The sequence below is a fragment of the Archangium sp. Cb G35 genome, from assembly GCF_001896145.1.
Lineage (GTDB): Bacteria > Myxococcota > Myxococcia > Myxococcales > Myxococcaceae > Archangium > Archangium violaceum.
The window spans coordinates 228,291-285,164 of record NZ_MPOI01000015.1 but is presented as its reverse complement, the minus strand read 5'-3'; the positions used below and the strand labels follow the sequence as shown (position 1 = coordinate 285,164).

The following is a 56,874-nucleotide window of genomic DNA, read 5'->3' as shown; positions in this document are numbered from 1 at the left end:
GAAGTCGCCCTGACGGTAGCCCGCTTCCCACATCAATCCCTGCAGGCCCTTGAGCGGCCCGATCTTGCGGTCCTCCTCGATCCACCGCAGCAGCGTGGCCACCAATTGCCCGTCATCCAGCGCCCCACCGGCCACCTGGCGGGCCTCATCCAACAACTGGCGTACCTCGGGCCGCTGACCGTGCGCGCGCACGAAACCGGGCAGCTCGCGCGCCGCGTAGGGGAAGAGCACCTCCTTCACGAAGGACAGGCTGGAGGTGGTGCCCTCGATGTCGGTGACGATGGCCTGGACCATGCCGCTACTCGAACCGGGGGAAGCGCGAGGCGATGTCGCTGCCCGTGGGGTGGGCCACCCAGCCCTCGGTATTCGTGAAGAGGCGGATGGCGGTGAAGCGCGGCTGGGGCCCCATGTCGAACCAGTGCGGCGTCCCATCCGGCACGCCAATCAGGTCCCCCTTCTCGCACAGCACGTTGTAGACGCGGCCCGCCTTGTGGATGGTGAAGAGGCCCTGGCCCTCCACGAAGAAGCGCACCTCGTCCTCGCTGTGCGTGTGCTCGTGGAGGAACTTGTTGCGCAGCGCCACCTTGTCCGGGTGGTCCGGCACCATGCTCAGCACGTCCGCCGTCTTGAAGCCCCGCTCCGTCTTCAGCCGCTCCACCGAGTCCTGGTAGGCCTCGAGAATCTCCGCCTGGCTCGCCCCCGGCTTCAACGGCTGGCGCGCTTCCCAGCGCTCGAAGCGGATGCCCACCGCGCCCAGCTCGCGGCGGATGGCCTCGAAGTCCCGGGTGTGCACCCGCTCACCCGACGCATCGCCCTCGTCGAACACCTTCAGCTCGCTCATCGCTTCAGTCTCCTCATCTCCAGCTCACACTCGAACAGGAACTCGAACGCCTCCACGTGCCGCCGCGCATCCGCCACCGTGCGTCCCCACGTGTACAAGCCATGGCCCTCGATGAGGTAACCATGCAGACCCGGGCGCTCCCGCATGTATTCCTCCACGCGAGCCGCCAGCCGGGGGATGTCCTGGTCATTGGGGAACACGGGCACCTCCAGGCGCGTCGCGTGCGTCTCCACACCGGACAGCGCCTTGAGCACCTCATACCCCTCGAGCACCACGCCCCCGGGGCTCAGCCGCGACAACAGCGTGGCGGTGCGCGAATGCGTGTGCAGCACCGAGCCCAGCGAGGGCTCGCGCCGGTACAACTGCAGGTGCAACGCCGTCTCCGCCGAGGGCTTGCGGCCCGGAGAGAGCACCTCGCCCTCCAGCCCCACCACCAGGAAACCGTCCGCGTCCAGCTCACCCTTGTGACGGCCCGAGGCGGTGATGACGAGGTGGCGCTCATCCAGCCGCGCCGAGAAGTTGCCCGCGGTGGCCGGTACCCAGCCGCGCTCGAAGAAGAGGCGGCCGGCCTTGATCAGCTCCCCGGTCCTGGCGCCGAGGTCCTCAGTACTCACCATGACGGAGCAGTCTATACGGACTCCGTCATGGGCGTGTGCGCTCCCCCGCTCGCCTACCTGCCCGAGCTCGTCCCCAGGTGCTTCTCCAGGAAGAGGAAGGTGGCCATGGTGATGGTGTCTCGGTTGGCCTTCTTGCCGAAGCCGTGGCCCTCGTCGAGCGCGAGCATGTACCAGACGTCCGAGCCCCGGGCACGCACCGCCTTGACGATCTGCTCCGCCTCGGACTGGGGCACGCGCGGATCATTGGCGCCCTGCTGCACGAAGAGCGCGGCCTTGATGCGCTCCACCGAGTTGAGCGGGGAGATGCGCTCCTGCACCTTGCGCACCTCGGGGTCGCGCTCGTCACCGTACTCGACGCGGCGCAGCTCCTGGCGGTAGGCCTGGGTGTTCTGCAGGAAGGTGGGCAGCGAGGAGATGCCCACCACGTCCACCGCCGCCTTGAAACGCTCGGGGTAGTAGGCGGCGCTGGCCAGCACCATGTAACCACCATAGGAGCCGCCGTACACGCCCACGCGCGAGGCATCCAGCTCCGCACGCGAGGCGATGTAATCCAGCGTGGCACCGATGTCCGCGAGGCTCTGCTCGCGCTTCACCCCGTCATCCATGGCGCGGAACGACTTGCCGTACCCATCCGAGCCCCGCACGTTGGGCGTCAACACCGCCATGCCCATCTCCACCGCGAGGTACTGGGTGAAGGTGCTCAGCCAGGGCCGGCTCTGCGCCTCGGGGCCGCCGTGGAAGACGGTGACCACGGGCACCTTGCCCTTGCGCTCGCGCGGCAGGTAGAGGAACGCGGGCACCTCCACACCGTCCTTTGCCTTGTAGCGCACCAGTTCGGGCTCCACGAAGGTGTCCGTGTCCAGGCCGCCCACCTCCGAGCGCGTCCAGCGGGTGCTCTTCTTCGTGCGCAGATCCAGCATGTAGATGTCCGCGGGCGACTTCGAGGTGGTGACGCCATAAACGAGCACGTCCGAGCGCCCGCGCGGGAAGGTGAACTGCGTCATCACGCCCCGGGGCATCTCCACCGGCGAGAGCGAGCCCCGCTTCGTGTCCATGAGGTACAGCCGGCTGTAGCCGTCCTCATTCGTGCTCACGGCGAGCGTCTTGCCGTCATCGGAGAGCGCGATGCCTTCCACGTTCCAGCGGATGGACTTCGTGAGGGACGGGGGCGCGGAGGTATAGGGCGCCTTGTCGAGCTCCAGCTTGTAGAGCTCGGAGAAGTCGCTGTAGCGGTCGGTGACGATATAGGCGCTCTTGCCATCCGGGGTGAAGACGGCGCCATTGATGCTGCCCTTGCCCTCCTTGGGGGTGAGCTGGCGGCGCTCACCCGTCTTCATGTCCACCACGTGCAGGTCGGAGTCATCGGCGGCGCGGAACTGGAGGGCGAGCAGCCGGGAGCCATCGCGGGAGAAGTCGCCGGGGTACCAGGAGCCCTCGGCCTCGGTGAGGCGGCGGGCCTGCCGGGGGTTGTCCGTGGGCGCCACGTAGACGTCGGTGTCCTTGCCGTTGCGGCCGGTGCCACTGTAGGCGAGCCACTTGCCATCATTCGAGAGCAGGAGCGCCTCGTGGCGGCTCTTGCCATCGGTGAGCATCTCGGAGCGGCCGTTGCGCCGATCGAGCCGGAACAACTGGAAGAACTCGCCGCCGCCCACGTCCTGCATGAAGAAGAGGACGTTGGAGTCCTTGGGGTGGAAGACCGCGGAGTTGATGGGCTCCGGCGTGAAGGTGAGCTGGGAGCGGGCGCCCATGGGCTGCTCCACCACGTGGAGCTGATTGGTGTCCGAGAAGCGGGTGGAGATGAGCACCTGCTTGCCGTCACGGCTCACGTCCATCAGGTTCGCCGAGCGCGACTCGAGGTACTGCAGGACGCGCTTGCGCAGCTCGGGAGGAATCTCGGGCACACCGCTGGCGAGCAGGTTGGGCTGGCCGGGCAGCGGGGTGGCGCCCTGCACCGTGGAGGGCGAGGCGGACTTCTGCGCGGGCTGCGCAGAGGGCTGGGCGAGCGCCACGGGAGCGCCCGTCAGCAGCGACATGAGCAGGGGGGTGAGGGTTCGGAGGTTCATGGTGCGCGAACCCTACCAGCGGCCGTTCGCATGGATTGATCAGTTTGACGCTGTAGTTCCACGCTGTTCACCCGCCCGCCATCTCCGGGTGTTACGCCCACCGCACTCCACGACGCACGCGTCACGTTCCCGGAGACCTCCCCTGCTCTCGCACTCCCTTCGTCTTTACCTGCCCCGCTTCTCCTCTCTTCGTGCGTCCGCCCTCGCGGCGGCGTGCGCCTTCTCGATGACCGGCTGTGCCGACCTCTCGGCTCCGATCGTGAACAAGGTGCTCGTGGTGGGCCACCGTGGCGCCAGCGCTCTGCGGCCGGAGCACACCCTGGAGGCCTACCGCAAGGCCGTCGAGGACGGCGCGGACATCATCGAGCCCGACCTGGTGTCCACGAAGGACGGCGTGCTCGTGGCCCGTCACGAGAACGAGATCTCCGGCACCACCAACGTGGCGGACATCGCGAAGTTCGCTGACCGCAAGACCCAGAAGACGATCGACGGCGTGGAGTTCACCGGCTGGTTCACCGAGGACTTCACGCTCGCCGAGCTCAAGGAGCTGCGCGCCCGCGAGCGCATCCCCCAGGCCCGCCCGGCCAACAAGACGTACAACGACCAGTACGAAGTCCCCACGCTCGCCGAGGTCATCTCCCTGGCCCAGGAGCTGTCGGCCAGCACCGGCCGCACCATCCACCTCTACCCCGAGACCAAGCACCCGACGTATTTCCAGTCCATCGGGCTGCCCCTCGAGGAGAAGCTCGTCGAGACCCTCCGCTCCAACGAGTTCTCCAAGAGCAAGGCCACCGTCTACATCCAGTCCTTCGAGGTGGCCAACCTCAAGGAACTGCGCCAGAAGATCGGCGGCTCGCAGCCGAACTGGAAGCTGGTGCAGCTGATGGAGGCCCGCGACAAGAAGCCCTATGACTTCGTCGTGGCGAGCGACTCGCGCACCTACAACGAGCTGATGACCGAGGCGGGCATGAAGGATGTCGCGAAGTACGCCCAGGGTGTCGGGCCCTACAAGCTGACCATCATGAATGTGGACAGCGCGGGCAACTTCGAGAAGCCGACGGACCTGGTGCGCAACGCCCACGCCGCCGGGCTGGTCGTGTTCCCGTACACCTTCCGGCCAGAGAATGCCTTCCTGCCCGCGCCCCTCAAGGCGCAGGGGGACGACACCGCCCGCAGCACCTCTGGTTCCGTCACGGAGATCCAGAAGTACCTTGAGGCGGGTATCGACGGGTTCTTCACCGACGACCCCTCCGTGGGCCGTCAGGCGGTGGATACCTTCAAGCGCTGAAGTCTCCACCTCGGCGGGCGGGAGGCTACGCTCGCGCCACATGCGAAGCCTCTCCGCCATCCTGTTGTGGAGTGCCGCCGTGACGCTGGCGGGCTGCAACTGCAAGGGAACCGCACGGCCCGTCCCCGTGGAGCCCACCGCTCGCGCCTCGACGGACGCCGGGGCGCGTGACCCGCTCCAGCCCGTGTCGGCGTTCTCCGGCATCACGGACGCGCAAGCCCGCTCCATCGCGCTCTTCGTCGAGGCGGGCCGGGTCATCACCCATCCGCGCTGCACCAACTGCCATCCCCCGGATGACATCCCCCGGCAGGGAATGGAGCAGCGGATGCACCTTCCCAAGGTTTCCGGTGGTCCGAGTGGCCATGGGACGCCGGGCCTGCCCTGCACCGGATGCCACCGCGAGAGCAACACGCCCGTGGTGGGTGGAACCGTCCAGAGCATCCCGGGCAACCCGAAGTGGGCCCTCGCGCCCGCCGAAATGGCGTGGGTGGGCCGGTCGTTGGGGGAGATCTGCGAGCAGCTCAAGGACTCCAAGCGCAACGGTGGCAAGAGCCTCGAGGAGCTCCACCATCACATGGCCGAGGATGTGCTCGTGGGCTGGGGATGGAACCCGGGGCCGGGCATGCAACCCGTCCCAGGCACGCAGAAGGCTTTCGGCGAGTTGATCCAGGCGTGGATCGATTCGGGTGCTCACTGCCCGAAGACCTGAGCTCCCGCGTTGACACCGAGCTCATATCCCCTCGCCCTCCGGGAGAGGGACGGGGTGAGGGTGCCACGCATCCCAGGTTGAACTCCCTGTCTCCACTTGGGGGTCACGGGTTGGAGAACGGAGACAGGCACCCTCACCCCGACCCTCTCCCGAGGGGAGAGGGGATATTGATCAACCCTTTCGAATCGCCGCCAACCGCTGCGGTGTGATGGGCAGGTCTCGAACTCGCGCTCCCGTCGCTTCGAACACGGCGTTCGCCAGCGCCGCTGCCGTGGGGCCCTGCGCGGCCTCGCCCACCCCCAGGAACGGCTCACCCGGACGATCCAGCACCACCACCTCCACGGGCGGCACCTCCGAGAACGTGAGGATGGGATAGGTGCTCCAGTCCCGCGAGAGAATGCGTTGACCGTCGTATCGGACCGCCTCCTTCAGGCTCCAGCTCAATGACTGGACCAGCCCTCCCTCCAACTGGTTGGAGAGCCCGTCCGGATTGACCACCTCGCCCGCGTCGGCGGCCAGCACGGCCCGCACGACCTGGATGGCGTGGCTGTCCGGATCCACGAAGACCTCCAAACAGACAGCGCAGTAGCTCGCGAGGTTCTTGTAACGAGCGAAGCCCAGACCCCGTCCGTGATTCGGCGAGCGGCGGCCCTTCGACCACCCGAAGCGCTCCGCCGCCCGTTGGATGACGGCCTTCGCCCGCGCATCCTGGAGCTGGCGCAGCCGGAACCCAACCGGGTCCGCCTTCGCCGCATGCGCCAGCTCGTCCATGAAGGACTCGATGGCGAAGACGTTGGCGTAGGCGCCGAGCCCCCGGTGCGAGGACACCCGGAGCGGCATCTCCGTCACCAGGTGCGTCGTCACCGACTGGCCGGGAAACGCGTAGAGTGGAATGGCATTGCGATCCGCGGCGTAGTTCGGCGGCCCGCCGTTCCTCGGAACCGGCATGCGAAAGGGCCGTGCCAGCGAACGGCCCGCCAGCAGGTTGCCAGGGTTTCCTCCCGGCCGAGTGCTGTGGGGAGTCGACCAGAGCTCGTAATTCCAATCGAGCACATCGCCCTTCTCGTCCACCCCGGCGCGGACCTTCACCACCATCGCCGAGCCGTAGGGCTCGCACGTGTGCTCGTCCTGGCGCGACCACTGCACGCGGACGGCACGGCCGGGCAGCGCACGGGCCAGGAGCGCGGCATCCGCGGCGGCATCGTCCGCGCCGTTGTGGCCATAGCAACCCGCGCCGTGCAGGTGCACCCCCCGCACCTTCTCTCCCGGCAGGCCGAGCATCCTCGCGATGGCCTCGGTGGTATCGAAGACGCTCTGGCTGTGCGTGTGAACGGTCAGCATGTCTCCGTCCCACTCCGCCACCGCGCACGAGGGGCCGATGGAGCCATGCATCTGGTAGGGACGGCGGTAGCTCGCCTCCAGCGTCCGCGCCGGAGGTGGACCCGCCGGGCGCACGGTGTTCTGGATGACGGTGTCCTGGGACGGAGCACCCAGCAGCCAGGCATGGGGATCCACGGGCAACGTGGCGTGCTCGCGCCACCTCGCGGCACCCGCCAGGGCCGCCGCGGCCTTGATGGCCTGCCACTCCTTGGACGCAATCACTCCCAGGAAGTTCCCGTCGCGCACCACCTTCAAGACCCCCGGCATGCGCTCCACGCTGGACGTGCCGGCCTCGACGAGCATCGCACCGTGGGAAGGGGCTCGGACGACGCGGCCGTGGGCCAGCGTGCCGGACCGGAAGTCCTGCACGAAGATGGCCTCGCCCGTGAGCTTGGCGGGCAGGTCCAGACGCGGCACCGGACGGCCCACGTAACGCCGCTCGGAGGCGGGCTTCGGCGTGACGGTGCCGGTTGCCTCGCGGTTCAGCGTCTGCCCCCCCACCAGACTCCAATAGGTGACGCTGCCCCCGCTGACCGGATCCGACACCGTCCCGTCCCGCACGCGCAACCGCCGGGCGGGGACACGCAGACGCTCGCTGGCCAGTCCCACCAGGAGGGCGCGCACCTCGGCGGCGGCCTGACGCACCGCCGAGCCCCCCTGCGACACGGACATGCTCCCGGCCGTGGTCCCCTCGTTCGGGGAGTGCCTCGTGTCGCCGGAGAGAATGGTCAACCGGGACAGCTCGATGTCCAATTCATCGGCGCACAACTGCCCGAGCGCCGTGAGGATGCCCTGGCCCAGCTCCACCTTGCCCGTCATCAGCGTGACCTTCCCGTCCGCGCCGATGCGCAGCCAGGCGTCGAGCCGGGGGTGACGCGCCATGTCTCCCGGCAGCCTCTGGCGCGGCACTTGCCCGGAGACGCCCGGGGCGGCCAGGGCGAAGGCCAGCACCAGCGAGCCCTTCAGGACCGAACGGCGGTCGATGCGGGCGCTCATCGGGCCAGCTCCTCCGCGGCGCGCTGGATGGCGCGCACAATGCGGTTGTGCGAGCCGCACCGGCACAGGTTGGCGTCCAGCGCGGTGCGGATCTCCGCCTCGGACGGCCGGGGCTTCTCCCGCAGCAGGGCCGCCGCCGCCATGACCATCCCCGGAATGCAATACGCACACTGGCCCGCCTGTTCGTCCAGGAAGGCCCGCTGGAGGGGATGCAACGCCCCGTCCGGTGCACGCAGGCCCTCCAGCGTGGTGAGGGCCCGTCCACTCAGCGAGGCGGCCGGGACGAAGCAGGAGCGGAGCGGTACCCCGTCGCACAGCACCGTGCACGCGCCGCACTGGCCCACGCCGCAACCATACCGGGCTCCGTTCAAACGCAGTTCATCCCGGAGCACGTACAGCAAGGGCGTGTCTTCATCCACCTCGAGAGCATGGGACTCGCCGTTGACCGTCAGCGTGAAAGGCATGGGGCGCTCGTTTCTGGGGCTCGGAAGCCTAACAGCCAGTCCGTGCTTCATCTGGCCGGACGCATGCAGCGTTGTTCTCCGGACGGTTCCGGGCAGGCCCGGCCCTCGATCCAGCCCTGACGGCACTTCCAGCCGTCTCCCCTCTTGCGCGGAAAAGGATTGCACGGCAACAGTCTTCTCGACGCTCCCCCCACGGCATCACCCCCATGAGCCTTCCCCTGTTCCACCCAGAAAACGCCCCGGAAGCCGCAGCCAACATCGCCGAGCGCAAGCGGGCGGAGGAGAGCCTCCAGGAAAGCAACGAGCAACTGCGCCTCGCCCAGGAAGCCGGGGGCATCGGCCTGTTCACGGTGGAGATCTCCACCGATCTGATGACCGTGACCCCGGAGTTCTGCCGCGTGTACGGCATCGAGCCCGTGGACGTGATGCCGGTGTCCGCCATCGAGCCGCTCGTCCACCCCGAGGACCGGCAGGTCGCCTCGACCGCCGAGTCGCGGGCCCAGGGCCTCGCGAGGACCACGGTCGACTACCGGATCCACCGGCAGGACACCGGCGAGCCGCGGTGGATCTCCCGTCGGGCCGAGTTCCTCCGCGATGCCGAGGGCAGGCCCGTCCGGCTCCGGGGCGTCGTCCAGGACGTGACCCAACGCAAGCAGGCCGAGGACGCGCTGCGCCAGGCCAATGAGCGGATCCAGCTCGCGCTCAACGCGGGCGCGGTGATCGGCACCTGGGTCTGGGACATTCCCACCGACCGTTTCACCGCCGATGAGCGCTTCGCCCGCTCCTTCTCCATCGACCCGGAGCAGGCCGCCCGGGGTCTGCCGCTCAGCATCGTGGCGGAGTCCATCCACCCCGAGGACAGCGCGCGGATCCTCGCGTTGGTTGCCCGGACGGCGGAGACCGGCGGCCCCTACCGCGCCGAGTACCGCGTCCGGCAGCTCGACGGCTCCTACCTGTGGATCGAAGCCAACGGCCACTGCGAGCTCACCGCCGGCGGCAGGCCGCTGCGCTTCCCGGGCGTGCTGCTCAACATCCACGAGCGGAAGAAGGCGGAGCTGCGGCAGGCCGCGCTCGTCGAGCTCGGCGACCGGCTGCGGGAGCTGAACGACACGGCCCGCGTCGCCAGCACGGCCATGGAGATCGTCGGGCGCCTCTTCGGCGTCTCGCGCGCGGGTTACTGCGCGTTCGACACGGCCCGGTGGCTCTTCCAGGTCGAGCGGGACTGGATCTCCGGTCCCAGCGTGGCCAGCGTGGCGGGCCCGCACGGGTTCACCGACCATGGCCACCACGAGGACCTCGGACGGGGTGAGACGATCGTCATCCCGGACGTCGAGCAGGACCCGAGGACGGCCGCGACCTCCGGGAAGCTGCTGGCCCTGGGCATCCGGGCCCTGCTCAACGTGCCCCTGATGGAGCACGGCCGTCTCTCCGCCGTCCTGTTCCTCCATGACACGGTGGTGCGTCACTGGTCCCCCGAGGAGTGCGAGTTCATCCGCGACGTCGCCGATCGCATCTGGACGGCGTGCGCGCGTATCAAGGTGATGGAGGAGTTGCGGCGGGCCAACGAGCTGCTCGAGCAGCGGGTCGAGCAGCGCACGCGCGAGCGCGATCGCATCTGGAACGTCTCCCAGGATCTGCTGCTGGTGGCGGACATGGAGGGCAGGTTCCTCAGCATCAACCCGGCGTGGACCACGCTGCTCGGCTGGAGCGAGGAGGAGTTGCTGGGGAAGACGTCCGCCTGGTTGGAGCACCCCGACGACCGGGAGAAGACGCGGACCGAGGTGACGAACCTGGCCGCGGGCAACCGGACGCTGCGCTTCGAGAACTCCTTCCGGCACCGCAACGGCACCTACCGCCGCCTCTCCTGGACGGCGGTGCCCGTGCCCGAGGACGGGGTGCTCTACGCCTTCGCGCGCGACATCACCGAGCAGCGGCATATCGAGGAGCAGCTCCGCCAGGCGCAGAAGATGGAAGCCGTGGGCCAGCTCACCGGCGGCGTGGCGCACGACTTCAACAACCTGCTGCAGGTCATCAGTGGCAACCTCCAGCTCCTGCAGCGCGACACGGCCGGCAACGCGCGGGCCCAGAGCCGCCTGCGGGCCGCTGCCGGGGCCGTGGAGCGGGGTGCCCGGCTCGCGTCCCATCTGCTCGCGTTCGCGCGCCGCCAGCCCCTCCAGCCCCTCGTCTTCAACGTGGGCCGGCTCGTGCACGGCATGGATGACATGCTGCGCCGCCCCCTGGGCGAGCGCATCGAGGTGGAGACCCTCATCCCCGGCGACCTGTGGAACACGTTCGCCGATCCCAACCAGCTCGAGAACGTCCTCCTCAACCTGGCCATCAACGCCCGGGATGCCATGCCCGAGGGCGGCACGCTGAAGATCGAAGCCCGCAACGCCCGGCTGGATGAGCACACGGCCCGGTTGAACCCGGAGGTGCTGCCCGGGGAGTACGTGCTCCTGGCCGTCACCGACACCGGCTGCGGCATGCCCCCGGAGGTGCTGGAGCGTGTCTTCGAGCCATTCTTCACCACCAAGCCCGAGGGCCGCGGCACGGGGCTGGGCCTGAGCATGGTGTATGGCTTCGTCAAACAGAGCGGAGGCCACATCCAGCTCTCCAGCCAGGTGGGGCATGGCACGACGATCGAGCTGTACCTGCCCCGCGCGCTGAGGGACGAGGAGGCGGCGCCCGCGGAGATCTCCACCGGCCCCATCGAGGGAGGGAGCGAGACCATCCTGGTGGTGGAGGACAACCCCGAGGTGCGCGCCACGGTGGTGGAGATGCTGGCGGAGCTGGGCTACCGCGTGCTCAAGGCCGCCGATGGGCAGAGCGCGCTGGCCATCCTCCAGAGCGGCATCCCCGTGGACCTGCTGTTCACCGACGTGGTGATGCCGGGGCCCATCCGCGGCGCCGATATGGCCCGGCGTGCCCGCGAGCTGCTGCCAGAGCTCGAGGTGCTCTTCACCTCCGGCTACACGGAGGACGCCATCGCGACGGGAGGGAGGCTCGACCCGGGCGTCCAGCTGTTGAGCAAGCCCCATCGCCGCGAGGACATGGCGCGCAAGGTGCGGCAGTTGCTCGACAACCGCGCGCGGAAGCCGGCGCCACGCACGGCGAAGGAGTCCGCCCGGCGGCAGCGCGTGCTGCTGGTGGAGGACGATGAGGACATCCGCGCGTCGGCGTGCGAGCTGCTGGGCCTGCTGGGCTTCGACGTGCTGGCGGTGGCGAGCGCGGAGGAGGCCCGGAAGGCCCTCGAGGCCGGCGTCTTCGGCGTGCTCTTCACGGATGTGACGCTGCCGGGCTCATCGGGGGTCGAGCTGGCCCGGGAGGCCGTCCGGCACAGGCCCGGCATGGGCATCATCATCGCCTCGGGGCTCGGGAACGCGGTGTTTGGCGGTGGCTCCGAGCGGTTGGAGGGCGCGGTGATGCTGCCCAAGCCCTATGCGCTGCCGCAGCTGCAACGGGCCCTGGAGCAGGTGGAGCGCAAATCATGAGGGCCGGCGCCACCGGACGAGCGCGCACCCCACGGTGAGCCCCGCGAGCGCTCCCGTCACCGTGGGCCAGAAGGCCCACCACAGCTGCGCCTCCAGCGCCCCCATGTCCTGGAAGCGGGAGAGCCGCAGCACCAGTCCCAGCATGGCTCCAGCCGCCGTGGGCACCAGCACGCGCAGGCCATCCGCCCAGGAGCCTCCCGGCACGGGCTTCAGGTGCCGGTAGCGGCTCGCCATGTACCCGAGCACCCCGAGCGAGCCCACCAGCGAGGAGGCGTGCTGGAGGACTCGCGCCAGCGGCAGCTCCCTGCTGCCCACGGGGACGCGGATGTCCGGGTAGAGCACGTCCGCGGGCCACATGCTGGCGTGGGTGAAGCCATCCCAGAGCAGGTGGGTGCTCGCGCCGAGCACCAGGGCCCCCACCGTGGCCACCCAGGCGAGCGGCGCTCGGGGCAGGCCCTCCGTGCGGGCGAAGCGGCCCCACTGCACGCCCAGGAGCTCGGGCAGGGCGCGTCTCAGCGCGGGGAGGACGAGCACCTCCAGCCACACCAGCACCGCGAGCCCCACGGGCACGCAGAAGAGGACGAAGCCGGGGAACTCGTGCGCGTAGTCGCCGAGCGCGCGCATGGTGTACACGTAGGAGAGGTCCGGCGCACAGGCTCCGACGACGAGCGCGGTGGGCAGCACTCCCCTCCGGGACAACCGGAAGAACGGGAGCACCGCGGCGGCATGGGCTGGAAGGGTGACGGGCACGGGAGTCGGCCCCATCCGTAGTCATTCCGAGGCGCCAGGTGAACTCCCGTGTGTCACGGCCCGCTCGAGTGGAGGCTCGAGTGGGGAACTCTGGACACGAGATACCCTCACCCCGGCCCTCTCCCGGAGGGCGAGGGAGGGGAGCCGCGGACACTACGCCGCGTCCTCCTGGGACCGTGCCGGACTCTCCTCCTCGGGCTTCCAGGGCCACGCCAACGGGGCCATTCGCGCGTACAGCAGGAACAGGGCATCTCCGTCCGGGTGCTCCGCGCAGACGCGGCCCGCCTCGCTCAGCAACAGCCCCGGCGACAACACCCGTCCGGACTTGCGCAACACGGGCCGCAACTCCTCCGGCACCGCCGCCAGGATGCCCTCCTTGTTCAGCCGCTCGTCGTTCGCCTCCGCGCACTGCTCCAGGTGCCGCATCAGCTCGGCCTTCAGCCGCGCGTCGTAGCCGAAGACGTACGAGCACATCTGGAACAGCTCCGAGCCCGCCTCCGTCATCAGGTCCGACTGCTCCCGCGCGAAACCCGGCTCGCCCGCCGCGCGCCACAGGCAGTCCCACCGCGCCTGGGAGGCGTATTGCGCGTACAGCGCCCGCGCCGTGAGGTAGCTCTGCATCGAGTCGTGGAAGAAGCGCACGTGCGTGGGCACCGGCCCCGGCCTCGCGTCCGCCGCCACCAGAAGCCCCGCGTCCAGCAGCATCCGCAGCTTCGCCTCGTCCGGGCTGTCGCGGAAGACGATCAGCCGGCTGCGATGCCGCCAGTAGCTGCCCAGGCACAGCGCCTCCGCGAAGCCCAGCAGCTCCGAGGTCTCCGCGTCGTCCGGCGCCTTCTTCAACAACCCCGCGAAGACCGCCCGGTAGAGGTTGATGACGCTGTCCACCCCGCCCCCGCCGAAGCGCAACGCCAGGCGCACCAGCAGGGGCACGTACGTCCCGTCCGCCGCCCGCCCCCGGCAGATGCGCTGGAGGGACTCGGAGAGCGGCACCGGCTTGCCATCCGGACCCGGGTACGCCGCCTGGAAGCGCTCCAGCCCCGCCGCGTCCAGCCGCTTCGGCTCCACCGCCATCCACCGCAGCGCGTGCGCCATCGCCGTCCGGTACGCCTCGTTCGGCCGCGCGGACAACAGCACCGGCGCGTGCAGCCCCATCTCCCGCTCCAGGTAGCGGCGCAGCGCCTCCGGCTCCAGCTTCGACTCGGTGAGGCCGTCCAGCACCAGGAAGAAGTCTCCCGACTCCAGCAGCGCGTCCCGCAGCGCCTCCGGCAGCCCCAGGTCCTGCAGGGCCTCCTTCGCGGCCGTCTCCAGGTCCTCCGCCGCCGGATCGATGAACACGGGCAGCGGCGAGGACGGCTGCTTCTCGAAGTGCTCCAGTGACAGCCGCACCAGCCGCCGCAGGAGCGCGCTCTTCCCCCGGCCTCCCGCGCACTGGATGAGCAGGTGCGCGCGCTCGCGCGTGAGCAGCCCGCACAACTCCTCGGCCGTGCGCTCCGAGGCCGAGGGCGCGACTCCGGGCCCGGCGTACTCGGTGACGTGCGAGGAGAGCTCCACGAAGACCTCGCCATTGGCCTGGGCGGAGGCCACGTCCACCCGGCGGCGGACCTGCCGGACATGCGTGGCGAAGAAGCGGCGCCGGAAGGAAGGCGAGCGCAGCAGCGGCGCCGCGGCCCAGGAGAACGGGTGCGTGAAAACGAGCCGGCGGAACACGGCCGGCGACAGCAGCCCCAGACCCGCGCACAGCACCAGCTCGGCGCACGTCACGGCGAGCACCGTGGGCAGGTGGATGCGCAGCCCTCCCAGCAGCCCCAGCAGCTCGCCACCGCCCGCCCCCACCCCGGTGACGACATAGCCGGCGAGCGGCAGCCACCGCCGGGTCACCGCCGAGGGGCGCAGCAGCAGCACGGGCAACAGCAACAACAACGTCACCGCGAGACACGCCAGCGCGGTGCGAACCCAGACGCGGTCGAGCAGCGGCACACCGAAGGGCACGTGCTGGAAGGTGGCGGTGAGCCGGGTGCCATTCTCCACCTCGTGCGCCACCACGGTGCGGTAGAGGTGCTCCGCGCTTCCCGGCGGCTCCGTCCACTGGAAGAGCACACCGGACGGCTCCGCGAGACGCCGCACGCCCTGCCCCACCAGCGCGCCCTTGCCCTCCTCCGCGCGCAATTCGAGCCGCAGCGTGCGTCCCGCTCCCGCCGCCTGCGCGAGCCCGGGCCAGTCGAGCTCCAACGACTCCAGCGGCGCGCCCGCCTCCAGACGGCCCTCCACCAGAACGTTGCCCTTCGCGTCGCGCTCGATATGGGAACCCCCCGCGAAGCCCACCCGGACGCGCCCCACGTCCGAGGCCGGCCCGTACAGCGAGCCCCGGGGAATACCCGTCACCCAGGCGCGGCCGGTGCCCTTCAGGGGGAACACGTCGTTCAGCCCCGCGCCCTCGAGCACCTGCATGGCCCGCAGTCCCACCGGCCCGAGCGTGAGCCGGTGCAGCCGGGTCCCACCGTCCGACAGCGCCCAACCGCCGTGCGCGTCCAATGCCATCAAGCGGGGCTCGTGAAGACCCGTCACCGCCTGGTCTCCCGAGGTGATGACCTGGCCCTTCACCGACAGCAGGCGGACCCCGCCCTCCTCCGTCACCGCCCAGGCGCGCTCCGCCGACACGGGGTAGAGCTCGGCCCGGCCCAACCCCTCCGCGTCCGCGCTGCGCGCCACCTCGTCTCCGCCCTCTCCCAGGAGGTAGACGCGCCGCTCGTCGCTCACCCACAAGTGCCCGTCCGGCGAGCGCTCCACGGCGGGCGAGCCCTCCACCGTCACGCCAGGTCCCACCGTCTTCCCATCGAGCCCCACGAGCTTCAGCTCCGAGGCCGGGCTCGGCCCCACACTGGGACCCGGGGACAGCAACACCCAGGCGAGATTGGCGTCGCGGTGGGCGAAGAGCCGCTGGACATTCCCGAGCAGGGGCGTCGCCTTCATGACCTCCCGGCTCGCGAGGAAGAACTGGGGCCCGGTCCTGCCGGGCAGATCCGCGAGCACCCAGGCCCGATGGGGCTGCCGGGTGGGGAGCAGGGCCCACACGTTCTGCACGGGCAGTGGCCGCGAAAGGGGCTGAGCGCCCGCCCGCGAATCCACGTGGAGGAGGCTCTGGTCCAGCACCAGCCAGCCCTGTTGGCCCCCGGCCACGGGCATCACCTTGCGCGAGGTGATCCACGCCGTGCCGAGGCGCACCGGCGTCACCTCGCCCGCGTCATCGACGACCAGCAGTTGCTGCAGATTGAAATCGGAGACCACCCAGAGCCGCTCGCGCCCCTCGGACGGCACCAGCGACATGTCCGGGACGGACACCTCGGGCACCTCGAGCCGCCGCTGGTGGTCCACCAACAGGAGCACGGTGCTCGACTTGTAATCCGAGGGCACCTGCACGACGACCCACGCCCGCTCCGGGTTGGCCGTGGGCACCACGTTCACGACCCAGAAGTTCTTGTCGCCGAGTCCCTCGATGACGGACTCGCGGCCCTCCGCGTCCACCAGCCAGAAGCCAGCCCGGTTCGGCGACCAGACCCAGGCGTGGTGGCCGTGTCCGCACGGCACCATCTGGCTGCCGTGGGCGAGCGGTTGCAGCCAGTGGCCCTCCACCTTCGCCTCGATGGGAGGCGGAGGAGCCTCGCTCCGGGCACAGCCCGTCACGCTCCCGAGCCACAGGAGCACGGCGCTCGCGAGAAGCAGTCCCGGGGAGACCGGGCTCCGAGGGAAGGACCGGGCACGGAAGGAAGTCGTCATGAAGAGGGGCCGGGGAGAGGGGCCGGAGACCGCGCGGTGCACCGTCATTGTGGCACAAGTGCCCCCCACCCGAGGCGTGCCTGCCCGCCAGGATGCCGGCCGGCCCTTCCCGCCCATTGCCCCGGCGAAAAACACCGGCTCGTGGCAAGCGGGGTGCCCCGCGGACCCGCCAGGAAGCTCCGCACCCGACAATCCCGGGCCGCCGGTGCGTGACACCCGACACCGCCCTGCCCCGTGGGACGAGCCAACGCCAGGGATTGAACGATGCACCCCCGGGCCGCCCGACCCATCTTTCCCCCTACGTTTCGTCCAGGAGACCTGTGTATGCGGCTCGTCGTTTCCCTGATGTGTCTTGGCCTGCTGACCGCGAATGGCGTCGCGCGGGCGCAGTCCACCACCACCACGACCACGACCACCACCCAGCCAGCCTCGCCCGGAGTGCAGACCCCGCCCGCGCCGCCGCCTCCGGCCGCTGCACAGCCTCCCGCGCCCACCACCCCGCCGCCTCCGCCGCCTCAGCCACCCGAGGCGCAGCAGACTCCTCCGCCGCCTCCGCCCACCCAGGTGCAGCAGCCCGCACCCGCGCCTCCGCCTCCGCCTCCACCCGCCGAGGGACCCTCGGAGACGGCCGCCGAGCGCGCGGAGCGCTACAGCCGCTTCTCCTCGGGCTCGGGCGGCATGCTGCTCGTCTTCACCGAGCTGCTCAGCGGCGCGGTGACGGGCGGCATCCTCGGCAACACCTTCGCGTCGGAAAACGGCGCGTACGTGGGCGCGGTGATTGGAGGCCTGGGGCTCGGCACCGCCGCGGCCGTGTACCAGTACTACGTCCCGGTGGAGCGCAACGAATCGCTGCTCGCCGCGGGAGGCGCCGCGCTGGGCTTCCTCGCCGGCTTCGGCTTCGGCTCCGAGCAGGGGCTCAGCGCGCGGGACCGCTCCGTCGCGACGCTGCTCACCACCCAGGCCGGCATCATCGGCGTGCTGGCGGCCACGGCGCTGCCCGGTGACGTGAGCGATGGGGACGCGTCGCTCGTGGGGATGAGCGCCCTCTACGCCTTCGTGCTCACGGGGCTCGTGCAGTCCACGGTGCTGCTCGCGGAAGAGGGGGACCAGGACCCGAACCTCGCTCCGACGCTGGTGGCGCCCCTGCTCGGCATGGGCGTGGGCGGCCTGCTGGCGGTGCCGTTCGAGCTGTCGGCGTCGCGCGTCTTCAAGCTCACGGTGCTGCCCATGGGCGTGGGCGCGGTGCTGCTGCTGGCGGGCACGGCGCTCGCGGATGGCCCGGCCGTTCCGCTGTCGGCCATCGGCGGCATCGCGGCCACCTTCGTCATCACGGCGCTGGTCACCGCCGAGGAGCCGATGCCCTATCCGCCCACCTCGCCGGGGCTGCGGAGCCAGAAGTCCGAGACCTTCAAGGCCGTCCCCGTGCCGGTGCTGATGCGCACGGGCCGGCGCAACGAGTCGCTCACAGCGGGCCCGGGCCTGCTGATGCGCTTCTAGCGGGCGCCGCTACCGGGCCTTCAGCAGCCGGGTGAGCTCTCGGTCCAGCGAGGCGGCGAACTGCTGGCGGTCCTGGGCGGAGAACCCGCTCGGGCCGCCGGTCATCACGCCGCTGTCGCGCAGCTCCTGCATGAAGTTCCGGACGGAGAGGCGCTCGGCGATGTTCTCCTCACTGAAGAGCTCGCCCCGGGGATCCAGCACCACCACGCCCTTGGGGACGAGCAGCGCGGCGAGGGGAATGTCCTGGGTGACGGCGAGGTCTCCGGACCCGGCGGAGGAGGCGATGTAGCCATCCGCCACGTCGAGCCCCGCGCCCACCTGCACGGTGGAGACGAGCTCCGAGCGAGGCAGGGTGAGGCGCTTGTTGGCCACGAAGACGGTGGGGATGCTCAAGCGCTGTGAGGCGCGCAGGAGGATGTCCCGCACCGGCCCCGGACACGCATCGGCGTCGACCCAGATCTTCACTCAGCCCTCGGTGTTGCGCAGGAAGTCGGCCACTTCGGCGAAGCGGTTGTCGAGGAAGCGGCGCACGTTGCCCTTCACCCCGCGGGCATCCATCGCGCGCTGCATGCAGCGCACCCAGGCGTCGCGCTGGGCGGTGTCCACGGGGACATGGCCGTGGCGCATGCGCAGGCGCGGATGGCCGTGCTTTTCCATGTAGTGCTGGGGCCCGCCCAGCCAGCCGATGAGGAAGAGGCCGAAGCGCTCGCGCATGCCGCGCGACACCCTTCCCTGCTCATCCAGCTCGTGCAGGCGGGCGAGCGCGGGCTCGTTCGCATCCATGGCGTCGTAGAAGGCCTCGGCCAGGGCCTGGACCCCCGCCTCACCGCCCAGACGGTGGAAGGGCATGTCCTCCATGGAGGGAGTCCAGGTGTCGTCGTTGCCAGGAATGTTCAGCCCGATGGGCTTGAGCTCGGTGGACATAGCGGTATTCAACCCCGAGCCCATGTGCGCCATTTCTGGGCGGCATGCAACCCCTGGCTCACTCCTCGGCGTAACCCAGCCCCAGGCGTGCCGGGGAACCGCACACCGGCAGCCTGTGCATTCAAGCGGAGTCGGCGGCCCAGCGCTTGGGGCGGGTCTTCAGCGTGGTGAGTCCGAGGGAGTCACACAGGGAGAGGAAACGCGCCTTGGGGACGCCGGCCCAGGAGAGGTCCTCGAGCGACTTGGAGATGGGCGCATCCGTCACCAGGGTGGCGAGCTTGCGGTACAGCAGCGCGTCCTCGCGGTGCTCGCGCAGGGTGGCGGCGAGCTTGTCCGCGCCACGGGGGCGTACGGACCAGGCGCTCGCGTCGGCGGGAATGGCCTCCAGGTGGCCGTAGGCGTTGAGCAGAGCGGACGCGCCCTTCTCTCCGAAGCCGGGCAGACCGGGGATGCCATCGGCGTCATCGCCCACGAGCGCCAGCATGTCCGGCACACTCGCCGGGGCGACGCCGAGCTTCGCCCGCACGGCGTCCTCGTCCATTTCCTTCTGCTGCTTGCGGTCCACCTGGACCACCTTGCTGCCGCGCACACACTGGCCGAGGTCCTTGTCGGGGGTGAGCAGCCGGACCTGCTCCACCTTCCCGGCCCAGCGCGCGGAGGCGGTGGCGAGCGCATCATCCGCCTCGAAGTCCTTCATGGACCAGACGGTGAGCCCGAGCGCTCGCATGGCCTCCTCGGCGAGGTCGAATTGGGCATGGAGCTCGGGGGGAACGCCTTCGTCGGACTTGTAGCCGGCGAAGAGATCATTGCGGAACGAGCGGATGGGGTTGTCGAAGGCCAGGGCCACGTGCGTTACGGACTCGTGGGCGTCGTGCAGCAACGCGAGCATCGAGGAGACGAGCCCCACGGTGGCCTTCACATCGCGGCCATCGGGAGCGGTGGCTCCGGGGCGGGGCGAGAAGTGGGCACGGTAGAGCTCATAGGTACCGTCGACGAGGTGCAGGCGCATGAGGGCTGTCTACCTCAATCCAAGCCTCAGCGCCGCCGGTAGCGCACCACGGTGACGTCCATCTCCGCGTCACGGGCCTCCAGCGTGGACACCATCACCTCGAGGGCCCGGTCCTCATCGAAGCCGCCGCTGCCCGCGCCGATGATCGGAAACGCCACGGAGCCGAAACCGTGCTCCCGGGCCCTCGCGAGCGCGTTCGTCACCGAATCCCGGATGGACCGTTCCGACGAGCGCCAGAGCATGTTGATGCCCGCCACGTGGATGATGCCCCGGTAGGGCAGCCGGCCCGCCGAGGTCACCACCGCCGAGCCCAGTGGCATCGGCCCCACCCGGGCCAGCTCGCGGAACGGCTCCAGCCCTCCCCGTTTCTTGATGGCTCCCGAAACCCCCTGCGGCAGCAGCAGCCACCACGGGATGATGTTCCGGTTCCAGGCGTTCACGATGGCGTCGACCCGCTGCTCCAGCAGGTCTCCTTCGACGATGCGCGGCGTCATGGGGCGGGCTCCAACCTCCACCAGTCAACGTGAGCGGCCGCGCCCTGTCGAGCCTCCCCTTCACGGCGCACGCGCGAGCCCCCGGACGCGCTAGCCTCCCACCCGCCCGTCATGCCCTCGGACCCGCTACCCGTCCTCCTCACCACCGAGCGTCTCAACCTGGCCTTGCTCCCGCCGGATGGTGCCGCGCGCGTGCTCGCCTACCACGAGGCCAACCGCGACCATCTCGGCCCCGTCTCGCCCGCGCGCCCCGACAACTTCTTCACCGTCACCTGGTGGCGCTCGCGTCTGGCCCAGGACGCCGAGGACTGGCGCCGTGGTCTCGCCTTGCGTCTCTTCATGGTGTCACGCGAGCTCCCGCTCACCTCCGCTCCCGTGCTCGGCAGCGTGTCCCTCACCGACATCCGCCGAGGGCCCCTCCAGTCGTGCGAAATGGGCTTCGGGCTCGACCGCCGGATTCAAGGCCAGGGACTCATGAGCGAGGCCGTGCATGCCGTGTGCGACTACGCCTTCGGCATCATGGGCCTGCACCGCATCCACGCCAACCACCTCCCGGAGAACCACCGCAGCGCCGCCGTGCTGCGCCGCGTGGGCTTCTCCGTCGAGGGCCTCGCGCGCGAGCTCGTCCTCATCGACGGCCGCTGGCGCGACCATGTCCTCACCGCGCTGCTGGCGCCTCGTCCACCAGCAAGGTGAAGGAGAAGGTACTGCCCCTTCCCAGCTCGCTCTCCACCAGGATGTAGCCGCCGTGGGCCTCGACGATGCCCTTGGCGATGGGCAGACCCAGCCCCGCGCCCTCCCGCGTTCCCTTCGGCTGCCAGTAGCGCTCGAAGAGGTGCGGCAGGTGCTCCGGAGCAATCCCCTTGCCGGTGTCGCACACGAAGAAGCGCACGAACCGGCCCTCGCGCCGGGCCCGCACGGCGACGCGGCCGCCCTCGGGCGTGTAGCGCAACGCATTGCCGATGAGGTTGGAGAACACCTGCAGCACCCGGCCCCGGTCCGCCAGCACCCGCGGCAATCCAGACTCCAGCTCCCGCTCCAGCCGCAACCGCCGCGCCTCCGCCAGCGGCCGGTGCAGCTCGATGGCGTCATCCACCAACTGGCACACCTCTTGGGACTGGCGCTCCACCATCAGCCGCCCGGATTCGATCTTCGCCACCTCCAGCAGATCCTGGATGAGGTGGACGGCCCTGTCCGCCGAGCGCCGCATGAGCTCCGCCTGCTTGCGCCACGACGCCCCCTGCTCGCCCTGGGGCAGGTGCTTGAGCAGGTAGGTCGCTCCCAGGGAGATGACGTTGAGGGGGTTGCGCAAATCGTGCGAGACGACGGCGAGCACCTCGTCGCGCGCGTGCGTGGCCTGCTGCGAGTCCTTGTAGAGCCGGGCGTTGTCCAGGGTGAGGGCGGCCCGGGAGGCCAGGCCCTCGGCGAGCGAGAGGTCCGCCGGGCCATAGCGCCGGCCGGACTCCCCGGTGAAGGCGAAGGTGACGGCCCCCAGCGTCCGCCCACGCGCCACCAGCGGGACGATCATCAGCGAGCGAGGCGCCAGGGCCCGGTGCGTGGTGAAGTGCTCCTCGTCCTCGGCGGAGGCCCGCAGCCAGGCGTCCGTCACCTCACAAACGAGCTCCGGCTCACCGGTGCGCAGCACGCTCTGCATGCCCACCAGCGTCTGGCTCCCGGAGCGCAGGCGCCCGAGCGCGAGCAGCAACGGCTCCCGGGTGGGGTCGCGGTGGGCGACGGCCAGACGTTGCACCTCGCCGCCCTCCCGGATGCACACCACGCAGTAGTCGGCCAGGCGTGGCACCGCCAGCCGGGCCAGGCTGCGCAGCGTGGCCTCGTACTCCAGCGCGGCCACCAGCACCCGGCCGCTCTCGGAGAGGAACTGCTGCGACTCCTCGGCGCGCTGGCGGTCCGAGATGTCGCGGATGATGGTGGAGAACATCTCCAGCGTCCCATCCGCCTGGGCGTGGGCGAGCAGCACCTGGGAGACGGGAAACTCCCGCCCGTCCGGCGAGCGCATCACCGTCTCTCCCATCCACACGCCCTCGCGCAGCGCGGTGGGCACGCTCTCGGCCAGCAGGCGCCGCGCGGCCCAGGCCGGGTGGGCCGAGGCGAGGCTCCACGCACTGACGTCCTGGTCCTCCGCCAGTCCCACCATGCGACGGCCCGCGCGGTTGAGATAGAGGCCCCTGCCCTGCGGGTCCGTACTGCCCACGAAGTCCGGCGTGGCCTCGATGATGGAGCTGAGCCTGCGGCGCGCCTCCTCCGCGCGCTTGCGGGCCGTCACCTCGCGCAGGTAGACGGAGACGCCCTCACCCGAGGGGCTGACGTGACAATCGAACCACGCCGCCAGCGAGGGGATGTACATCTCGCAATCCGAGGCGCCCTGCCCCTCCAGCACCCCGCGCACGCCCCTGGTCAACCCGTCCCGCGCGTCCTCCGGCAGCATCTCGTCCAGGAGCTGGCCCAGCAACTGCTCCCGCGGGCGTTGCATCACCTCGGCCGCGCGGCGGTTGACGAAGGTGAAGCGCCGCTCCCGGTCCAGGGCGAAGAAGGCGTCGGTGATGCTCTCCAGGATGGCCTCGATGCGCGAGTGGGCCGCCTCGACCTCGGTGCGGGCCGCCTCCTCGCGGGCGAGCCGCAGCGCCGTCCCCTCCGCCCGCTTGCGCTCCGACACCTCGCGCGTCACCGTCACCCAGTGACTCAACACCCCCTCCTGGTCGCTCACGGGCACCAGGGTGCTCTCCGTCCAGAGGGTGGAGCCGTCCTTGCGGTAGATGAGCAGCTCATCGCGGAAGGGCTCCCTGCGGCGCAGGGCCTCGCGCATGCGCTCGATGGCCTCCCAGTCCGTCTCCGGCCCCATCAGCAACAGTGACTCCGACTCGAGCAGCTCCTCCTTGCCGTAGCCCGTCATCCGGCAGAAGGCATCGTTGGCGTAGAGGATGCGCCGGGTGCGCCGTCCCTCCTCCAGCTCGGGCTCCAGGATGACCACGCCATCGTTGGTGTTCACCACGATGGACTCGAAGAGGTGCAGCCGCGCCTCGGTGCGCTTGCGGCCGGTGATGTCCCGGAAGTAGACGGCGAGCCCCTCCTCGGAGGGATAGACGTGCATCTCGACCCAGGTGTCGCGCGGAGGGTCGTGTTCCTCGAAGTGGACGGCCCGTTGCTCGGTGAAGGCCTGGCGGAAGCCCTGCTCGGAGCGCGAGCCGCTGAAGTGCGGGAACACCTCCAGGGGTGTCCTCCCGAGCATCTGCTCGCGCGAGCGGTGTGCCAGCTCCTCGGCGCGGCGGTTGACGTAGGTGAAACGCCAGGCGCGATCCAGGGCGATGAAGGCATCGGAGATGCTCTCCAGCATCCCGTGCACGCTCCGCTCCACCGCCTCGGCCTGGACGCGTGCCGTCTGCTCGTGCAGCAGCTGGCGCTCGCGCTCGCGGGCACGCAACCGCTCGGTGATGTCGGTGAAGGTGATGACCGCCCCGATGATGCGCTCGCCCTCGCGGACGGGGCTGCAGCGATAGTCCACCGGGAAGAAGCTGCCATCGCGCCGCCAGAACACCTCGTCCGTCACGTGGAACGTCCGGCCCTCGCGGAAGGCGGCGGTGGTGCGGCACTCGGCCTCGGGCAGGGGCGTGCCGTCCGGGCGCCTGGAGTGAATGATCACATGCTGGGACTTTCCGATGAGCTCTTCCGGCGTCCACCCCAGCATGCGCGCCGCGGCCGGGTTGACGAAGGTGGTGCGGCCCTCGGTATCCAGGCCATACACCCCCTCGTCCACGGAGGATAGGATGAGCTCGCCCAGGTGACGCAGCAGCTCCAGCTCCCGCCGCGGCTCCGCGGGGCCGAGCGCACAGGCGAAACCGGCCAGCACCCCGTCCGCGTCGTACAGCGCGGTGAGCACCTGCGAGGCGAGGAAACGGGAGCCATCGCGCCGCACGAGCCAGCCGTCGAGCTCGCAACGCCCCTCCTGCTCGGCCTGGTGCAGGGCTCTCGCCACGCGCTCCTGCTCCTCGGGCGGGGAGAGGACGGTGAGTGGCTCTCCGAGAAGGTCGGCCTTCGCATGCCCGGTGAGCCGCTCCGCCCCCGGGGTCCAGAGACAGATGCGGCCCTTCACATCCAGGCCTGCGAGCGCACAGACCTCCGCCTGCTCCAGCAATCGCAGGGCGAGTGCACTGCGCGTCCAGGACGCCTCCTCCCGGCGGGGAGCGTCCCGCGGTTCCTCCGGCTCACCAGGAGCGCTGTGGATGGTGGAGGACAAACGGAGCCGGCCTCCTTTCGAACCTGCGCGGGGCTCAAGGGTGTGGATCTGCTCACGTATGCCCGGAATGCAAGAAGGGCCCGGCCGGACGGCCACTGTGTGGCGAGGCGAAGCGGGAGCCTTGGGAGCGGGCGGAGGGAGACATTACGCATCGGGCATGGACACACCGAAGGTGGCCGTGGTGGTGGGAGTGGGACCGGGGCTGGGTGCGTCGTTGGCGCGCCGCTTCGCGCGAGAGGGCTACGCAGTGGGGCTGGTGGCCCGGAGCGAGTCGAGCCTGCATCCGGTGCGGGAGGCGTTGGAGAAGGAGGGAGGACGCGCGGGCAGCTACCCCGCGGACGCGACGGACGCGGCGTCGCTGAAGTCCGCCTTCGGCCGGCTGCGGGCGGAGCTGGGCGCTCCGGAGGTGTGCATCTACAACGCGGGAACGTACACGGTGGCGGGCGTGCTGGAGCTGACGCCGGAGCAGTTCGAGTCCGGGTGGAGGATCGGCTGCCTGGGAGGATTCCTCACGGCGCGCGAGGTGGTGCCAGCGATGCTGGAGCGTGGGAAGGGGACGCTGCTGTTCACGGGGGCCACGGCGTCGCTGCGAGGCACGGCGCGGTTCGCGGCGTTCGCGGTGGGCAAGTCCGGCCTGCGGGCGCTGGCGCAGTCGCTGGCGCGCGAGCTGGGGCCGCGTGGCATCCATGTGGCCCACGTGGTCATCGACGGGATGATTGGCAATGGGCCGGGCTCGGAGACGAGGCTATCGCCGGACGCCATCGCGGAGACATACTGGCAGCTACACCGTCAGGAGCCGTCCGCGTGGACGCAGGAGATGGACCTGCGCCCCGCGGCGGAGAAGTTCTAGGAGCGCTTCGTCATGTCGAAGAGAGCGCGGGCTTGAGGGCCGAGGAAGCCATCGAAGCCGGACGAGCGCTGGGCGATCTCGAAGTAGGCATAGGGCCAGGTGCGCGTGCGCCCATCGGCGAGCCGGATGGTGACGGGGGCGGCGCTGGTGGCCGTCTGGCGCAGGGCGGTGCCGGGCGCCCCCTCGATGTCGGCCTTCATGGGGACGCCAGCCTCGCGCATGCGGCGCTGCCACACCTCCACGTCATCCACGGAGCCGGTGAAGTGGTTCACCTTGCGGCCGAAGGCGAGCAACCACGCGCCGTACTGGGACTCCTTCTCCAGGGTGAGGAGCGCGGACTCCTCGGGCGGAGGTGGAGCGGAGAACCAATCGGCGAGTGCCTCGATGGAGTCGGGGGCGGGAGGATCCGCCGGGAGCGCGGCGAGGAGGCGCTGGGCCTCGGGCGAGAGCCTGTCGGCGAGGAGTTCGGAGATGAAGACGCGGGGCAGCCCCTCCGGATGGGACATGTAGATGGCGGAGAGGTGGGTATCGGGGAAGGTGTACTCGCCGGCGGGCTTCCAGCCGAAGCGCTCGAAGACGCGGGAGAAGAGCGCAATGCCCCCACCGGGCCGGGCGAGGGAGCGGAGCGCGATGTGGTCATTGCGGAAGCTGCCGCCGGAGAGTTGGGCGAAGGTGCGCGCGTAGGGCACCTCCGCAGCGTAGCGCTCCCACAGCAGGTCCAGAAGTCGGGTGGCGTCAGAGCTCATGACGCCCAGTCATAGCCGGAAGACAGGGGCCTGCCCAGGGCGGGCGCTACCAGCTCAGTGCTTCGGGTGCCTTGCGGAAGAGGGTCCGAAGCGCGGGGTGCATCGAGTGCTGCCTCTGCATCTCCTTCCACACCGTCCGATGCGGTGAGCGCTGGACGGCCTTCTTACGCAGCTCGAGCTGGGCCGTGGGGGCTCTCCGCTCTCTCAGGGAGACATATCGTGAGAGCATGTCCTGGTAGCCAATAAAGGCGGTCTCACGCGCTTTACGAAGGTACTCACGCTTGTTGAGTTGCAGGACGCGCAGTGTGTAGTCAGCCCGTTCGTAGCTCCGCGTGCCTCGCTTCACGCTCGGCCCGAAGTAGAAGGTGTCCCGAAGCTCGAGCACGAGAAATTCCATCGGGTCCTCCGAGCGAGGGTCGATGAGCGCTGGGGACCCCTTCAACGGCTGTCTGCTGGGAAATGCCCCTCGTGGCCCGCCCACATCCACTGGCTTGCGCGCTCGTGGGGTAAATACCGCGAACTGTTCGCTCTTGGGTCCGTTACACCGACCACAAGCGTAGAGATAATTGCGCCAGGCGAACACCTGCTCCGGGTAGAGGTGCTTGGGCCAGATGTGGTCGATCTCGTCCGCGACCGAGTCCTCACAGTACCCACACCGCTGCTCCCCTGAGCACATCTCCGCCAGCGTTCGCCGCACCTCGGCGAAGGTCCTGTTCCTTGCGCTTTTGTGCTGCTCGAAAGCGCGTTTCGCGGCATCAACCCTGGAGGCGTAACTCGAATGCGCATCCACCTCGGCCTGCCACAGTTCGAGTTGGTGCAGCGCGGTGGCGGACAGCGCGATGTCGGGCAACCGAAGCACGCCAAGCCTCACTGGTCCGAATCATGGACTGACATGGAAGCAGTCGGAAGGCTCGCACGAAGAGAGGTCTGCTCCCGACGCTCGGCAGCGCTCAGTCCCTGGCGCATTTCCTTCAGGTTCAGCTTCGCCAGCCGCTGAAGCCGTTGCTTGGATTGTTCCGAGCGCGCGACGTCTTCTCCGAACAGTCCTGTGCCATAGGCATCGAGCACGTTACCGAAAATGAGCCGATCGAGTTCCACACCTGTGACCTGCCGGGCCTCTTCGTCCGTACCGGGCTTGGGGAGCCGCCACACCGTGCCCACCTCCGCGGCCTGGCAGACCAACGGGCTGTGGGTGGTGACGATGAATTGCAGCTTGGGGAAGTGCTCACGGAACCAGAGCCCGAGCTTTCGCTGCCAGGTCGGGTGCAGGTGCGCGTCCACTTCGTCGATGAGCACCACTCCGGGCACATCTACCTTCGTGGGGTCCTTCGGATGGAAGACGCGCTTCGGTCCATAAGTTGCCGCGAGCTGGCGGATGAGCTCGAAGGTCATGCTCAGAATGGAGCGGTAGCCGTCGCTCAAGTCCTCCACCGGCACGCGATAGCCATTGCCGTCCACGAAGAGCACCTCACGAGAGGTGATCTTCTCCAAGCGGGCGTGGTGTGGCAGGAACCCCGGCTGGTTGATGAACTTCCTCAGTGGCTTGAGCAGCGCCCCTTCGGGATCATCTTCAAACGCCTTGAACTGCAACTGCTGAAGCCACCGGAGACCTTCCGTGAGGGCCACACTTTCGTCAAATACCGAGAGGTGCCGGGCAAGCCGGTGATTGGAGGAAAAGAGCTTCTCGTACCTCTCGCTCCCGCCCGAGAAGCGCCTGAAGGGGCCATACGCAGCACTGAACCACCCCTTCCCGGTCTCCCAGATTTCCCCGACCATCTCAATTGGTTTGGTCCCCCGACGGCCCGGCAAGAGCACAGTCACATCCATCTCCTTGGGAAGCGATCGGCCCCTCCTCTTCCCCGCGGAGAACTTGGAGACCTTGTCGAGTCGCCAATCTGGTGCCAGCCCCAACCGCACCTCGCCCATCTGGTCTCCACGTAACCAGCTCGACCAATCCGACTGGAGCGCCAGCGCGTCAGGAGCGCCGACGAAAGCGAGTGAGAGGGAGCGCAGCACCGAGGACTTGCCGGAGCCATTGTCCCCCAGGATGACGTGCCATCCCGGCGCGCTCTTGAGAGGAACCTCCCACGTCAACTCCCGGATGGCGCGGATGTTCTCGATGTGGAATCGCGTCAGGTACATGGCTCGGTCACCGTAACCCCATCCGCGTGCCGGACCAACGACTCAAGTCTCACCGATAGGCGCACGCCGCATCGTCCCACGTGAACGTGCGGGACGAGGACTCACAACCCTCCCCCTCGCCATTCTCGTCGCAGGTCCCCTCGGTGGTGCGCACCACGAGCTTGCGCCACGCCTCCGGCCCTTCTCCCTCCGCCTTCACTGACACGTCCCCCGGAGGACCGAACTCCAACCGGCTCCCCACCGTGAAGAGCTCATCCACGTCACCGCACGCCTCGCCCACCAGCCTCCAGGTGTGCGTCGTGTTGTCGGCGATGCTGGCGGACTCCTTCACGAGCAGGAAGCTCCGGTCTCCAAAGGACAGTGCCTCCTCCAGCGACCACTCCGAGGAACTGCCAAGGTCCCCCTCTCCCACCGGCGGGTTGCAGTCCCCCGACCAGGACTCCTCGTCCACGGCCCGCCCGCCCAACTCCAGCCGCACCACCAGTCGAGACTCGACACACGGCGTCTTTCCCGTATCGAGCGCCCGCGAGTGCACCTCATAGGACAGCCCCTTCACGCCCGCGCGCACGGGGTAGCTGCCCTGATGCACGTGGCCCTTCAACGCCTTGGGCTTCGACAGCACCAGCTTGGGGCAGGCATCGGGCACGCTCGCGCGCACTTCCCTCAGATACACCCCCGGCATCGCCAGGCTGGCCAGGTCCCTCAGGGAACGTGCCCGCTCCACCTCCGGGCAGATTCCCAGCACCGCGATGTGGAACCCCGGCTTGAGACCCGCCATCTCGTCCGACTTGAGCAGCCGCGGGTAGCCCTCCGCTGGCGTCACTCCCGGATGCGCCCCGCGCGTGTACTTCTCGAGCGCCGCCTGCGCCTCCGCCGGTGTCTGTCCCCCTCCGAGAATGATGATGTGGAAGGACGCGGGAGCCCTGGCCTTCGGTTTCGCCTCGGCGGGCAGGACTCCCAGCAGGAGCAGCAGGCAGAGAAAGGAGCGCATACGCCCGAGCATATAAAGGATGCACGGAGCCCGCGTGCGCGCCCTACTTCCCGCGCTTCTGCGACAGCAGCCAGGTGCTCACGGCCGGGTCCAGGTACACGGTGTCGAAGATGTCGTGGCCCAGACCGGACAGCTCCGTGTAGCTCACGGCGGTATGGCCCCCGGCCCTCAGCAGCCCCACGAGCTCGCGGCTCTCGGAGACGGGCACCACGGTGTCCCGCTCTCCGTGCCACATCCACAGCGGCATGCCCTTGAGCTTGCCCACCACCGAGCGATCCGTGTAGCGCCCGGCCACGGCCACCACCGCCGCGAAGCGCTCCGGTTGGCGCGCGGCCAGTTGCAGCACCCCCCGTGCGCCCATCGCCTGGCCCGCGAGGTACACCCGCTTGCGGTCTCCCCCGTACTCCTTGAGGGAACGCTCCAGCGCCTCGAGCACGAAGTCCGCCACGTCCCCCCAGTCCTTGTCGGGCGGACACTGCGGCAGCACCAGCACCGCCGGATAGCGCTCCGGGTGTACCCGCGCCGCCTCCGCCACGCTCTGCGTCCTCGGCTGCAGCCCATCCGTTCCCCGCGAGCCCGCTCCATGCAGCGCGAGGATGACCGGCCACTCCCGCCCCTGGCGGTAACCCGGTGGCAGATACACCGAGTACACGTACTTCTCTCCCCGGAAGGTGAGCGTCTTCTCCACGAACGTGCCGGAAGACCCCGCTGGAGCTGGACCCGCCTCAGGAACCCCCGTCAGCAGCCACGCCACCAGCGCCATCGTCACCGTACCCATGAGCCTCCTCGCATGCCCGCACAGGTCCTGTCCCGGGTCTTGGGAAAGCCTCGAAGGTACCCGTCCGCCAGAGGAGACGGGACGCACTCCGCGCGAACTGACGCCCAAGGGTTGCGTTTCCATCACCTCGGCGCTTGCATCTGACCGCGCAGGTGGGAAACTGCTGGCTGCGCGCGTCCTCGGGGTTTGACCTTGGAGGGGTGACTGACTCCGAGGACGCGCGCAGTCTTTCGCAGCCTCGCTTCCCGTGGCGTGCCTTGGAGGGGTTCCCCCACGGGCGGGCTGGCACGGGCGCACTTACAGGAAAAGGGAAGCGGAACGCCAGTCGCAGGCACGCGAGGGCATGAGTGCCTCATCAGGTCACTCATCAGTTCCGCTCATGGCTATGGGCCAGCCATATTAGCCTACACCATGGCGGTCTGTGCGCCTACCTCTTTGTGACGGCGAGTTCGCAGCGGTTGAGAGGACGAGTCCCAGGCGTGGGACGGCCTCGGACACGGCGCTGCCCTGGCGGTGGGCCTGGGGGAGGTGCCGTGGGTGTCGCTGGCGCTGGCGGGCTCCTTCAGCCTGTATGGGCTGGTGCGCAAGCTGGCGCCGGTGGAGTCCCTCTCGGGGCTGGCGGTGGAGACGGCGCTGGCGGCGCCCGTGGCGCTCGGCGTGCTGCTGCTGGGTGGCTGGGAGCAGCCGGTGTGGGGGAGTACCTCGCGAGACACCCTGCTGCTCATGTTCAGCGGCGTGGCCACCGCGCTGCCACTGCTGTGGTTCGCCCAGGCCGCGCGGCGGCTGCGCTACTCGACGCTGGGCATCATCCAGTACGTGTCACCCACGCTGCAGCTGGCCCTGGCGGTGCTCGTCTACGGCGAGGCCTTCACCTCGCGCCACGCCGTCACCTTCGCCTGCCTCTGGACGGCGGTGGCGCTCTACGCCTTCGACGGACTGTGGGCGGCGCGGGTACCGGCGCCCACTCCGGCCGGCCAGGGCACCTGACGTCAGGCCAGTTTCCGCCCCAACCAGAGCAGCACGATGGCTCCGATGATGGAGCCGAGGTAACCGCTGGGCTGCATCAGGCGCCAGCCGTGCCCCGTGATGAGCGAGCCGAGAAAACCGCCCATGAACGAGCCGGCGATGCCGAGCAGGATGGTCCCGATGATGCCCATCGACTGGCGGCCGGGCATGACGGCGCGGGCGATCAGCCCCGCGATCAGCCCCATGATGATCAACCCAATCAGACCGAACATGCTGTCCTCGTTTGCTCTGGAATGAGACCCCAGTTTGCATGAAGTACGCCTCGGGGCGAACTCCATTGCAACAGACTCTCAGTAACGGGGGTCTACCACCTTGGGATTGCGGCGGACGTACTCGATGGCCCGCGCCCGGTCCAAGCCGCTGTCCACGAGGAACTGCACGGTGACCTGCCCGAGCGACGTGTAGGGAAGGTAGGCCTCGGCGAACGGAACACCCCGCGCGTCCATGTCCCGGACCGAGTCCTCGAGCTCCTGGACGACGGTGGGCAGGGCCTGCTCGAAGGCGCGGCGCAGCGCCGGGTCGCTGGTGGTGCAGAAGGACTCGGCCTCGAACTTCTTGAAGATGCGGGCATTGCGCATCTGGAAGAGGCGCGTCGGGTTGTCGTCCACGATGATGACCCGGCGCAGCGTCTCGTCGAAGACACGCAGGTCCTTGGACGGCTCGCGCACGGGGTTGCCCTTCTTCGGGTCGCTCACGCCCTCGGACTTCTCCTGCAGGACGAGGTAGCTGTTGGTCAGGATGCCGGCGATCGCGGGGTGCTCGGTGAGCGGGACGCCCCCGAGCTTCCAGTTCGCGAGGAGCTCTCGGGTGGGCGCGTCCACGTTGGCGGAGAAGAGGACGATGGCCCCGCCGAGCGCCTGGATGCGCTCGAAGGCCTGCTGCCAGCCGGGGACGAGCTTCACGTAACGGGCGCCCTCCTTCCGGGGAATCGCGAGATCGTGACAGGCCTCGCCCACCTCGGCCGGGTAATACTGGCTGAGCAGCGTCTCATCCAGGTCGAAGACGACGATGAAGCGGGCCTTGCCGAGCGCCTCGGGCTGGAGACGGCTCTCGAGCTCACCTCGGCGGACGCGCTCGAGGGCGGTGTTGAAGGCATCCACCGGCGCGGGGGCGGGCTGGGAGCGGGTGAGATCGCGGTAGTGGTTCTGCAACTCGACGGCCTGGACCCGGGCGAGCTGGAAGCGCTCCATCAAGCGGCTGATGTTGAAGAAGCGGCGCTCCTCCTCGTTCGGGCCCGCGTACTTGTCCACCCAGCCGGGCAGCGCCGGGATGGTGAGCGCATCGAGCTCGGCGCGCGAGGTGATGCCCGTCGTGGACGTGGCAGTGGCGGTGGGCGGAGCCTCGGTCCGCTGGGCGGAAGAGGCCGCCGCACAACCCAGGAGCGGCGCGGTGAGCAACAGGAGCAGCGAGAAGCGGGACATGGGGTCTCCGGAGTCGAAGGTCATGAACTGATCCGACAACCGGATCAGTTGGGAAGGGTTCAGGCCCGGCCGGCCGCCACCTCGCGGAGGCTGGCCTCCACTCCGGCGAGCAGCTCGTCCAGGGCGGCGTCGGGGATGTTGAGCGCGGGGGCCACGTACACCGTGTCCCCCAGGGGGCGCAGGTACAGCCCACGGCGCCGGGCGGCCTCGTACACACGCCAGCCGCCCCGCGCCAGGTAGCCGCCACCGCCCAGGTCCACCGCTCCCACCATGCCGATGGCCCGAGGCTGAGTGACTCCAGGAATCGCCGCCGCCATCCGCTCGAAGGCGGCCTTCACCTTCGGCGCCTTGCGCGCCACCTGCCCCAGCACGTCCTCGTCCCGGTACACCGCGAGCACCTCGCGCGCCACCGCCGCGCCCAGCGGGTTGCCGCAATACGAGTGTCCGTAATACAGCGCCCGCTCGCGCCCCCCGCCGAAGCCCGCGAACACCCGCTCGGTGGCCAGCGTCGCCGCGAAGGGCATCAGCCCTCCGGACAGCGCCTTGGCCAGGCACAGCAGGTCCGGCACCACGCCCGCCAGGTCGCACGCGAAGCGCGCCCCCGTGCGGCCCAGGCCCGTGAAGACCTCGTCGGCGATGAGGAAGGTGTCCACCGCCCGCGTGGCCTCGCGCACCGCCCGGAGGAATTCGGGCGCGTAGATGTGCATGCCCGCCGCGCCTTGAATGACGGGCTCGAGGATGACGGCGGCGATCTCGTCCGGGTGCTCGCGCAGCGTGGCCTCCACCCGGGAGAAGGCGCGCTCCCAGCCCTCTGGCTCCGCGGGGGACGGCACGTGCACCACGTCGAAGAGCAGCGGCCCGAAGATGTCGCGGAACAACTGCACCCCGCCCACGCTCGTCGAGCCGATCGTCTCGCCGTGGAAGGCGCCCGAGAGCGTGATGAAGCGCGTGCGGCGGGGCCGGCCGTTCTGCGCCCAGTGCTGCGCCGCCATCTTGATGGCCACCTCCACCGCCGTGCTCCCGTTGTCCGAGTAGAAGACGCGCGAGAGCCGCTCCCCGGCCGGCAGGTCCGTGCGTCCGGCCCCCGGCGCCAGCGCGGCCAACTCCTGTGCCAGCCGCGCCGCCGGCTCGTGCGTCACGCCCGCGAGCGAGGTGTGCGGGAAGGTACCAGCCTGCTCGGTGAGCGCGCGCACCAGCCTCGGGTGCCGGTGGCCCAGCGTGGACACCCACCACGAGCCGTTGGCGTCCAGGTAGCGCGTCCCGTCCGCGTCGTAGAGGTACGGCCCCTCGGCGCGCACCACCACCAGCGGGTCCGTGCTCGCGATGTACTCGTCCATCGCGGTGTACGGGTGCCACACATACCGCTTGTCCAACGCGACGATGTCCGCGCGCTCCATGCCGGTTGCTCCTCCCGATACGCGGCCCTCCCTATCCCGGGTGTGGCGCTCCCGTCCATGGGACGGTAGAGAGGCGGCATGGGAACGACCTCGAACCGCAAGCCCTCCTCCGTCCCGCTGGCGCGCACCGCGTCCCTGTCGATGGCCCTCCTCGCCCTCTCCGCCTGCTCCGAGCGGCAGGAGAAGCCTCCTACGAGCCCTGGCGCGGCCTCCGTCTTCAAGGACTCTCCCGCTCCAGCGGCGCCCTCGCAGCCGCAGCCGCCGCCCCAGGCCCCCAAGCCCACGGCGCAGCAGCAGGAGGGCAGCGAGCCCCCCGTCAGCGACGCCCGCTCGCCGGAGCAGCTCTTCACCACCCTCGGCTGCACGGCCTGTCATGCACAGGGCCGGGCCTACTCCGCCGTCCTCGCCAACTCCCGCGACAAGGCGCCAGAAGTCGTGGCCATGTGGATCCTCGACCCCCAGAAGGTCAAACCCGGGACGCTGATGCCCAGCTTCACCGGCCGTATCTCCACGGCGGAGGCGCTCGCGCTCGCCCAGTGGATCAAGGCCGGCAATCCCAAATGAAGCAGCCCATCACCGGCTTCCACCTCGACGAGGAGAACCACCAGGTCGCCGACCTGGCGTGTGGCCACCGGCAGCACATGCGCCATGACCCGCCGTGGATGGAACGCCCGTGGATCCTCACGGAAGAGGGCCGGCGCAGCCGTCTGGGCATCGAGCTCGAGTGCAAGCGCTGCGACGAGGCCGCCCTCGCCGTGGCCCAGGCGGTCCGTGAAGCCCTGCTGTCGGCGGCACGGGAGGCCTACGAGGACGGCGGCCTGAGCGGCCTCTGCGCCGAGGGCCGCTGGGACCTCGCACAGGATGCGATGCGCGCGGCGGACCTCACGCCCGCCATCCAGCGTGCGCTCGGCCCGAAGCCCCAGGAGGGCTGAAACGACACACCCCGGGCCGTGGCCTGCCGCGCCACGGCACCGGGGTGGTGTTCACCGCTTCAACGGAACTACCGGCTGGCCTCGGCGTCCTCGGCCTGCAGGGCGACGGACGTGGTGCCCTTGGCCAGCTCGGCCATGTAGGCGGCGGCGAGCTTGACGAACTTCACCGAGTTGGTCGCCGTGCCGGCCGTCTGCGCGAGCGTGTCGCTCGTGGTGTGGATGGCCGGGTTGTCCTGGCCCATCAGCGCCTCGAAGGGGATGGAGGCAGCGAAGCCCTGGTTGTGCCACGAGGCGTGGTCCGAGCAGCCGTAACCGCACCGGGTGGTCGTCGAGGTCACGCCCGGCAGGTACCGGGTGATGAGGTTGCGGATGAAGGTGTTCTGCGCGGCGTTGGTGTAGTCGGACACCATGACGATGTCGTAGCTGGAGCCGCGGTAGTTGATCATGTCCAGCTGCAGCACGCCCACCACGTTGACGCCGGTGCTCTTGTGGTTGGCGGCGATCGCCCCCGAGCCCCTCAGGCCAATCTCCTCGGCGGCGTAGGCCATGAGCTTCACCGTGCGCGCCGGCTTGTAGCCCTTGGCCACCGCCACGCGGAGGACCTCGGTGAGCGCGGCCACGCCCGAGGCGTCATCATCCGCGCCGGGCGCCGCGTAGGACGAGCCACTGCCGTTGATGGAGTCCAGGTGCGCGCCGAGCACCACCACCTCGTTGGGCAGCGAGGTGCCCCGGATGGTGACGATGACGGACGGCTGGGGCGAGGTGGTGGTCGGGTGCACGAAGTTGGCCACCGTGATGTCCGTGCGCCCGCCGGCCAGCGTCGTCCAGCGGTTCTTCAGCCACGTGGCCGCGTCGATGCCCGACTGCAGGTTGTAGCGGCGCGACGTCCAGCTCGTCGACAGCGTGCTGATGGTGCTGCGGATGTTCGTCTCCGCCACCGCCGACATCAGCGAGTTGGCCGCCGTGCCGTTGTCGATGGTGTAGCTGATCGCCAGGGGCTGTACCGTGATGCTCCGCTCCACCGCCGCCAGCGCCTGCTCCTCGGTCTCATGGGAGATGAAGCCCGCGCACCGGTTGAGCCGGTCGTGCATCACCTTGGACAGCTTCTCCAGCTGCGACTCGCGCACGCGCAGCACCGCCACGCCGTCCTTCTCGCGCGCCACCTCGGCGAACTCCGGCTCCTGCCCCTTGAACGACGCCCGCGCCGACTCCAGCGCGTCCGTACCGATGGAGATCCACACCTCCTTGTCCTTGTCCTTCGCGGGGGCCTCCGCGAACGCGGGCGTGGCACACACCAACATCAAGGCAACCGCACCGAACTTCGTCGTCCTCATGTGTTGCTCCTCGGTAAGGGGTGCTTCTTCAGGAATGGTTTCCACCGGCCGGGCTTTTCCCGAACCCCGGGGAAGCCGGGCTTATCCATCCGAAAAGGGGTGAATCCAATTCCCACATCTCGTGAAAAAACCCACGATGTAGGATTTTGAACGATTCAAACCCCTATGTAAGCACCCCGCCCGGAGAGGCTCAGGCGGTCTCGAGGAGCTGCGCGACAGAGGAGGGGCCGTCCACCGGCAGCTCCAGGACGAAGCTCGAGCCCCGCCCGCGCCCCTCGCTGGCCGCGACAAGGGAGCCCCCCATCTCCCGGGCGGTGTTGGCCGCCCAGTGCAGCCCGTAGCCCAGGCTCCCCTGGCGCGTGGTGAAGCCGAACTGGAAGACGCGCTGCAGGTCCTCCGCCGAGATGCCCACGCCGTTGTCGCGCACCACCAGCAGGAAGCGCCCCGTCCCACAGGTGCGCGCCTCGATGCGCAGGCACCTGTCCTCCCGCCCCGCCTCCTGCAGCGCCTGCTTCGCGTTGCTGATGAGGTTGACCAGGATGTGCAGCGCCTTGTGCCGCTCGAGCGAGACGACGGGCAGCCGCGCCAGGTCCCGCTCGATGCGCACCTGGTGCTGGGCCAGCGAGGACTGCTGCATGCGGAGCGCGTCCTCGATGAGCGCCGCCACGTCCACCGGCTCCACGAGCCGCGGGCCATGGGCGTACGCCTGCTGCGCTTGAATGGTCGCGCCAATCTGCTCGAGGTTGGCCTTCATCGACCGCAAATCGTCGCGCATGAGGTCGCCGTCGCGCCGCAACCGGTCCCCCAGCTTGTCGAGGTACTCGGGGAGCAGCCGCAACCGGGGGTCGGCCTCGGGCGAGGCGCAACGTTGCTCGCGCTCCATCAGCAACCGGGCGCTCTTCTTCAACTGGTCCACGGGCAGGTGGGCCACGTCGTGGGACAGGCTCTCGGTGGTCACCACGAGCGAGTTGAGCGAGTTGCCGATGTTGTGCAGCACCCCGCTGGCGATCTCCGCCATGCCCGCGCGGTGGGCCATGTCCACGAGCTGCTTGTGGGCCGTCTCCAGCTCGCTGGTGCGCTCCCGGACGCGCTGCTCCAGGCTGCCGTAGAGCGCCACGTTCTCCAGCGAGAGCGCGAGCTGGGCGGCCAGCAGCGTGAGGATCTGCAGGTGCCGGGAGGTGAAGACACCCGGGGCCAGGTTGTTCTCCAGGTAGACGACGAGCAGGAGCCGGCCCTGGTGGAAGAGGGGCATCGACAGGGCGGAGCGGGCCGACCGGCGGTGGACGTAGGGGTCGTCGCACAGGAAGTCGTCGCGCGACAGGTCCTGCACCAGCATGGGCTGCTGCGCCCGGATGGAGAGGCGCACGAGCGAGGCCGGCACGTGCTCGGCGCCCACGGGCGTGCCTGGCGCGTAACGGTGGGTCTCCCGCGTGGGAGCGGTGTGCTCCATCACCAGGGAGAGGTGCTGCCGGTCCTCCCGGAGCAGGACACAGCGCTGGGCACCGGCGTTCTCGCAGAGGATGACCACCACCCGCTCCAGGAGCCGGTCCAGGTTCATCTCCGAGAAGAACACCCGCGAGGCCGCCAGGACGCTCTGGAGATCCAACAGGGCCAGGTCCGTGCGGGTCTCGCCCGAGGCGTGGGGTTCGTGGCCTCCGGGGGCATGGGAGGGCAGGCCCTGCTCGGCATAGCGGGCGGTGAGGTGGCGCAGCAGGGCGTGCGCTCCCCAGCGCGCACAGGCCTCATAGGCATCGTGCAGGTGCGGCCTCGCGCGGTGCCCCAGCCCCCACTCGAGGAAGAACCGGGCGGCCAGCTCGTGGGCGAGCGCCTCGTCGTTGGAGTAGTCGTGCTCCCGGGCGAGCGCGATGGCCCGGTCGTAGTGCTCCAGGGCCTCGGCGCGCGCGCCGCGCACCCGGCAACGCTCGGCCTCCACGAGGTGGAAGGAGTGGAGGAAGTTCATGGGCGCCGAGCGGGCCCAGCGCTCCATGCGCCGCTGGTTGGCGGCGACCCGCTCCAATGCCGTGCTCCGTGCCGCCTCGTCCAGCTCGGGCAGCAGGGCCAGCCGAGCCAGGGAGTCGAAGAAGAAGTAGCGCGGCACGAGGAGCTGGGCCGCCACCGCCGGCAGGAAGGGCTCGGCCGCGTCGGCGCTCTCCACCGCCAGCCGGTACTGCCCGAAGAGGTAGGCCAGCATCAGCTTGTTCACGTACGCGATGCAGGCCGCCGTCCCGTCCTTGTCCTCCAGGTAGCGCGGGAGCTGCTCGTCCTCGTTCCAGGCCCGCCCCATCAGGCGCCAGGGTGTGTCCCCCTCCCCCGCGAGGTTCAGCACCGCCTGCTGGTACACCGCGTACTGCCGGAGCGTCACGGCGCGATGATGGTGCACGAGGACCTCGCGGTACTCGTCCATCTCCCCGGTGAGGGCACCGAGCGGCCGCCCCAGGAGGTACGAGTGGTGGCAGTAGAAATCCGCCGCCCACCCCATGAATTCGAGGTCCCCCGTCTCCAGCCCGCTGGCGTACGCGTCCAGCAGGGGCTTCAACGTCTCCCGCACGTGATGCTTCCAGTGGATCGTCTTGGCGTTGACCACGTAGAGCGTCTTCGCGCGGGGCTCCCGGGCGTCGAAGCGTTCGAGGATCTTCAACGCCAGCTGGCCGGCCTGGTAGCCCGCGTCGAGCTGGTCGAACACCCCGCAGAGGATGAGCCCGAACATCGCGAAGGTGGAGGCCGCGATGGGCGCCACGCCATGCCGCATGGTCAGCACCACCGTGCGGAAGACGAGCAGCGGCAACAGCTCGGGCCGCGTCTGGTAGGCGGGCGGTGCCAGCAGGGTCAGGAGCCGCACCGCCGCGAGCAGCCCGGCATCCGTCATCTCGGGCAGGGAGAGGAAGCGCTCCGGCGGACCTTCACCTACCGCCGCACGCACCTCGTCGAGCGCCCGTTGGACATCCTCGGATTGGGGCGCCGCCGGGAACTCCACCCCCAGCTCCTTCAGCACCCGCAGCCCGGTCTCCAGTGCGTAGGCGAGCCGCTCCTGGGCCACCGCCGTCTGGATGCGGATTTCATGCACGCGCACCCGGTCCAGCACCGATTGCGCGTGGGACAGCACGGCGTCCACCAGTTCCTCCTGGCGGGAGAAGTGCTTGCTGAGCCACGCGGCGCTCGCCGCCTCCTCGTGAAGGGCGAGCGTCAGCGCGTAGTCCGTCCGCCAGCTCTCCGTCACCAGGAGGGACAGGCCCGCCTCCAGGTACTCGCGGGCCACGTCATACGCGGTGGATGCCAGGGCCCTCCTGCCGGCCCGCAGGTTCAGCCGGGCCAGCTCGCACCGCTCCGCCGTGTCCACCAGCAGCCCCCGGGCGAGGTTCAGGTGGTTCACGATGTCGAAGAGCTGCTCCTCCTGCTCCTGCGCGGAGGCCGTCTCGAGCAGCCGCCGGCCGATCTCCAGGTGGGTCCGCTGCCGCTCCGCCTCCGGGATGAGCGAGTAGGCCGCCTGCCGCACCCGGTCATGGAGGAAGCGGTAGCGCGCCACGCGAGGCTCCACGCCGGCCGCCTCCAGGTCCAGGGGCTCCTGGAAGAACTTGTAGACCTCCGACGTGGGGAGGACGTACCCCTCCAGCAGCGCGTGCCACAGCGCCACGGCCGTCTCCGGCTCGGAGTACCCATGCACCCGGGAGAGCGTCGCCAGGTCGAAGCGGGTGCCAATGCACGAGGCGAGCTCGAGCACCTTCCGCGTCTCCTCCGGCAGGCGCTGGAGCTGGCCGGCGAGGAACTCCACCACGTCCGAGGACACGGACAACGCGCGCACCTGCGCGAGGTCGCACTGCCACATGTGCGCCGTGGCGTCGTAGCTCACCAGGCCCTGCTGGAAGAGGAGCTTGAGGTACTGGGAGGTGAAGAAGGGGTTGCCCAGGGTCTTCTGGTAGAGGAGCTCCGACAGGGGCCGGGCCCGCTCCAGCGAGCACGAGAGCGTCTCCGCCACCAGCTCGTTCACCGCCGGCTCCGGCAACGGCCCCAGCGCCATCGACTGGACGGGCACACCGGCCTGGCGGATCTCCTCCAACGTCTGCGAGAGGGGATGGGCCGGCGTCACCTCGTTGTCCCGGTAGGCGCCAATCACCAGCAGCCGCGCGGTGCCTGGCTCGGTGGCCAGCAGGTGCAGCATCTTGAGCGAGGCCGAGTCCGCCCACTGCAGGTCATCGAGGAACACCACGAGCGGGTGCTCCTCCGTCGCGAACACGCGGAAGAGCCGGAGGAAGAGCCGGTGGAAGCGCTGCTGCGCGGCGGCGGGCGCCAGCTCCTCCACCTCGGGCTGGGGGCCGAGGATGCACTCCAGCTCCGGCAGCACGTCCACCATCACCCGCCCCTCTCCGTCCAGGGCCTCCAGCAGCCGCTGCTTCCAGTCGTCGAGCCGCTCTCCGTTCTCCGAGTGGAGCTGCCGCGCCAGGCTGGAGAGCGCCTGCACCAGGGCCGAGTACGGGATGCTCCGCCCGAGCTGATCGAACTTGCCCGAGACGAAGAAGCCCCGGGAGCGGACGACGGGCTTGTGGAGCTCCTGCACCACGGCCGTCTTGCCGCTGCCCGAGGAGCCCGCCACCAGCAACAGCTCCATGTGTCCCTGGCACACCCGGTCGAACGCCTGGAGCAGCGTGCGGACCTCCTCGTGCCGGCCGTAGAGCTTCTCCGGAAGGAGGAAACGGTCGGAGACGTCGCGCCGCGCCAGCTCGAAGGATGGAACGCTCCCGTGCTCGCGCAGGGCCTCGAGGCAGGTGCGCAGGTCGTACCGCAGCCCGTACGCGCTCGCGTAACGCTCCTCGGCCGTCTTGGCCATGAGCTTGAGCACGATGCGCTCGAGCATCTCGGGGATGGCGGGGTTGAGCTCGCGCGGCGGGAGCGGCGGACGCGCCAGGTGGGAGTGGGCGAGCTCCAGCGGGTGGGTGGCCTGGAAGGGAAGCTGGCCCGTGAGCAGCTCGTAGAGCGTCACGCCGAGCGAGTAGAAGTCCGTGCGGTAGTCGATGCCCCGGTTCATCCGTCCGGTCTGCTCCGGAGACATATAGGCCGGCGTGCCCTCGAGGAGCGCCGGGCTGTCGAGAAACTGGGCCTCCCGGGGCAGCCGCGAGGCGATGCTGAAGTCCGTCAGCTGGATGTCGCGCGTCTCGGGGTGGATGAGGATGTTGTGGGGCTTGAGGTCCTTGTGGATGACCCGGTGCTGGTAGAGCCCCTCCAGCGTCCCGGCCAGGGAGATGCCGATCTCCAGCACCTGCCGCACGGTGAGGGGGTGGCTCTCGCGGTAGTCCTCGAGCGACACGTATCCACCATCCGCCATGATGATGGCGAAGCCGTTGTGACAGCGCTCGAGCGCCAGGGGTGAGAGGACGCCCGGGAGTTGGAGACTTCGCGCGATGGTGTACTGGTTGCGGAACTGGAGCAGCTCGGAGAACGAGGGCCGCTCCGCGCGCAGCAGCTTGAGGATGACGGGGGCGTCGTCTCGCAGCCGGCGGCCCCGGTAGAGCAGGGACCTCGCGCTCGCGTGGAGCAGCCCACCCACCCGATATCCGGGAACGGAGGGGACGAGTGACGGGGGTGGTGCGCCATCGGAGGGCTGCTTCATGGCGGGATTGTCTATTGAATTCCCCCGGGTGCGGCCATCCGTTTCCACACTCCGTGCGCTCCCCTGCTCTCCAAGTAAGGTTCCACGGCGAGCGTTCCGTGACCGCGTTAGAAGGAGTCCTCGTGGCCGCCGACCTCCGCCTCCGAATCCTCGAGTCCATCACCGACGTCCCCGCCGATGCCTGGGACGCCCTCGCCGGGCCCGATGCGCCGCCCTTCATCCGCCATGCGTGGCTGACCGCCATGGAGGAGAGTGGCAGCGCCCGGCTGGAGACCGGCTGGGAGCCCCAGCACCTGACGCTCTGGCGTGGAAAACGGCTGGCCGCCGCCTCGCCCGCCTACCGCAAGCACCACAGCATGGGCGAGTACATCTACGACTTCAATTGGGCCGGTGCCGCCGAGCGGCTCGGCATCGAGTACTACCCGAAGCTCGTCGTCGGTGCTCCGCTCTCCCCCGCGACGAGCCCGCGCTTCCTCATCGCCGCCGGGGAGGACGTGGCCACGCTGCGGCTCGCGCTCATCCAGGCGGCCATCGAGAGCGCTCGGGAAGGAGGCTGCTCCTCCGTCCACTTCCTCTATCCGCAAGAGGACGAGGCGGAGCTGCTCGAGGAGCAGGGACTGGCTCGCCGCATCACGCTGCAGTTCCACTGGAAGAACCCGGGCTATCGCGGCTACGACGACTACCTGGCGCGGTTCGACTCCAAGCGCCGCTCGCAGCTCAAGCGCGAGCGCGGGGCCGCCGCCCAGCAGGGCATCACCATCCGCACGGTGCGAGGCCAGGAGCTGGGCCTCGAGCACGCCCGGCGCGCCTATGGCTTCTACGAGGCCACGTGCGAGAGCCGGGGGCCGTGGGGCCAGGTGCAGCTCAACGAGGACTTCTTCGTGCGCGCCTTCCGCTCGCTGCCGGACACGGTGGAGCTGGTGCAGGCGGAGAGCAAGGGGAAGGTGATCGCCGGGGCGTTCAACCTCGTCACGCCCGAGCGCCTCTACGGACGGTATTGGGGATGCCACGAGGAGCACCCGTTCCTGCACTTCCACGTGTGCCTGTACCACTCGGTGGACGAGTGCATCCAGGCGGGGCGCAAGGTTTTCGAGCCGGGCGCGGGTGGCGAGCACAAGATTGCCCGGGGCTTCGAGCCCACGGCGGTGCACAGCGCGCATCTCATCTTCGACGAGACGTTGGACAAGGCAGTGCGCGACTTCCTGCGCCGGGAGCACGCGCACCTGAGGCCCGCGGTCGAGCAGGCCGAGCAGCTCGCCGGCCTCAAGCCGTGGCCCTTGGGACGAGCCACGGGCTGAATATCCCCTCTCCCGCCGGGAGAGGGGAGGAAGAGAATCAGTAACGCACGTCCAGGCTCGGCAGCAGCAGCTTCGCCTCGCCGTGCGTCTGGAACGACTGCTTCAGGTCCAGGTGCACCACCGCGCGGCCACGCTCACTCAAGTACGCCAGCGGCGCCTCGAAGCGCAGCGGCGCCACCCGCGTGTCGATGACCCCACCGCCCGAGCCTTCCTCATACCCGCCGAAGTCGTCGAACGTCACCTCCACCTTCACCCGCTCCACGCCCTCGGGCACGAGGAAGAAGCCCACCAGGTGCGCCTGCTCCGCCTGCGTGAGTTCCATCGGAAAACGGGACTTGAGGCGCACCGGCAGGGCCTCGCCCTCCACGGTGGTGACCGAGATACGGCGCACCTGAACCAGCGCCGAGTCATATCCGGGGTTGTTCACCCCCTTGAGGCGCAGCTCGAAGCGCTGGCCCTGAGCGTCCGAGGGGAAATCCTGACCCGGGCCCGTCGTCTCCGTCCGGGACGCGCCACCGCAGCCCCCGAGCCCGAGCGCCACCGCGCCCAACACCGACAGCATCCGCTTCTTCATGGTGAATATTCTCCTGGAAGGTGTGAGAAAGCAGTGGCCCTACCGGCGGCCCGGCTCCACCGGGTCCACGGCGATGCTGGCCGCGTGAGCCGGCGTGGCGCGCCCCGCGTCGAAGCCCCCGGGCAGCGGCTTGCCGAGCCCCGCGTCATTGTGGCGGCCCAGCTCCCGCACCAGCCGCTCCAGCCCCGTCTCCCCCGAGGCGCCCCGCAGGGTGCTCAGGGCCTCGTCCAGCGCCCGGCCCCGCTTCTCACTGGCGCCGAAGAGCCGCTCATTACACGTGGCCACCAGTGCCTCGCGTGCCAGCTCGAAGCGGAGCACATCCGTCTCGGTGCGCACCCCGCCGTTGCGGTCCAGGCCGGGGCTCGCCCACAACAGGCCCAGCGCCTGCTCCAGCGACTCCACCCGCGCCACGCCCAGCTCCAGTCCTCCCCCCGCGAGGCACTGCCCCAGCGCCTGCTCGTGCACCTTGAAGAAGCCCGCGTTGCGCGAGGGCCCCGGCGCCACCGGGCTCGGCGTCTCCACGCAGTGCGGATCATCCGGCGGACACGTCAGCTCGCAGTCCACGAAGGGCTCGCAGCAGGTGACGCGCGCGGCGCACTGCGTCTCGCCCAGAGCCCACTTCACCCGGAGCGCGCTGTCGAAGCTGTCATCCACCCGCCCATCACTGGCCGCCAGCGCCTGGCAGGCCTCGGGCGTGTCCAGCTTCAGCTCGAAGGTGGCGTCGCGCGACTCCCCCACCCCCACCGCCATGGGCGTGGGGAACGGGGTCCCGAAACCGTAGCGCGCCAGCAGCGGATCCTCCACGAAGTCCGCCACCGACTCCCCCGTGGGGTGGACGTTCCTCAGCTTGTAGTGGAAGCGCAGCGTGGCTGGAAACTTCGTCACCCGGGGCGCCACACCCGGGGTCTGCCCCTCGCCCATCACCTGGACGCGCTTGTCACAAGTGAACTCGTGAGCACTCGCCGCCCCCGCTCCCGCCAGCACCACGGCCATGGCCGCGGCCTTCCATCCCCTCTGCATGTCGCTCCTCCAGGTGTGGACCCGAGCGCCCTGCCTGCTCGTCGCTCCACTCCCATTCACGACCCATACCGGGCACCCGCCACCCCACTTCGTCCACCGGAAGTCGCTCCGTGGGTACAGCGTGCGACAGGGGTGCCTGCCTGCCTGCCCGGGGTTGGGAAGCGGTGCGCCATGGAGTGGGAAGGAGGTTGCCCACCATGGGACCAAACAGTTCCACATGAAGGAAAAGTGAATCGCGAGGGAACAACCCGTTAGAGTCCCCCTCGCTATGAAAGCGCCTGAGACGGATGAGGCCTTCTGCCAGTGGTATGAGGACTGCTGGGCGGATCGGGATGAGGTGGAGTACCCGAAGCTCTTCGGGGCCATCAGCGAAGAGGTCTACACGCTGGAGCAGAGTGGTGCGTTGGAGGCCTGGCTGGAGAGTGAACTGGCCGAGGTGAAGGAGCTGGATCCCAACTGGGGAGGCATGGGCGTGCGCGTGGCGCCGCCGAGTCCCGAGTACCCCTACTGGACGTACGTGACGAGTGGTCTGTCCAACCCCATTACGCTGGCCCCGGGAGAGGAAGTGGACGCCAACTCCCCCAGCGGCGTCGGGTACGAGATGGTCATCCACACCACCGAGGAGGCGCAGTGGCCGGTGCTGCGGCTGCTGGACATGATGGCCTACAACCTGGTGTGCATGCGGGCCTTCGCGGTGGGGCACCGCTACCCGGTGGAGGGCACGCTGACGGGCGGTGAGTCCAAGCTCAACGGCTTCGTCTTCGTGACGGACCCCTCGCGCCCCGCGCACTTCCAGCTCGAGTCGGGGAAGGTGCAGCTGCTCACCCTGGTGGGCGTGACGAAGAACGAGATGGCCTTCTCGCGCTCCAACGGCATGGATCGGCTGATGGCGAAGCTGGTGGCCGCGGGCACCGGCTACATCACCCACCCGGACCGGGAGCAGGTGCAGCTCTAGCCGCCAACCTCATTCCCCTCCCGCCGGGAGGGCACTCCCCTCTCCCGCTGGGAGAGGGGCGGGGGGTGAGGGTCTCCCACTCCGGGGACCCTCGTCACCCCACGCGGCCGTAGATGCCGCCGCGGATGTCCACGCCGAGACCCCACTCACGGCCGGCGATGTCCACCTGAGGCCCGAGCGGCAGCGAGTAGCTCGCCCACGTACGGCCCCCGTCCTCGCTCACGTGGAGCGCCGGATCCGGACCCTTGGAGGGGTCCACGCCCCGGGTGAGCAGGCGCAGCGTGCCCTCGGAGGCCACGAGCCGCAGCGGCTCACGGCCCAGGGGCAGCGGCTCCAGCCAGCGCACCTCGGAGCCCTGGCGCTCGCCCACGCGGGCCTGGCCGTCCACCACCGCGGCCACGAAGGCCCCGTCCACGTCCACCACGCGCGCCGCGCCCACGTTCAGCTGGCTCCACGTGGAGCCACCATCCGTGCTGACGGAGAGCGTCCTGCCCAGCAGGGCCACACCGCCCTCGACGCGCCGCAGCCGCTCGGTGTGCGGGTTGCGCTCGCCCTCCAGCTCCAGCTCCATCCACGAGGCGCCGCCGTCCGTGGTGCGCCCCAGGAAGTAGGCGCCCAGCACCCAGACTTCCCGCTCGCTGACGGCGAGCACCTGGCCGAGGCTCGGCGCGCCCACCACCCCGCGGCCCTGCCACTGCTGGCCACCGTCCGTGGACACCAGCAGGTGGTAGTCCGAGCCCGAGCCCGAGGGCTTGAGCGAGCCGCCAATGGCGACGCCCAGCGCCCCGTGGCAGTCCAGGGCCTGAATCCAGCCCGGCCCCTCCCAGGTCTTCGTCACGGCCCCAGCGGCGGCGCGATGAATCTGGGCGCGGCGGGCCTTCATCCGCTCCAGCAGGCTGATTCCGGGCGGCTCCGCCACGGCGCCAATGAGGCCGAAACCCTCACGGCTCGCGGCCACCGCTCCGGCCTTCAGTCCCTCGGACAGCTCTCCCAGCTTCTCCCAGTCTTTCTCCGGCACGCGTCAACCTCGGAAGCTCGAATCCGGCGCGAAGATGCCAGCCCTCGCGCTACCAGGGAAGTTTGGGCCGCTTGATGAGGTCGGTGAACGTGTCCTTGACGTCCTTCCACGCCTCCTGGGCGGACTCCTTGACCACGTTCGCGGCGTCCCCGACGTCCATCTTGCCCAGCGCGACGAAGATCTGCCGGACGCCGTCCTTGGTGAACAGGTCCTTGAGGTCCGGCGTGGTGCCGATCTTCATCAGGTCCTGCGCGGGCAGGTTGTAGAGGCCGGACTGCACGTAGGCATCCGGGTGCGAGTCGTAGGCGAACTTCTTGAAGGCCTCGGGGTCGCGCTCGAGCTGGGCGAAGCCGACGGGGTCCTCCATGCGCTTGGTCTCGATGGCCTCCTGGAGGGACTTGAGGCAGCGGTCGCGCCACTCGAGGCCCTGGGGGGTCAGGTCCTTGGGCCCGAGCTTGGAGAAGCGGTCGCAGTACTTCTGGCCGTACTCCATGTAGTAGTCGGGCGGCTTCATGCCGGGGTTGCGGCGGACGAAGTCGTCGTAGCGCTTCTTGTAATAGTCCCGGGTGCCGGTGGGAATCTCGGCGGGGAGGTTCCGGGCGGCGTTGGTACGGCCGGGGGTGACCGCCCGGGCGGTGGCGCGGGTGGTGGTCTCGAAGGCATCGCTGGAACGCGCCGGGGCGGCGGGCGAGGCGGTGGCGGGCGAGCGGACGGTGTTCTTCTGCGCGACCGTGGGCTCCGTCTGGGCGGCCTGGGTCCGGGTGGGGGAGATCCCCGGGCGTTGAATCCTCATGATTTCCAATTATCGAGAGATTTGCCCGGAAGTTTCCACTCCAGAGCGAACCCATACCCCGAGTGCGCGCCGGGACACCGGGGAGCCCTTGCTGCCCGCTCGCCGGGCGGCCGCGCGTCCATGAAGTAGGGAATTGTCCGTCAGGGCCTCTTGAGACGCCCCCCCCGCCTGCCCAGCTTTGCGCGGCGTGGGAGTTCCCGCGTCACACAGGAGGAGGACGGCATGGCGGCGATGGATCTGAACAAGATGCTGGATCGGCTCAACGACCTGATCGCACTCGATATCGACGCGGTGGGGGCGTACGAGGCGGCGATCAACCGCATCGACGTGGAGTCGCTGCGCATGAGCCTGCGGGAATTCCAGCAGGACCATGTACGCCATATCCAAGACCTGACGCGGGTGGTGGTGAGCCTGGGCGGCACGCCGAGGACGAAGCCGGACGTGAAGGGCTTCATCCTCAAGGGATTCACGGCGGTGACGTCGATGATGGGCAACGAGGCCGCGCTCCAGGCGATGCGGGGCAACGAGATGCTCACCAACCGCACCTACCAGGCGGCGCTGGAGGTGGAATGGGGAGACGAGGCGCGCGCCATCATCGAGCGCAACTACTCGGACGAGCAACGGCACCTGGCGTTCATCGAGAACGCGCTGCGCACCCGCATGTGGGAGCAGACGCCGGTACAGCCGTAGCCACACGGAGCACGCGGGCGGCCACGGTGGACACCTGGCCGCCCGGCGTCCCGGCCCCCGGGATGAAACGGTAACCGGGACGGTTGCACGCTCCCTCGCGTGTTTCCCCATCTGTTGGGAGGCGGGAGATCCCCGCCCCACGGGGAGGGAGACATGCGAGAGAGCGAATATCCCGCGCGCTGGTGGCATGCGCTGGAGGACGGGCGCATCCAATGCGACCTGTGCCCGCGCGACTGCAAGCTGCACGAGGGCCAGCGGGGCATGTGCTTCGTGCGCCAGCGCACGGGGGACCGGATGGTGCTGACGACGTATGGGCGCTCGTCGGGGTTCTGTGTGGACCCCATCGAGAAGAAGCCGCTGGCGCACTTCCACCCGGGCAGCAGCGTGCTGTCGTTCGGGACGGCGGGGTGCAACCTGGCGTGCCGCTTCTGCCAGAACTGGGACATCTCGAAGTCGCGCGAGATGGACCGGCTCACCGACATGGCGAGCCCCGAGGGGATTGCCCGGGCGGCGGAGCAGTACGGCTGCCGGAGCGTGGCCTTCACGTACAACGACCCGGTCATCTTCGCCGAGTACGCCATGGACGTGGCGGACGCGTGCCATGCGCGAGGCATCCAGACGGTGGCGGTGACAGCGGGGTACATGCACGCCGAGCCGCGCCGCGAGTTCTACGCGAAGATGGACGCGGCGAACGTGGACCTGAAGGCGTTCACGGAGGACTTCTACTTCAAGCTCACGGCGGCGCACCTGAAACCGGTGCTGGAGACGCTCGAGTACCTGCGGCACGAGACGAAGACGTGGCTGGAGATCACCACGCTGCTGATTCCGGGGAAGAACGACTCGGACGCGGAAGTGGGGGCGATGAGCGAGTGGCTGTTGAAGCACCTGGGCCCGGACGTGCCGTTGTTCTTCACGGCGTTCCACCCGGACTACAAGCTGCGGGACATTCCGGAGACGCCACCGGAGACACTGAGGAGGGCACGGGACATCGCGCGCAAGGCGGGGCTGCGGTACGTGTACACGGGGAACACGCACAACTCGGAGGGCGAGACGACGCTGTGCCCGGACTGCGGCGGGGAGCTCATCGTGCGGGACTGGCACGACATCCTCACGTACCGGCTGACGGAGGAAGGCGGGTGCCCGGACTGCGGAGCGAAGATTCCGGGCCACTTCGACGCGAAGCCGGGAGACTTCGGCCGCCGCCGGCGCCCCGTCGCGGTGATGTAGCGCCATTCCACTGCAATCCCTGGTACTCCAGACTCGCTCGCCCCCGTCTCGCGTCCTTCACGTACGCCACACTCCGCCTGCCTCCACACCTCAAGCAAGCGAACACGTTCAGCGCGAACGTCCTGCGTAGCAGCCCGACTCAGTCCGAGTCAGTCGTCAGCGTCGCATAACCAAGATAATTGGCATCACTGCCAAAATTTTTGGCAAAATCACCAAGAACACTGGCAAAATCGCCAAGAATATTGGTAAATTCGCTTCGTGCTTGAAGAAGGTTCTCGGCTCTTTGGAACTTCGACCAAGACGGCGGTGCTCGTGGCCATCCGTCTGCTCGAAGAATCCTATCCCAGCGAGTTGGCGGCTCTGCTCGGCGTACGCCCCTACGCCGTCCAATCCATTCTGGCGTCGCTCGAACGGGAAGCGATCATCGTCAGTCGGTTGATGGGGCGAACTCGTACTGTCTCCCTGAACCCTCGATACTTCGCGCACGTCGAACTCAGCGCGCTGCTTTGGAAGCTCGGAGAGCACGACATGGACCTTCAGGCCAGGCTCGCCGCGCGACGGCGTCGTCCCCGCCGCGCTGGCAAGCCGGGGCTCTTGTGATCGGGCCCACGTCGTCGCTCACGGACATTGCCTTCGCCGTGTGCACAGCACTGGATCGCCAGGGCTTCCACGCGGTGCTCACTGGCGGAAGCGCGGCGACCTACTATGCGCCAGAGGCGTATCAATCAGGAGACCTCGACTTCGTGATCACCCTCAAGGGAACGGGAGGCGAAGCGGCGCTGGCTGCGCTCGGATTCACCAGAAAGGGAGACTTCTACCGTCACCCAAGCTCGCACTTCATTTTGGAGTTTCCGAACGGGCCACTGGCAGTGGGTGACGACTTCATCAAGAGCTGGAGCACCGTCCGTCGAGACGACGAGGTGTTATACGTCCTGTCGCCCACCGACTCATGCCGTGACCGACTCGCGTCCTTTCTCTTCTGGAACGACTTCAGCGGCCTGGAACAGGCGCTCGCCGTCTTCCACGCACGAGCCAATGAGGTGGACCTGAACGTCATCGAGGACTGGTGTCGGCGTGAGGGTCACAGCCAGAAGTTCCGCCTGTTCGCGTCACGCATTGGCGCCTCGGCCTGACAATTCCTGAGCAAGGCAGGATGAGGTGTTTGACACCTTCTCGGAATGCACGGCCGAGACTCGCGGGGGGCGGGAGGACGAGCGAAACCAGGGCCAGAATCAAGCGGCCCCGCGCCCATCACTGCCCGAGCGACGAGGGCGGTGGCTTGGCACTGAACGAGGGCAGGTAGCACTTGCCCTGGTACTCGAGTCGCTCCGACACCTCGTCTCCCTCCTGCTCCGCTACATAGCAACCATTTATTCCAAGCAAGCTCACCCCAAAGTGGTGGCCAATACCCAGCTTTTGAAGCACCTGATCCACGGTGGCGATGGCTGCGTCGGCATCCTTCCAGTGGGCGACTTTCACTGACATCCGAAACGACTCGTAATCGTCCCTGAGGTCACCGCGAGCACCCATCCCAATACCAGTCACGAGAATCCCTTGATTCTTCAGTTCCTGGCCCCCTTTGGACACACCCGTCGTCGCGCAGTTCGAGTGAGGGGCCTGCCCCCGTCAGAGCGTCACGACGGCACGGTCGAGCCGGTTCTCCGCGAGGTCCGCCTCGTGGATTAGCACGTAGACCCAGTTCGATCCCCAACCGAAGCCGGCGGGGTGGTCGAAGGTGAGCTTCAAGAGTTGCACGTACTCGTCGAGGGCGCCGCCGCGCCCGGGTGGAGGCTCGAGTCCGTCGAGCCCCGAGCAGCGGTGGCCGAAGAGTCGGTGGCACTCGTCGCTCTCGTCCTCGAGGAAGCCCTTCGGCGTCCAGTCGTCCCACTCACTCCGGAGTTCCTCGTCACCGGCGGGAAGCGGCGCGTGCCACGCCTCCCAGCCCGGGAGCGACCACCCGGGAGAGAACACCATCCGCGTCTCCCAGGGGCCGACACATGGTGGCACCGCACCGGCCCGGGAGCGCTCCGCGGAAGGCTATGGATACCAGCGCACGCGGAAGCTACCCGCCCCGGCCTCTGCGAAGTCGAGCGCGAAGAGCCCGCGACGCGGCATCCCCGGAGGCGGGTCCTCGACCTGGGCGAAGTTGATCTGCCCAAGGAACGCGTAGGGTTCCCAGGTCAGGTCCGCCTCCTCGACGTACGGAACGCCGCCAAACTTGCTATCGACGGGCGCGAGCACCGGTTTCGCGGCGTCTCCGGCGAGCAGGCGGCCCAACCAGGAACGACGGAGTGGCGCACGGGCGGCACGTTCCGACCGGATGTACGTGCATCTCCGTGGTGCATCGGCGAGGAAGCGCTCGACGTCGGCCAGGAGTTCCGCGGACCGCGAGCGAAGCAACTGGCGCAGCTCCGTGGGCAGCTCGAGGGACGGTCTCATCGCCCGCGTCTTATCGCGTTTCCGAAAGGGAGAGGGGCTCGTGTGCCGCCCGCTCAGCTGGTGGATGACCAGGCCACCGCCGATGACGCGCAGGCCCTCCCAGGTCAAAAGGCTCGAAACGCGGGACGAGCTGAGCCCAAGGGGGGCGGGAAGACGGTGGCTCGGATTGCTGGCATCATCCGTGCTCTTCATGCGAATCGACCGACTTCTCGCCGGCCTGTTCCTCGCGACCTCGGTTGCGTGTGCCTCCTCCTCGTCGTCCCTGCGCGCTGACCCGGCGCCGGTGACGCTCTCGGACTCCGGGGCCCTGACGGATCCCGTGTCCGAGCGGACCGAGGGCGACCTGCGGGTGATGACCTTCAACATCCAGTCGGCCATTCGCGGTCTGGACAAGGTGGCCGAGGTCATCCGCTCCGCCTCGCCCGACATTGTCGCGCTCCAGGAAGTGGATGTCGGCTCATGGCGCGCCCGCGGGCTGCATCAACCCGCCGAGCTGGCCCGGCGCACGGGCCTGAAGTACTACGCCCACTTCCGCACCACCCGGCTCTTCGGCGGTGACTACGGCGTGGCACTCCTGTCGCGCTACCCGTTGGAGTCCGTGGAGCAGCACCCGCTGCCGGTGTTGCCAGGCACCGAGCCGCGCACCGTGGCCCGCGTCCTCATGAAGGTGAACGGGCAGGACGTGAGCGTCTACGTCACCCACCTCACCCAGCGCCCCTTCACCGGTGGCATCCGCGTGCGTCAGAGCGCGGCCATCATGAGGCTGATGGCGGCGGATCCCCGGCCCAAGCTGCTGATGGGGGACATGAACGACACGCCCGACGCGGGCTCGCTACGGCTCTTCAGGCACGCGCTCACGGACGCGTTCGACCTGCGGGGGAAGGGGCCCGCGGTCACCTATCCGCTGCCGCTCATCCCCGGCATGCGCATCGACTACGTGCTGGCGTGTGAACGCTTCATGCCGAAGAGCAGCGAGGTGCTGCATGTGAATGCGTCCGACCACTACCCGCTGGTGGCGGACCTCACGCTGCTCGAGCCCGCGAAGGCGCCCACCCCCCAGCTGATGGAGCGCCCGCCGGAGACGGTTCCCGCCAGCGGCCCGTAGTCACTCGAGCCGCGGCCGGGAAATCTGACGAAGTCCGCCGCCGGGCCTGCTCGCCGCGCCTGAAAATGCGTCGCTCACGAAGCCGTAGTACAGGCGGAACAGCGAGCCGGCATGGCTGAGGTTGCCCAGGGTGGGATCCGATGCGGCGCGAGTCGACCATTGGACTTCCACGCCCAGGACATGGCCGCCGAAGATTCGCAATTCGCTCCCCACCCAGCCATACGAGATGAGCTCCGTGCCGGGCTCACCTCTAAACCCTCGAATGAAGTAGTTGCGGGCACCGGCGTTGATGGAACCCGAGTCCCGGAGCAGCAGTCGCAACTCGAGAAGGCCCTGAGCACCGCCTCCGGCACGGAAGTCCCGCTCTCCGCTCGTGGCCGTGATGGCGCCTGCTCCCCCGAAGAAGATGGGAGCCGCCAACACCGTGCCCTGAAGCGTCACTCCCGCGCCCATGTCCACGTCCATCGCCAACCCCGGCCCCACCGCACTGGTCGAGACCCTCAAGAGAGGGAGCGTGCTGTAGTCGTAGCTTCCAAAAAGGCCGATGAGACCATGCGCCCAGGGCTTGGGTTGAAAGGCCTTTCCGAACAGCAGCCCACGCAGGAAGAACCCGATGTAGGGGGTCCTCGGCAGGGAGAGCTCGAATCGCAGGTCGTAATGATCGAACGGGCCGTAGTCGAGGTCGCCGGACGTTCCCGGAAAGCCCTGGGTCAGACTGACGCCCAGGCTGAGCTGCTGACCAAAACCGAGGAGCTCCGTGCGCTCACCGGTCTGGTCGCGGATGCTGCCGCCGTAGCTCGACCCGACCCAGGTTCGATAGAAGAGATTGGACTCGGCCAATCGGGCGCGCTGCTTGAACACGTAGTAGTTGAAGCTCGCGACTGGGGACAACGGCGCCGCGGCGATGTGGCGCAGGATGCTGTTCTTCTCACCTCCATGCCCGATCAGGTCGTTCCATACCCGGAACAAGGCTTCGCCAAAAAGAGCTCCGGCGAAGCTCGTGGTGATCTGATCGTTGAGGGAGGGCGGCTCGGCTTCTCCCCCGACTTCCCAGAGCAGACTGCCAGCGGCCACGTACAGGAATGACTCCCAGAACGAGAGTCCGCTCGACCGCGCGGCCGAGAAGTACAGGGACCCTTGGTAGGGATGCCCGAGCTGGTTGATCTCGAAGTTGTCGTCGTCGATGACCCAGGGGCCGTCGAGATTGTCGCGAATGCTGCCGGGCGTGACGTGCGTCCACTCCTCGTCATGAAAGGCGATCCTGTTGAACGCGACGAATCCGCCATAGATCGCGAGGACTTCAACGGAAGGAATCAGGTAGCTGGCAACGGTCTTCCGGGGGGCCGATGTATCGACGGGCGCATCCGTGTTCGCGGAAGAGACCGCTTCCGGCGGCACCTGCGACGAGCTCGATTCGGGACGCGTGCCTCCATCGGACGCCGGCGCGGGCGAAGTCTCCGCGGACTGGCCCACATTCGCTTCGCCAGCACCCTGGGGTCCCCCCGCATCGAAGGAAACCGCGATGTCCGCTGCTGTCGGCGCGTTGAACGAGGCTGGCGCTGTAGCGACAGCGATGAGAATCAGAGCGAACAACATGTCCCTCCCACTTCTGGACGCGGTGCTGTGTTCGGGTTGGTCTGGCCGGACCTATAGACCACGCCAGGAAGGAGGGGGCGCTTTTGCGCGTGGCGGGCGGGTGAACGGGGCGTCACGCGATAAGCCGCGCCCATCAACACCCGCAGACTGAGTGAGGCGCGCACATGCGGTGCGCGCGGTCGCTTCTCAGAAGCGGAAGCCGGCCGACACTCCCCCACCCCGAGGCGTCACCATCGGCATCACCATGAACAAGGGTCCACCCTTCGCAGACACCCCACCCTTCGAGGCGCGGTGCTTCACCACCCATTGGCCGATGGCGTACCCCATGGCTCCGCCCCAGATGACATCGGAGAGGAAGTGGTAGTCGTCCATGACGATGGTGGCGGCGAAGAGCAGCCCGAAGGCATGCAGCGCCAGCGTCAGCGGCATGTTGTCCAGCCAGGCCGTCACCACGCCCATCATCGCGTAGAGGCTGGACACGTGCCCCGAGGGCGTTCCGGCCGGGAAGAGGTCGAGCGACCTGGAGGGCCCGAAGATGCGGCCGAGCCCCTGGCCATCCATCGGACCCTCGCGGCCCAGCAGCAGCTTGAAGGTGAGATGGAAGGCCTGCGTCACCGCGAAGGCTTCCACGGTCAGCGAGAACAGCTGCACGGGCCCCCGGTCATCATTCGCCAGACCCCAGGCGAGAAAACCCACCAGCGGGGCCCAGAGCGCCGTGTGGATGATCGCGTCTCCCACCGGCGTCCAGATCTTGAAGTGCTCCGGCCCGAGCGCGCGGTGGATGGCGTTCTGGATGTGCGCATCGAGCGGATGGCCGAGCGGAAGCATCAACGCGCCCGTCGCCAGCGTCACCAGGGAGAAGGCGCCCCAATCGTGAGGCTCCCAGAGCGCCATGCCCGCCGGAATGGCGGCGAGGTCGGAGAGCACTCGCAGGGGAAGCATCATGTTCCCATAGCGGAATTCGTCACCGAGGAAGAGCCCGGGTCTCAGCCTGTCGCCCGGCTCCTCCGGGAGGAAGGGAAGCGGGGCTCCACCGGGACCGCTGGCCCTTGCGTCGTCCGGCGCCTGCGTCGAGGCGGCACGGGGCTCCTCCGGCGTGGGTTGCGCATGCGCCATGCGCGCCGACATCAGGAGCAGGGCCGCCACATACCCGGCGAGCCGGGACTGCCTTCGTCGTGAAGCACTCACCGTGAATACCTCTGAAGCTTGGACCGCGGCACCCGCCCGGGAACTCCGAGCATCACACCGCGTAAGGATCCGTCACGTGAACCGGCCCCCCTGGCTCAACATTCGTTGAGCTCCAGGCTCGCCGTTTCATATGAGCGGCATGGTGGGCTGTCAACACGCGCCCTGGCACGTGCCCGCATCGGAGCACTCTTCAGCGTGCCCGGCTGGCAGCGGCGCCACTCGCGTCGAACATCCTGGCCAGGTCCTGGCGTTTGAACTCGCTCACGATGTAGTCCACGAACACGCGGGTCTTCGCGGAGAGCTGCCGGTGCCCGGCGTAGTAGAGCGAAACCGGGCCGATGTCCGCGTACCAGTCCGGCAGCAGCCGCACCAGCGCGCCACTGCGCAGGTGCGGCACCGCATACATCATCCCGACGAAGGCGATGCCCAGGCCCAACACGGCGCCGTGACAGACGGCCTCGGGATCATTGACAATCATGCGCGGCCTCATGTCGATGGCCACCTGCTCGCCCGCGCGGTTGCGCAGCGGCCAGGAGCGGATGCGCCCCGTCTGCGGTGAGCGCAACAGGATACCTTCGTGGTGCTGGAGATCCGCGGGCTCCCTGGGCGGTGTGATTCGCGCCAGGTAGGACGGCGAGGCCACCGGGATCACGTGCACCCGCGAGAGTTCCCGCGCGGCCAGCCCCGAGGGGAGGTCGAAGCCGCCGCCAATCGCCGCGTCGAAGCCCTCGTTGATGAGGTCCACTGGCCGGTTGTCGAAGTGCCAGTCCGGCACGATGTCGGGATAGCGCTCGAGGAACTCCTGCATCATCGGCAGGAGGTAGCCGAGCCCGAAAACGACAGCCATGCTGACCTTCAGCACCCCTGACGGCCGTTCCGCGGCAAGCGTCACGTTGGCCATGGCTGCCTGGAGCGTATCGAGGCCGCCACTGACCTCGCGCAGGAAGCGCTCCCCCGGCTCGGTCAGCGTCAGTCCCCGGGTGCTGCGCTGGAACAGGCGCACGCCCAGGCGGGCCTCGAGCCGCGCGACATTCTGACTGACGGCCGCGGGCGTCAGTCCCAACCGGCGCGCCGCCGCGGAGAAGCTCGCCGACTGCGCGCTGCGCACGAACGACTCCAGGGTGATGAGCGAATCCATGCCTTGAACATCCTGTTGAAAGTGCTTCAGCGGAGTGCCCTCTACTGCAAGAGGAGCCGTGCCTC

Annotated in this window: 49 protein-coding genes (1 of these 49 cut by a window edge); 16 read left to right on the top strand and 33 right to left on the bottom strand. The window is 69.1% G+C overall.

All coding sequences use genetic code 11. The annotated features are described in order from the left end of the window. The 4 genes in view from mtnC to BO221_RS40025 are tightly spaced (at most 53 nt apart) and all read right to left on the bottom strand, a layout consistent with a single transcriptional unit that may run on beyond the window. Positions 1 to 294, bottom strand: partial view of an acireductone synthase gene (mtnC, locus tag BO221_RS40040; protein ID WP_073566183.1) — the 5' portion only. It extends 384 nt beyond the left edge of the window; only the first 294 of its 678 coding nucleotides appear in the window; the start codon lies at positions 292 to 294; its stop codon lies off the left edge, out of view. 4 nt (positions 295 to 298) lie between these two features. Further along, positions 299 to 841 carry an acireductone dioxygenase gene (locus tag BO221_RS40035; RefSeq protein WP_073566182.1) on the bottom strand — a complete coding sequence of 181 codons (543 nt, stop codon included), beginning with the start codon at positions 839 to 841 and terminating at the stop codon, positions 299 to 301. Further along, positions 838 to 1,458, bottom strand: a complete 621-nt coding sequence (locus BO221_RS40030; RefSeq protein ID WP_073566181.1) for a methylthioribulose 1-phosphate dehydratase — start codon at positions 1,456 to 1,458, stop codon at positions 838 to 840. Before BO221_RS40030 ends, BO221_RS40035 begins: the two co-directional genes overlap by 4 nt. A gap of 53 nt (positions 1,459 to 1,511) precedes the next feature. Beyond that, entirely contained in the window at positions 1,512 to 3,521 is a 2,010-nt protein-coding gene (locus BO221_RS40025; protein ID WP_083682161.1) for an alpha/beta fold hydrolase, read from the bottom strand. A 259-nt stretch (positions 3,522 to 3,780) separates the two neighbouring features. Here BO221_RS40025 and BO221_RS40020 point away from each other — a divergent pair, with 259 nt between their 5' ends. Then, a complete protein-coding gene (locus BO221_RS40020; RefSeq protein WP_233166469.1) occupies positions 3,781 to 4,809 on the top strand; it encodes a glycerophosphodiester phosphodiesterase in 1,029 nt (342 codons plus the stop codon). A 40-nt stretch (positions 4,810 to 4,849) separates the two neighbouring features. Next, the gene (locus tag BO221_RS40015; protein WP_073566180.1) at positions 4,850 to 5,518 is read left to right on the top strand and encodes an Isoquinoline 1-oxidoreductase subunit; all 669 of its coding nucleotides are present in this window, start codon (positions 4,850 to 4,852) and stop codon (positions 5,516 to 5,518) included. A 171-nt stretch (positions 5,519 to 5,689) separates the two neighbouring features. On the opposite strand, the gene BO221_RS40010 is transcribed toward BO221_RS40015, so the two are convergent. Both BO221_RS40010 and BO221_RS40005 read right to left on the bottom strand, forming a co-directional pair. Continuing rightward, a complete protein-coding gene (locus tag BO221_RS40010; RefSeq protein ID WP_073566179.1) occupies positions 5,690 to 7,894 on the bottom strand; it encodes a molybdopterin cofactor-binding domain-containing protein in 2,205 nt (734 codons plus the stop codon). Next, positions 7,891 to 8,358, bottom strand: a complete 468-nt coding sequence (locus tag BO221_RS40005; RefSeq protein WP_073566178.1) for a (2Fe-2S)-binding protein — start codon at positions 8,356 to 8,358, stop codon at positions 7,891 to 7,893. The genes BO221_RS40010 and BO221_RS40005 overlap by 4 nt, the downstream gene beginning before the upstream one ends. A 206-nt stretch (positions 8,359 to 8,564) precedes the next feature. On the opposite strand from BO221_RS40005, the gene BO221_RS40000 reads away from it, so the two are divergent. Further along, positions 8,565 to 11,849 (top strand): PAS domain-containing protein, encoded by a 3,285-nt coding sequence (locus tag BO221_RS40000; RefSeq protein ID WP_083682157.1) that lies wholly within the window; start codon positions 8,565 to 8,567, stop codon positions 11,847 to 11,849. On the opposite strand, the gene BO221_RS39995 is transcribed toward BO221_RS40000, so the two are convergent. Beyond that, positions 11,844 to 12,614 (bottom strand): DUF4184 family protein, encoded by a 771-nt coding sequence (locus BO221_RS39995; protein ID WP_073566177.1) that lies wholly within the window; start codon positions 12,612 to 12,614, stop codon positions 11,844 to 11,846. The two genes, BO221_RS40000 and BO221_RS39995, sit on opposite strands and share 6 nt — an antisense overlap. Before the next feature lie 138 nt (positions 12,615 to 12,752). After that, the gene (locus tag BO221_RS39990) at positions 12,753 to 16,373 is read right to left on the bottom strand and encodes a hypothetical protein (protein ID WP_143195964.1); all 3,621 of its coding nucleotides are present in this window, start codon (positions 16,371 to 16,373) and stop codon (positions 12,753 to 12,755) included. Positions 16,374 to 16,697: 324 nt separating this feature from the next. Here BO221_RS39990 and BO221_RS39985 point away from each other — a divergent pair, with 324 nt between their 5' ends. Beyond that, the gene (locus BO221_RS39985) at positions 16,698 to 17,870 is read left to right on the top strand and encodes a hypothetical protein (protein ID WP_073566175.1); all 1,173 of its coding nucleotides are present in this window, start codon (positions 16,698 to 16,700) and stop codon (positions 17,868 to 17,870) included. A gap of 9 nt (positions 17,871 to 17,879) precedes the next feature. Here the strand turns inward: BO221_RS39985 and BO221_RS39980 are convergent, their stop codons facing one another. The 4 genes from BO221_RS39980 to BO221_RS39965 all read right to left on the bottom strand — a co-directional run bounded on the left by BO221_RS39980 (position 17,880) and on the right by BO221_RS39965 (position 20,297). Continuing rightward, entirely contained in the window at positions 17,880 to 18,335 is a 456-nt protein-coding gene (locus BO221_RS39980; protein ID WP_073566174.1) for a YaiI/YqxD family protein, read from the bottom strand. Next, positions 18,336 to 18,794: a group II truncated hemoglobin gene (locus tag BO221_RS39975; RefSeq protein WP_143195963.1), complete on the bottom strand. Its 459-nt coding sequence runs from the start codon at positions 18,792 to 18,794 to the stop codon at positions 18,336 to 18,338. Between the two features lie 121 nt (positions 18,795 to 18,915). Further along, a complete protein-coding gene (locus BO221_RS39970; protein WP_073566173.1) occupies positions 18,916 to 19,803 on the bottom strand; it encodes a 5'-3' exonuclease H3TH domain-containing protein in 888 nt (295 codons plus the stop codon). A 26-nt stretch (positions 19,804 to 19,829) separates the two neighbouring features. After that, the gene (locus BO221_RS39965) at positions 19,830 to 20,297 is read right to left on the bottom strand and encodes a macro domain-containing protein (protein WP_073566172.1); all 468 of its coding nucleotides are present in this window, start codon (positions 20,295 to 20,297) and stop codon (positions 19,830 to 19,832) included. A gap of 111 nt (positions 20,298 to 20,408) precedes the next feature. Here BO221_RS39965 and BO221_RS39960 point away from each other — a divergent pair, with 111 nt between their 5' ends. Next, positions 20,409 to 20,993, top strand: coding sequence for a GNAT family N-acetyltransferase (locus BO221_RS39960; protein WP_073566171.1), 585 nt, complete (start codon positions 20,409 to 20,411; stop codon positions 20,991 to 20,993). On the opposite strand, the gene BO221_RS39955 is transcribed toward BO221_RS39960, so the two are convergent. Next, the gene (locus BO221_RS39955) at positions 20,956 to 24,549 is read right to left on the bottom strand and encodes a PAS domain S-box protein (protein WP_073566170.1); all 3,594 of its coding nucleotides are present in this window, start codon (positions 24,547 to 24,549) and stop codon (positions 20,956 to 20,958) included. The genes BO221_RS39960 and BO221_RS39955 overlap by 38 nt on opposite strands. Positions 24,550 to 24,706: 157 nt before the next feature. Here BO221_RS39955 and BO221_RS39950 point away from each other — a divergent pair, with 157 nt between their 5' ends. Continuing rightward, positions 24,707 to 25,399 carry an SDR family NAD(P)-dependent oxidoreductase gene (locus tag BO221_RS39950; RefSeq protein ID WP_073566169.1) on the top strand — a complete coding sequence of 231 codons (693 nt, stop codon included), beginning with the start codon at positions 24,707 to 24,709 and terminating at the stop codon, positions 25,397 to 25,399. On the opposite strand, the gene BO221_RS39945 is transcribed toward BO221_RS39950, so the two are convergent. Genes BO221_RS39945 through BO221_RS39925 form a run of 5 tightly spaced genes read right to left on the bottom strand, consistent with a single transcriptional unit; the run spans position 25,396 to position 30,056 of the window. Next, entirely contained in the window at positions 25,396 to 26,145 is a 750-nt protein-coding gene (locus tag BO221_RS39945; RefSeq protein WP_073566168.1) for a DUF1338 domain-containing protein, read from the bottom strand. The genes BO221_RS39950 and BO221_RS39945 overlap by 4 nt on opposite strands. A gap of 46 nt (positions 26,146 to 26,191) precedes the next feature. Beyond that, positions 26,192 to 27,004, bottom strand: a complete 813-nt coding sequence (locus BO221_RS39940; RefSeq protein ID WP_073566167.1) for a hypothetical protein — start codon at positions 27,002 to 27,004, stop codon at positions 26,192 to 26,194. 8 nt (positions 27,005 to 27,012) lie between these two features. Next, complete coding sequence (locus tag BO221_RS39935) at positions 27,013 to 28,287, bottom strand: AAA family ATPase (RefSeq protein ID WP_073566166.1); 1,275 nt, start codon at positions 28,285 to 28,287, stop codon at positions 27,013 to 27,015. Positions 28,288 to 28,336: 49 nt separating this feature from the next. Next, entirely contained in the window at positions 28,337 to 29,278 is a 942-nt protein-coding gene (locus BO221_RS39930; protein ID WP_143195962.1) for a hypothetical protein, read from the bottom strand. 43 nt (positions 29,279 to 29,321) lie between these two features. Further along, positions 29,322 to 30,056, bottom strand: a complete 735-nt coding sequence (locus BO221_RS39925) for an alpha/beta hydrolase-fold protein (RefSeq protein WP_073566164.1) — start codon at positions 30,054 to 30,056, stop codon at positions 29,322 to 29,324. A 537-nt stretch (positions 30,057 to 30,593) separates the two neighbouring features. Between BO221_RS39925 and BO221_RS39920 the strand changes: the two genes are divergently transcribed. Next, the gene (locus tag BO221_RS39920) at positions 30,594 to 31,043 is read left to right on the top strand and encodes an EamA family transporter (protein ID WP_143195961.1); all 450 of its coding nucleotides are present in this window, start codon (positions 30,594 to 30,596) and stop codon (positions 31,041 to 31,043) included. 2 nt (positions 31,044 to 31,045) lie between these two features. Here BO221_RS39920 and BO221_RS39915 read toward each other — a convergent pair whose 3' ends face one another. From BO221_RS39915 to bioA, 3 genes are all read right to left on the bottom strand, one after another. Beyond that, complete coding sequence (locus tag BO221_RS39915; protein ID WP_198956282.1) at positions 31,046 to 31,294, bottom strand: GlsB/YeaQ/YmgE family stress response membrane protein; 249 nt, start codon at positions 31,292 to 31,294, stop codon at positions 31,046 to 31,048. A gap of 78 nt (positions 31,295 to 31,372) precedes the next feature. Further along, positions 31,373 to 32,527, bottom strand: coding sequence for an NIF family HAD-type phosphatase (locus tag BO221_RS39910; RefSeq protein WP_143195960.1), 1,155 nt, complete (start codon positions 32,525 to 32,527; stop codon positions 31,373 to 31,375). Positions 32,528 to 32,562: 35 nt separating this feature from the next. Continuing rightward, positions 32,563 to 33,900: an adenosylmethionine--8-amino-7-oxononanoate transaminase gene (gene bioA, locus BO221_RS39905; RefSeq protein WP_073566161.1), complete on the bottom strand. Its 1,338-nt coding sequence runs from the start codon at positions 33,898 to 33,900 to the stop codon at positions 32,563 to 32,565. Positions 33,901 to 33,978: 78 nt separating this feature from the next. Here bioA and BO221_RS39900 point away from each other — a divergent pair, with 78 nt between their 5' ends. Further along, positions 33,979 to 34,464 (top strand): cytochrome c, encoded by a 486-nt coding sequence (locus tag BO221_RS39900; protein WP_073566160.1) that lies wholly within the window; start codon positions 33,979 to 33,981, stop codon positions 34,462 to 34,464. Next, complete coding sequence (locus BO221_RS53090) at positions 34,461 to 34,832, top strand: DUF3565 domain-containing protein (RefSeq protein ID WP_083682150.1); 372 nt, start codon at positions 34,461 to 34,463, stop codon at positions 34,830 to 34,832. The genes BO221_RS39900 and BO221_RS53090 overlap by 4 nt, the downstream gene beginning before the upstream one ends. Before the next feature lie 68 nt (positions 34,833 to 34,900). On the opposite strand, the gene BO221_RS39890 is transcribed toward BO221_RS53090, so the two are convergent. Then, the gene (locus tag BO221_RS39890) at positions 34,901 to 36,166 is read right to left on the bottom strand and encodes a M20/M25/M40 family metallo-hydrolase (protein WP_073566159.1); all 1,266 of its coding nucleotides are present in this window, start codon (positions 36,164 to 36,166) and stop codon (positions 34,901 to 34,903) included. A 190-nt stretch (positions 36,167 to 36,356) separates the two neighbouring features. Next, positions 36,357 to 41,768: an AAA family ATPase gene (locus tag BO221_RS57470; protein ID WP_073566158.1), complete on the bottom strand. Its 5,412-nt coding sequence runs from the start codon at positions 41,766 to 41,768 to the stop codon at positions 36,357 to 36,359. 122 nt (positions 41,769 to 41,890) lie between these two features. Here BO221_RS57470 and BO221_RS39880 point away from each other — a divergent pair, with 122 nt between their 5' ends. Next, entirely contained in the window at positions 41,891 to 43,066 is a 1,176-nt protein-coding gene (locus BO221_RS39880; RefSeq protein ID WP_073566157.1) for a GNAT family N-acetyltransferase, read from the top strand. A gap of 37 nt (positions 43,067 to 43,103) precedes the next feature. Here the strand turns inward: BO221_RS39880 and BO221_RS39875 are convergent, their stop codons facing one another. Next, on the bottom strand, positions 43,104 to 43,640 hold the full coding sequence (locus tag BO221_RS39875) for a hypothetical protein (RefSeq protein WP_073566156.1): 537 nt from the start codon (positions 43,638 to 43,640) through the stop codon (positions 43,104 to 43,106). 39 nt (positions 43,641 to 43,679) lie between these two features. Further along, entirely contained in the window at positions 43,680 to 44,660 is a 981-nt protein-coding gene (locus BO221_RS39870; protein WP_073566155.1) for a hypothetical protein, read from the bottom strand. 268 nt (positions 44,661 to 44,928) lie between these two features. On the opposite strand from BO221_RS39870, the gene BO221_RS39865 reads away from it, so the two are divergent. After that, positions 44,929 to 45,615, top strand: coding sequence for a suppressor of fused domain protein (locus BO221_RS39865; protein ID WP_073566154.1), 687 nt, complete (start codon positions 44,929 to 44,931; stop codon positions 45,613 to 45,615). Between the two features lie 94 nt (positions 45,616 to 45,709). On the opposite strand, the gene BO221_RS39860 is transcribed toward BO221_RS39865, so the two are convergent. Further along, positions 45,710 to 46,633, bottom strand: coding sequence for a neuraminidase (locus BO221_RS39860; protein ID WP_073566153.1), 924 nt, complete (start codon positions 46,631 to 46,633; stop codon positions 45,710 to 45,712). Positions 46,634 to 46,682: 49 nt separating this feature from the next. Beyond that, positions 46,683 to 47,426: a hypothetical protein gene (locus BO221_RS39855; protein WP_073566152.1), complete on the bottom strand. Its 744-nt coding sequence runs from the start codon at positions 47,424 to 47,426 to the stop codon at positions 46,683 to 46,685. 222 nt (positions 47,427 to 47,648) lie between these two features. Between BO221_RS39855 and BO221_RS39850 the strand changes: the two genes are divergently transcribed. The 4 genes from BO221_RS39850 to BO221_RS39835 all read left to right on the top strand — a co-directional run bounded on the left by BO221_RS39850 (position 47,649) and on the right by BO221_RS39835 (position 50,476). Beyond that, positions 47,649 to 48,116 (top strand): ferritin-like domain-containing protein, encoded by a 468-nt coding sequence (locus BO221_RS39850; RefSeq protein ID WP_198956281.1) that lies wholly within the window; start codon positions 47,649 to 47,651, stop codon positions 48,114 to 48,116. A gap of 153 nt (positions 48,117 to 48,269) precedes the next feature. Further along, a complete protein-coding gene (gene amrS / locus BO221_RS39845; RefSeq protein WP_073566151.1) occupies positions 48,270 to 49,343 on the top strand; it encodes an AmmeMemoRadiSam system radical SAM enzyme in 1,074 nt (357 codons plus the stop codon). A gap of 258 nt (positions 49,344 to 49,601) precedes the next feature. Then, a complete protein-coding gene (locus BO221_RS39840) occupies positions 49,602 to 49,943 on the top strand; it encodes a hypothetical protein (RefSeq protein ID WP_158079998.1) in 342 nt (113 codons plus the stop codon). A gap of 143 nt (positions 49,944 to 50,086) precedes the next feature. Beyond that, positions 50,087 to 50,476: a hypothetical protein gene (locus BO221_RS39835; protein WP_143195958.1), complete on the top strand. Its 390-nt coding sequence runs from the start codon at positions 50,087 to 50,089 to the stop codon at positions 50,474 to 50,476. A 118-nt stretch (positions 50,477 to 50,594) separates the two neighbouring features. Here BO221_RS39835 and BO221_RS39830 read toward each other — a convergent pair whose 3' ends face one another. The 3 genes from BO221_RS39830 to BO221_RS39820 all read right to left on the bottom strand — a co-directional run bounded on the left by BO221_RS39830 (position 50,595) and on the right by BO221_RS39820 (position 51,782). Continuing rightward, positions 50,595 to 50,828 carry a hypothetical protein gene (locus BO221_RS39830; protein ID WP_143195957.1) on the bottom strand — a complete coding sequence of 78 codons (234 nt, stop codon included), beginning with the start codon at positions 50,826 to 50,828 and terminating at the stop codon, positions 50,595 to 50,597. A 141-nt stretch (positions 50,829 to 50,969) separates the two neighbouring features. Next, the gene (locus BO221_RS39825; protein WP_073566147.1) at positions 50,970 to 51,317 is read right to left on the bottom strand and encodes a hypothetical protein; all 348 of its coding nucleotides are present in this window, start codon (positions 51,315 to 51,317) and stop codon (positions 50,970 to 50,972) included. Between the two features lie 63 nt (positions 51,318 to 51,380). Then, a complete protein-coding gene (locus tag BO221_RS39820; RefSeq protein WP_158079997.1) occupies positions 51,381 to 51,782 on the bottom strand; it encodes a DUF1963 domain-containing protein in 402 nt (133 codons plus the stop codon). 190 nt (positions 51,783 to 51,972) lie between these two features. On the opposite strand from BO221_RS39820, the gene BO221_RS39815 reads away from it, so the two are divergent. Continuing rightward, positions 51,973 to 52,887 carry an endonuclease/exonuclease/phosphatase family protein gene (locus BO221_RS39815; RefSeq protein ID WP_073566283.1) on the top strand — a complete coding sequence of 305 codons (915 nt, stop codon included), beginning with the start codon at positions 51,973 to 51,975 and terminating at the stop codon, positions 52,885 to 52,887. Here the strand turns inward: BO221_RS39815 and BO221_RS39810 are convergent, their stop codons facing one another. From BO221_RS39810 to BO221_RS39800, 3 genes are all read right to left on the bottom strand, one after another. Further along, positions 52,888 to 54,483: a DUF3943 domain-containing protein gene (locus BO221_RS39810; protein ID WP_073566145.1), complete on the bottom strand. Its 1,596-nt coding sequence runs from the start codon at positions 54,481 to 54,483 to the stop codon at positions 52,888 to 52,890. A gap of 186 nt (positions 54,484 to 54,669) precedes the next feature. After that, a complete protein-coding gene (locus BO221_RS39805) occupies positions 54,670 to 55,671 on the bottom strand; it encodes a phosphatase PAP2 family protein (RefSeq protein WP_143195956.1) in 1,002 nt (333 codons plus the stop codon). 190 nt (positions 55,672 to 55,861) lie between these two features. Beyond that, a complete protein-coding gene (locus tag BO221_RS39800) occupies positions 55,862 to 56,809 on the bottom strand; it encodes a LysR family transcriptional regulator (RefSeq protein WP_073566143.1) in 948 nt (315 codons plus the stop codon). Positions 56,810 to 56,874 lie beyond the last annotated feature (65 nt).

Coding starts and splice junctions, on each gene's coding strand:
- BO221_RS39830 (WP_143195957.1), bottom strand. CDS start 50,828: ATGTCAGTGAAAGTCGCCCACTGGAAGGATGCCGACGCAGCCATCGCC.
- BO221_RS40015 (WP_073566180.1), top strand. CDS start 4,850: ATGCGAAGCCTCTCCGCCATCCTGTTGTGGAGTGCCGCCGTGACGCTG.
- BO221_RS40035 (WP_073566182.1), bottom strand. CDS start 841: ATGAGCGAGCTGAAGGTGTTCGACGAGGGCGATGCGTCGGGTGAGCGG.
- bioA (WP_073566161.1), bottom strand. CDS start 33,900: ATGGAGCGCGCGGACATCGTCGCGTTGGACAAGCGGTATGTGTGGCAC.
- BO221_RS39945 (WP_073566168.1), bottom strand. CDS start 26,145: ATGAGCTCTGACGCCACCCGACTTCTGGACCTGCTGTGGGAGCGCTAC.
- amrS (WP_073566151.1), top strand. CDS start 48,270: ATGCGAGAGAGCGAATATCCCGCGCGCTGGTGGCATGCGCTGGAGGAC.
- BO221_RS57470 (WP_073566158.1), bottom strand. CDS start 41,768: ATGAAGCAGCCCTCCGATGGCGCACCACCCCCGTCACTCGTCCCCTCC.
- BO221_RS39825 (WP_073566147.1), bottom strand. CDS start 51,317: ATGGTGTTCTCTCCCGGGTGGTCGCTCCCGGGCTGGGAGGCGTGGCAC.
- BO221_RS40005 (WP_073566178.1), bottom strand. CDS start 8,358: ATGCCTTTCACGCTGACGGTCAACGGCGAGTCCCATGCTCTCGAGGTG.
- BO221_RS39990 (WP_143195964.1), bottom strand. CDS start 16,373: ATGACGACTTCCTTCCGTGCCCGGTCCTTCCCTCGGAGCCCGGTCTCC.
- BO221_RS39915 (WP_198956282.1), bottom strand. CDS start 31,294: ATGTTCGGTCTGATTGGGTTGATCATCATGGGGCTGATCGCGGGGCTG.
- BO221_RS39870 (WP_073566155.1), bottom strand. CDS start 44,660: ATGCAGAGGGGATGGAAGGCCGCGGCCATGGCCGTGGTGCTGGCGGGA.
- BO221_RS40000 (WP_083682157.1), top strand. CDS start 8,565: ATGAGCCTTCCCCTGTTCCACCCAGAAAACGCCCCGGAAGCCGCAGCC.
- BO221_RS39815 (WP_073566283.1), top strand. CDS start 51,973: ATGCGAATCGACCGACTTCTCGCCGGCCTGTTCCTCGCGACCTCGGTT.
- BO221_RS39875 (WP_073566156.1), bottom strand. CDS start 43,640: ATGAAGAAGCGGATGCTGTCGGTGTTGGGCGCGGTGGCGCTCGGGCTC.
- BO221_RS40010 (WP_073566179.1), bottom strand. CDS start 7,894: ATGAGCGCCCGCATCGACCGCCGTTCGGTCCTGAAGGGCTCGCTGGTG.
- BO221_RS39820 (WP_158079997.1), bottom strand. CDS start 51,782: ATGAGACCGTCCCTCGAGCTGCCCACGGAGCTGCGCCAGTTGCTTCGC.
- BO221_RS39960 (WP_073566171.1), top strand. CDS start 20,409: ATGCCCTCGGACCCGCTACCCGTCCTCCTCACCACCGAGCGTCTCAAC.
- BO221_RS39995 (WP_073566177.1), bottom strand. CDS start 12,614: ATGGGGCCGACTCCCGTGCCCGTCACCCTTCCAGCCCATGCCGCCGCG.
- BO221_RS39900 (WP_073566160.1), top strand. CDS start 33,979: ATGGGAACGACCTCGAACCGCAAGCCCTCCTCCGTCCCGCTGGCGCGC.
- BO221_RS39930 (WP_143195962.1), bottom strand. CDS start 29,278: ATGCGCTCCTTTCTCTGCCTGCTGCTCCTGCTGGGAGTCCTGCCCGCC.
- BO221_RS39975 (WP_143195963.1), bottom strand. CDS start 18,794: ATGTCCACCGAGCTCAAGCCCATCGGGCTGAACATTCCTGGCAACGAC.
- BO221_RS39890 (WP_073566159.1), bottom strand. CDS start 36,166: ATGAGGACGACGAAGTTCGGTGCGGTTGCCTTGATGTTGGTGTGTGCC.
- BO221_RS39855 (WP_073566152.1), bottom strand. CDS start 47,426: ATGAGGATTCAACGCCCGGGGATCTCCCCCACCCGGACCCAGGCCGCC.
- BO221_RS39810 (WP_073566145.1), bottom strand. CDS start 54,483: ATGTTGTTCGCTCTGATTCTCATCGCTGTCGCTACAGCGCCAGCCTCG.
- BO221_RS39965 (WP_073566172.1), bottom strand. CDS start 20,297: ATGACGCCGCGCATCGTCGAAGGAGACCTGCTGGAGCAGCGGGTCGAC.
- BO221_RS39925 (WP_073566164.1), bottom strand. CDS start 30,056: ATGGGTACGGTGACGATGGCGCTGGTGGCGTGGCTGCTGACGGGGGTT.
- BO221_RS39935 (WP_073566166.1), bottom strand. CDS start 28,287: ATGTACCTGACGCGATTCCACATCGAGAACATCCGCGCCATCCGGGAG.
- BO221_RS39970 (WP_073566173.1), bottom strand. CDS start 19,803: ATGCGCCTGCACCTCGTCGACGGTACCTATGAGCTCTACCGTGCCCAC.
- BO221_RS39850 (WP_198956281.1), top strand. CDS start 47,649: ATGGCGGCGATGGATCTGAACAAGATGCTGGATCGGCTCAACGACCTG.
- BO221_RS39985 (WP_073566175.1), top strand. CDS start 16,698: ATGCGGCTCGTCGTTTCCCTGATGTGTCTTGGCCTGCTGACCGCGAAT.
- BO221_RS40025 (WP_083682161.1), bottom strand. CDS start 3,521: ATGAACCTCCGAACCCTCACCCCCCTGCTCATGTCGCTGCTGACGGGC.
- BO221_RS39950 (WP_073566169.1), top strand. CDS start 24,707: ATGGACACACCGAAGGTGGCCGTGGTGGTGGGAGTGGGACCGGGGCTG.
- BO221_RS39910 (WP_143195960.1), bottom strand. CDS start 32,527: ATGACCTTCGACTCCGGAGACCCCATGTCCCGCTTCTCGCTGCTCCTG.
- BO221_RS39865 (WP_073566154.1), top strand. CDS start 44,929: ATGAAAGCGCCTGAGACGGATGAGGCCTTCTGCCAGTGGTATGAGGAC.
- BO221_RS40030 (WP_073566181.1), bottom strand. CDS start 1,458: ATGGTGAGTACTGAGGACCTCGGCGCCAGGACCGGGGAGCTGATCAAG.
- BO221_RS53090 (WP_083682150.1), top strand. CDS start 34,461: ATGAAGCAGCCCATCACCGGCTTCCACCTCGACGAGGAGAACCACCAG.
- BO221_RS39800 (WP_073566143.1), bottom strand. CDS start 56,809: ATGGATTCGCTCATCACCCTGGAGTCGTTCGTGCGCAGCGCGCAGTCG.